39 protein-coding genes and 2 pseudogenes are annotated in these 46,811 nt (G+C 65.3%); 16 read left to right on the top strand and 25 right to left on the bottom strand.

Features of this window, described 5'->3' with window-relative positions:
• A pseudogene (locus AC1DW2_RS37880) lies at positions 1 to 148 on the top strand (tripartite tricarboxylate transporter substrate binding protein); the annotation flags it as partial.
• A gap of 221 nt (positions 149 to 369) precedes the next feature.
• On the opposite strand, the gene AC1DW2_RS37885 reads toward AC1DW2_RS37880, so the two are convergent.
• Positions 370 to 1,260: a LysR substrate-binding domain-containing protein gene (locus AC1DW2_RS37885; RefSeq protein ID WP_071909428.1), complete on the bottom strand. Its 891-nt coding sequence runs from the start codon at positions 1,258 to 1,260 to the stop codon at positions 370 to 372.
• Positions 1,261 to 1,355: 95 nt separating this feature from the next.
• Between AC1DW2_RS37885 and AC1DW2_RS37890 the strand changes: the two genes are divergently transcribed.
• Complete coding sequence (locus tag AC1DW2_RS37890) at positions 1,356 to 2,108, top strand: sulfite exporter TauE/SafE family protein (protein ID WP_477008564.1); 753 nt, start codon at positions 1,356 to 1,358, stop codon at positions 2,106 to 2,108.
• A gap of 3 nt (positions 2,109 to 2,111) precedes the next feature.
• Here the strand turns inward: AC1DW2_RS37890 and AC1DW2_RS37895 are convergent, their stop codons facing one another.
• On the bottom strand, positions 2,112 to 2,522 hold the full coding sequence (locus AC1DW2_RS37895) for a GFA family protein (RefSeq protein WP_247315740.1): 411 nt from the start codon (positions 2,520 to 2,522) through the stop codon (positions 2,112 to 2,114).
• A gap of 66 nt (positions 2,523 to 2,588) precedes the next feature.
• On the bottom strand, positions 2,589 to 3,221 hold the full coding sequence (locus AC1DW2_RS37900) for a LysE family translocator (protein ID WP_477008543.1): 633 nt from the start codon (positions 3,219 to 3,221) through the stop codon (positions 2,589 to 2,591).
• Positions 3,222 to 3,435: 214 nt separating this feature from the next.
• Here AC1DW2_RS37900 and AC1DW2_RS37905 point away from each other — a divergent pair, with 214 nt between their 5' ends.
• On the top strand, positions 3,436 to 5,232 hold the full coding sequence (locus AC1DW2_RS37905; RefSeq protein ID WP_477008544.1) for an adenylate/guanylate cyclase domain-containing protein: 1,797 nt from the start codon (positions 3,436 to 3,438) through the stop codon (positions 5,230 to 5,232).
• A 190-nt stretch (positions 5,233 to 5,422) separates the two neighbouring features.
• Entirely contained in the window at positions 5,423 to 8,233 is a 2,811-nt protein-coding gene (locus tag AC1DW2_RS37910; RefSeq protein ID WP_477008545.1) for a di-heme-cytochrome C peroxidase, read from the top strand.
• Between the two features lie 145 nt (positions 8,234 to 8,378).
• Here AC1DW2_RS37910 and AC1DW2_RS37915 read toward each other — a convergent pair whose 3' ends face one another.
• The gene (locus tag AC1DW2_RS37915; protein ID WP_028148092.1) at positions 8,379 to 9,326 is read right to left on the bottom strand and encodes an alpha/beta fold hydrolase; all 948 of its coding nucleotides are present in this window, start codon (positions 9,324 to 9,326) and stop codon (positions 8,379 to 8,381) included.
• Positions 9,327 to 9,533: 207 nt separating this feature from the next.
• On the opposite strand from AC1DW2_RS37915, the gene AC1DW2_RS37920 reads away from it, so the two are divergent.
• The gene (locus tag AC1DW2_RS37920; protein ID WP_477008546.1) at positions 9,534 to 9,995 is read left to right on the top strand and encodes an Hsp20 family protein; all 462 of its coding nucleotides are present in this window, start codon (positions 9,534 to 9,536) and stop codon (positions 9,993 to 9,995) included.
• 154 nt (positions 9,996 to 10,149) lie between these two features.
• Positions 10,150 to 10,920 carry an alpha/beta fold hydrolase gene (locus tag AC1DW2_RS37925; RefSeq protein ID WP_477008547.1) on the top strand — a complete coding sequence of 257 codons (771 nt, stop codon included), beginning with the start codon at positions 10,150 to 10,152 and terminating at the stop codon, positions 10,918 to 10,920.
• 103 nt (positions 10,921 to 11,023) lie between these two features.
• Here the strand turns inward: AC1DW2_RS37925 and AC1DW2_RS37930 are convergent, their stop codons facing one another.
• A complete protein-coding gene (locus AC1DW2_RS37930; RefSeq protein ID WP_477008548.1) occupies positions 11,024 to 11,797 on the bottom strand; it encodes a hypothetical protein in 774 nt (257 codons plus the stop codon).
• A 491-nt stretch (positions 11,798 to 12,288) separates the two neighbouring features.
• Between AC1DW2_RS37930 and gltB the strand changes: the two genes are divergently transcribed.
• Positions 12,289 to 17,022: a glutamate synthase large subunit gene (gene gltB / locus AC1DW2_RS37935; protein ID WP_477008549.1), complete on the top strand. Its 4,734-nt coding sequence runs from the start codon at positions 12,289 to 12,291 to the stop codon at positions 17,020 to 17,022.
• A 163-nt stretch (positions 17,023 to 17,185) separates the two neighbouring features.
• Positions 17,186 to 18,637, top strand: a complete 1,452-nt coding sequence (locus AC1DW2_RS37940; protein ID WP_477008550.1) for a glutamate synthase subunit beta — start codon at positions 17,186 to 17,188, stop codon at positions 18,635 to 18,637.
• Between the two features lie 180 nt (positions 18,638 to 18,817).
• On the opposite strand, the gene AC1DW2_RS37945 is transcribed toward AC1DW2_RS37940, so the two are convergent.
• A complete protein-coding gene (locus tag AC1DW2_RS37945; protein ID WP_477008551.1) occupies positions 18,818 to 20,560 on the bottom strand; it encodes an outer membrane beta-barrel protein in 1,743 nt (580 codons plus the stop codon).
• Positions 20,561 to 20,751: 191 nt separating this feature from the next.
• Between AC1DW2_RS37945 and AC1DW2_RS37950 the strand changes: the two genes are divergently transcribed.
• The gene (locus AC1DW2_RS37950; protein WP_477008552.1) at positions 20,752 to 21,759 is read left to right on the top strand and encodes a KpsF/GutQ family sugar-phosphate isomerase; all 1,008 of its coding nucleotides are present in this window, start codon (positions 20,752 to 20,754) and stop codon (positions 21,757 to 21,759) included.
• Between the two features lie 158 nt (positions 21,760 to 21,917).
• Here AC1DW2_RS37950 and AC1DW2_RS37955 read toward each other — a convergent pair whose 3' ends face one another.
• On the bottom strand, positions 21,918 to 22,472 hold the full coding sequence (locus AC1DW2_RS37955; RefSeq protein ID WP_477008553.1) for a carboxymuconolactone decarboxylase family protein: 555 nt from the start codon (positions 22,470 to 22,472) through the stop codon (positions 21,918 to 21,920).
• A 72-nt stretch (positions 22,473 to 22,544) separates the two neighbouring features.
• Between AC1DW2_RS37955 and AC1DW2_RS37960 the strand changes: the two genes are divergently transcribed.
• Complete coding sequence (locus AC1DW2_RS37960; protein WP_085398396.1) at positions 22,545 to 22,871, top strand: winged helix-turn-helix transcriptional regulator; 327 nt, start codon at positions 22,545 to 22,547, stop codon at positions 22,869 to 22,871.
• A gap of 187 nt (positions 22,872 to 23,058) precedes the next feature.
• Here the strand turns inward: AC1DW2_RS37960 and AC1DW2_RS37965 are convergent, their stop codons facing one another.
• The 5 genes from AC1DW2_RS37965 to hemH all read right to left on the bottom strand — a co-directional run bounded on the left by AC1DW2_RS37965 (position 23,059) and on the right by hemH (position 27,475).
• Positions 23,059 to 23,502, bottom strand: coding sequence for an NfeD family protein (locus tag AC1DW2_RS37965; protein ID WP_028148102.1), 444 nt, complete (start codon positions 23,500 to 23,502; stop codon positions 23,059 to 23,061).
• A gap of 118 nt (positions 23,503 to 23,620) precedes the next feature.
• Complete coding sequence (locus AC1DW2_RS37970; protein ID WP_477008554.1) at positions 23,621 to 24,619, bottom strand: SPFH domain-containing protein; 999 nt, start codon at positions 24,617 to 24,619, stop codon at positions 23,621 to 23,623.
• Positions 24,620 to 24,814: 195 nt separating this feature from the next.
• Complete coding sequence (locus tag AC1DW2_RS37975) at positions 24,815 to 25,372, bottom strand: hypothetical protein (protein ID WP_477008555.1); 558 nt, start codon at positions 25,370 to 25,372, stop codon at positions 24,815 to 24,817.
• A gap of 76 nt (positions 25,373 to 25,448) precedes the next feature.
• Positions 25,449 to 26,426 (bottom strand): ABC transporter substrate-binding protein, encoded by a 978-nt coding sequence (locus AC1DW2_RS37980; protein WP_166082967.1) that lies wholly within the window; start codon positions 26,424 to 26,426, stop codon positions 25,449 to 25,451.
• An 11-nt stretch (positions 26,427 to 26,437) separates the two neighbouring features.
• A complete protein-coding gene (hemH, locus tag AC1DW2_RS37985; protein ID WP_166082951.1) occupies positions 26,438 to 27,475 on the bottom strand; it encodes a ferrochelatase in 1,038 nt (345 codons plus the stop codon).
• 82 nt (positions 27,476 to 27,557) lie between these two features.
• Here hemH and AC1DW2_RS37990 point away from each other — a divergent pair, with 82 nt between their 5' ends.
• Complete coding sequence (locus tag AC1DW2_RS37990) at positions 27,558 to 27,956, top strand: MAPEG family protein (RefSeq protein WP_063985710.1); 399 nt, start codon at positions 27,558 to 27,560, stop codon at positions 27,954 to 27,956.
• 175 nt (positions 27,957 to 28,131) lie between these two features.
• Here AC1DW2_RS37990 and AC1DW2_RS37995 read toward each other — a convergent pair whose 3' ends face one another.
• The 3 genes from AC1DW2_RS37995 to AC1DW2_RS38005 are packed head-to-tail and all read right to left on the bottom strand — an operon-like array spanning position 28,132 to position 31,978.
• Entirely contained in the window at positions 28,132 to 29,262 is a 1,131-nt protein-coding gene (locus AC1DW2_RS37995) for a nickel/cobalt transporter (RefSeq protein WP_175618013.1), read from the bottom strand.
• Entirely contained in the window at positions 29,259 to 29,897 is a 639-nt protein-coding gene (locus tag AC1DW2_RS38000) for a DUF1007 family protein (protein ID WP_477008556.1), read from the bottom strand. Before AC1DW2_RS38000 ends, AC1DW2_RS37995 begins: the two co-directional genes overlap by 4 nt.
• Positions 29,897 to 31,978 (bottom strand): M3 family metallopeptidase, encoded by a 2,082-nt coding sequence (locus AC1DW2_RS38005; RefSeq protein WP_477008557.1) that lies wholly within the window; start codon positions 31,976 to 31,978, stop codon positions 29,897 to 29,899. Before AC1DW2_RS38005 ends, AC1DW2_RS38000 begins: the two co-directional genes overlap by 1 nt.
• Positions 31,979 to 32,115: 137 nt before the next feature.
• On the opposite strand from AC1DW2_RS38005, the gene AC1DW2_RS38010 reads away from it, so the two are divergent.
• From AC1DW2_RS38010 to AC1DW2_RS38030, 5 genes are all read left to right on the top strand, one after another.
• A complete protein-coding gene (locus AC1DW2_RS38010; protein ID WP_041954176.1) occupies positions 32,116 to 32,370 on the top strand; it encodes a hypothetical protein in 255 nt (84 codons plus the stop codon).
• A gap of 674 nt (positions 32,371 to 33,044) precedes the next feature.
• Complete coding sequence (locus AC1DW2_RS38015; RefSeq protein ID WP_166082870.1) at positions 33,045 to 34,187, top strand: type III PLP-dependent enzyme; 1,143 nt, start codon at positions 33,045 to 33,047, stop codon at positions 34,185 to 34,187.
• A 145-nt stretch (positions 34,188 to 34,332) separates the two neighbouring features.
• Complete coding sequence (locus AC1DW2_RS38020; protein WP_477008558.1) at positions 34,333 to 34,920, top strand: GNAT family N-acetyltransferase; 588 nt, start codon at positions 34,333 to 34,335, stop codon at positions 34,918 to 34,920.
• A 135-nt stretch (positions 34,921 to 35,055) separates the two neighbouring features.
• The gene (locus tag AC1DW2_RS38025; RefSeq protein ID WP_085398473.1) at positions 35,056 to 35,445 is read left to right on the top strand and encodes a RidA family protein; all 390 of its coding nucleotides are present in this window, start codon (positions 35,056 to 35,058) and stop codon (positions 35,443 to 35,445) included.
• A 48-nt stretch (positions 35,446 to 35,493) separates the two neighbouring features.
• Positions 35,494 to 36,936 (top strand): homospermidine synthase, encoded by a 1,443-nt coding sequence (locus tag AC1DW2_RS38030; RefSeq protein ID WP_477008559.1) that lies wholly within the window; start codon positions 35,494 to 35,496, stop codon positions 36,934 to 36,936.
• 78 nt (positions 36,937 to 37,014) lie between these two features.
• Here the strand turns inward: AC1DW2_RS38030 and AC1DW2_RS38035 are convergent, their stop codons facing one another.
• The 10 genes and pseudogenes from AC1DW2_RS38035 to AC1DW2_RS38080 form a co-directional block, all read right to left on the bottom strand.
• Positions 37,015 to 37,755 (bottom strand): acetoacetate decarboxylase, encoded by a 741-nt coding sequence (locus tag AC1DW2_RS38035; RefSeq protein WP_354114560.1) that lies wholly within the window; start codon positions 37,753 to 37,755, stop codon positions 37,015 to 37,017.
• A 94-nt stretch (positions 37,756 to 37,849) separates the two neighbouring features.
• Positions 37,850 to 38,182 (bottom strand): hypothetical protein, encoded by a 333-nt coding sequence (locus AC1DW2_RS38040; RefSeq protein WP_477008560.1) that lies wholly within the window; start codon positions 38,180 to 38,182, stop codon positions 37,850 to 37,852.
• A 101-nt stretch (positions 38,183 to 38,283) separates the two neighbouring features.
• Positions 38,284 to 39,000 carry an MgtC/SapB family protein gene (locus AC1DW2_RS38045; RefSeq protein ID WP_063985720.1) on the bottom strand — a complete coding sequence of 239 codons (717 nt, stop codon included), beginning with the start codon at positions 38,998 to 39,000 and terminating at the stop codon, positions 38,284 to 38,286.
• Positions 39,001 to 39,108: 108 nt separating this feature from the next.
• On the bottom strand, positions 39,109 to 39,375 hold the full coding sequence (locus tag AC1DW2_RS38050) for a hypothetical protein (protein ID WP_477008561.1): 267 nt from the start codon (positions 39,373 to 39,375) through the stop codon (positions 39,109 to 39,111).
• The gene (locus tag AC1DW2_RS38055) at positions 39,323 to 42,610 is read right to left on the bottom strand and encodes a beta strand repeat-containing protein (RefSeq protein WP_477008562.1); all 3,288 of its coding nucleotides are present in this window, start codon (positions 42,608 to 42,610) and stop codon (positions 39,323 to 39,325) included. Before AC1DW2_RS38055 ends, AC1DW2_RS38050 begins: the two co-directional genes overlap by 53 nt.
• A gap of 211 nt (positions 42,611 to 42,821) precedes the next feature.
• Complete coding sequence (locus tag AC1DW2_RS38060) at positions 42,822 to 43,841, bottom strand: WD40 repeat domain-containing protein (protein ID WP_477008565.1); 1,020 nt, start codon at positions 43,839 to 43,841, stop codon at positions 42,822 to 42,824.
• The gene (locus AC1DW2_RS38065) at positions 43,841 to 44,884 is read right to left on the bottom strand and encodes a CobW family GTP-binding protein (RefSeq protein WP_354176638.1); all 1,044 of its coding nucleotides are present in this window, start codon (positions 44,882 to 44,884) and stop codon (positions 43,841 to 43,843) included. The genes AC1DW2_RS38060 and AC1DW2_RS38065 overlap by 1 nt, the downstream gene beginning before the upstream one ends.
• A gap of 54 nt (positions 44,885 to 44,938) precedes the next feature.
• Positions 44,939 to 45,802 carry a metal ABC transporter substrate-binding protein gene (locus AC1DW2_RS38070; protein WP_477008563.1) on the bottom strand — a complete coding sequence of 288 codons (864 nt, stop codon included), beginning with the start codon at positions 45,800 to 45,802 and terminating at the stop codon, positions 44,939 to 44,941.
• 2 nt (positions 45,803 to 45,804) lie between these two features.
• The gene (locus AC1DW2_RS38075) at positions 45,805 to 46,674 is read right to left on the bottom strand and encodes a metal ABC transporter permease (protein ID WP_063985726.1); all 870 of its coding nucleotides are present in this window, start codon (positions 46,672 to 46,674) and stop codon (positions 45,805 to 45,807) included.
• A gap of 6 nt (positions 46,675 to 46,680) precedes the next feature.
• A pseudogene (locus tag AC1DW2_RS38080) lies at positions 46,681 to 46,811 on the bottom strand (ABC transporter); the annotation flags it as partial.

Consider the following 46,811-nt stretch of genomic DNA (forward strand, 5'->3'; position numbering starts at 1 on the left):
GGCGGATCCGGCCGTAAAGGAAAAGCTCGCCGCCCAGGGCGCGACGCTGATCGGCGACGAGCCGGAGCATTTTCGCAGCTTCATCGCGGACGAGACGAAGAAGTGGGCCAAGGTGATCAAGGACGCCGGCGTCGAAACGGCGAAGTGATCAACGGCTTGAGTCGTGACGCCGCCACGAGGTAGGTGCGTTCCCCCCCCTTGCGGGGGAGGGTTAGGGAGAGGGGTCCACACGGGGACTCCATCGATCTCTCTTCTTCGCGACAGCGATACCTTTTCCTGGGCCACCCCTCTCCCCCGCCCTCCCCCGCAAGGGGGGAGGGAGCGCAGTTGTGCGCACGGCCGCAGCGCAGGCTCACATCAACAGGCCTCTTACACCGCCGCCGCCCGCAAATGCTCCACCAGCATCTTGGCCGGCCTTGGCAGCGCCTTGAAGCTGCGGGCGCAGATCACGAGCTTGCGGTTGGCGAAAGCATCGCGCAGGCGGACCATGGCCAGCGGCATCAGCTTGGCGCAGCGGCGGGCGGCGGATATCGGCACCAGGGCGATGCCGACGTCAGCGGCGACCATCTGACAGATCGCGTCGAAATCGCGCAGACGCGCACGGTAATGCGGACGCATGCCGAGCCGGGCGGCGTGCTTCGAAATGTGCATCTGGAGCGCAGTGGCGCTGGTGAGTCCGACGAATTCGCAATCCCTCGCCTCCTGGAAATCGATCTGGCGGCGGCCGGCGAACGGACCGCGCCTGGACGTCACCAGCGTCAGGTGGTCCTCGCTGAAGACGAAGCGCTCGATATGATCAGGGAGCGCGTGCTCGGCGGCAAAGCCGAGATCGGCGGCACCGGCGGTGATTGCTGCCGCGATATCGGTGCTCTCGCGCTCCTCGATGTCAATGGCGACGTCGCGATGCTCGCGCAGGAAGCCCGCCAGCGCCTTCGGCAGATGCTCCGACAGCCCCGAGGTGTTGACGAGAAAATGCACGCTCGCGCGCACGCCGCTGGCAAAGCCGGCAAGATCGCCGCGCATGGCGTCGACCTGGTGCATCACGACCCGTGCATGATCGAGCAGGCTCTCGCCCGCCGCAGTCAGCTCGACACCGCGCCGCCCGCGCTTGAGCAGCGCGACGCCGAGCGCGTCCTCGAGCCCTTTTATGCGCGCGCTGGCAGAGGCCAAGGCGAGATTCGATCGCTCGGCGCCGCGGGTGATGCTGCGCTGGTCGGCGACCGCGATGAAGAGCTGGAGGTCGACGAGGTCGAAGCGCATGGCTGGATTCTCCTCAGCCTCCGCCAGGAACGAAGGCTGTCTCCGTAACCTCCAGATTGTGCCGGCGCGCGGCTTCGGTCAATGTGCAAGATATGATCATCGACCCGCTCCTCATCCTCATCGCCGCCGTCTTCCTGATCGCCGGATTCGTCAAGGGCGTGGTCGGGCTCGGCCTGCCGACCGTGTCCATGGGCCTGCTCGCGGTGAACATGGCGCCGACCCGCGCGATCGCCATCGTGATCGTGCCCGCCATCGTCACCAATATCTGGCAGACCTTCGCCGGCCCCTATCTGCGCGACATCCTGAGGCGGCTGTGGCCGCTGATGATCGGCACCGTGATCGGATGCTGGCTCAATGCCGGCGCGCTGACCGGCCCGCATGCCCGTTACGGCACGATCGTGCTCGGAATCCTGCTCGTGATCTACGCGATCATCGGGCTCAGCAAATTCAAGTTCCACGTCGCGCCGCAGAACGAGAAATGGGTCGGCGGCGTGGTCGGCGTGATCACCGGCGTGATCTCGGCCTCGACAGGCGTGCAGGTGATCCCCTCGATGCCGTTCATGCAGGCGATCGGCATGGAGAAGGACGAACTGGTGCAGGCGCTCGGCGTGTTCTTCACGACGGCGACGCTGGCGCTCGCCTTCAATCTCACCGCCGGCGGCTTGCTGACGCCGGCGAATGCCGTGCCGGGCGCCGTGGGCATGGCCATGGCCTTTGCCGGCATGTTCGTCGGCCAGTCGGTGCGGGCGCGGATGCCGGCGGAAGCGTTTCGCCGCTGGTTCCTGATCGCGATGATCCTGCTCGGCGTTTATCTCGCGGGCAGCGCGCTGCTGAAGGAGTTCGCCTGAGGCCTACGATTTGGGTTCGTATCCCGGCACCCATTTTTCGTGCTGGGGCAGATCGTCCTGGATCGTCCACCACGGTGCGCGCGACGAGGTGAAGACGTGGAGGCGGGGCCTGACATCGGGATCGTCATCGAGCAGGCCGGCGGGAATGCTGACGGTCGGCAGATAACTCGCCTTGCCCGGCGTCAGGCAGCCGCAGGTCTTGCAGCGATGGCGGAAGCTCCCCGGTGCGGATTCGTAAGCCACCGTCATGTCCTCGCCGGCAACAAAGCGAAACTTGTCGGCATCGACATGGGCGTAGGTGGCAAAGGCCGCACCGGTCAGCTTGCGGCAATTGGCGCAATGGCAATGCGTCAGCGCACGCACCTGATCGATCTCGAAACGCACGACGCCGCATAGGCAGCTTCCACCAACCATCGAAACCTCCCCGCGCGGCCTCTATCGGGCCGACTGCATGCCGGACCAGTCATCCGTTCGAATGAGTTATCGCGTCTCCAGCATGGCGACGCGGATGCCGAGATAGATGAAGAGGCCGCCGAGCGCGCGGTTCACCCAGGCGATCGCGCCCTCAGACTTGCGCAGCCGGTGGGCCGCCCTTGCCGCGAACGCCGCCAGCACGAGGCACCACAACGTTCCCGTAAAGATGAAGATCAGGCCGAGCGTCAGGAAGGCGAGCGGCTTGTACGGGGAATCGGCTGCGACGAATTGCGGCAGGAAGGCCAGGAAGAACAGCGCGACCTTGGGATTGAGCGCGTTGGTGAAGACGCCCTGGAGGAAGACCCGCCGCAGCGGGCTCCGCTCCGGCTCGTCGATGGCTGCGGCCAGCGCCGGGCGCGACCACAGCATCTGAAGTCCTGTCACGACGAGATAGGCCGCGCCGACCAGCTTCAGGATCGAGAAGGCGGTCGATGAGGCCATCAGCAGCGCCGAAAGGCCGATTGCCGCGCCCGCAACGTGGAAAAAGCAGCCGAAACTGATGCCGAGCGCGGCCGCGGCGCCGCCCCGCCAGCCCATCTGCATGCTGCGGCCGATCACGTAGACCGAGTCCGGGCCGGGCGTGATGTTGAGCAATATGCCCGACAGGATGAAGAGCCAGATCTCGTGAATGCCCAGCATGTGAGGTGCCCCCGTCAGCCTTGAAAGGCGGGCTTATTCGGTTCGGCCGCCGCCGTCCACCGCCAGGATTGCGGAGAATTTACCTCAAATTTGCAATGCGGATCATGCTTTCGCTCGGCCTTATCTGCTCTATAAAGGCAGGGTTCTTGGAAATGCGGGATTCGAGGCGACTGCCACGCGGGGGCCGGTCATCGATCCCTTGGAGCTCCGGACTATGGAAAGACGTCTGGCCGCCATCGTCTGCGCCGATGTCGCCGGCTATTCGCGCATGATGGGCAGCGACGAGGCCGGCACCCATGCCGCCTTTAAGGCCCATCGCAGCGCGATCCATCCCATCATCCTCAACCATGGCGGCCGCGTCGTCAAAAACACCGGCGACGGCTTCCTGCTGGAGTTCCCGAGCATCGTCGGCGCCGTCGAGGCCGCGATCGCGATGCAGACGCTGATGGCGGAGCGCAACCATCACCTGCCTGCCGAGCGCGCCATGCAGTTTCGCCTCGGCATCCACATGGGCGACGTCATCGCCGACGAGGACGAGGTATTCGGTGACGACGTCAACATTGCCGTCCGCCTCGAAGCGGTGGCGAGCCCCGGCGGCTTCGCCATCTCGGCCAAGGCCTACCGGGAGGCGAGCAAGCACCTGACCGCGCTGCTGGTCGATGCCGGCAACCATCGCTTCAAGAACATCAAGGACCCGATCGGGGTCTGGACCTGGATGCCCGAGGGTGCGCCGGCGCTCGCGCCCGAGCTGCGGGAGGCGTCGGTGCTGTCGCAGCAGTACCGCACAGCGATCGTCGGCGTGCTGCCCTTCGCCAATCTCAGCGACGCCCAGGACGAATATTTCTCCGACGGCCTCACCGAGGATCTGATCCACGCGCTGTCGCTGCAATCCTTCTATCGCGTGCTGAGCCGCAACTCGACCTTCGCGTTCAAGGGCAAGAACACCAGCACCCGCCTGATCGCGCGCGAGATCGATGCCACCTATCTGATCCAGGGCTCGGTGCGGCGCGCCGGAGCCAAGATCCGCGTCACCGCCGAGCTGGTCGCGCCGGAGACCGGCGAGCAGCTCTGGACCGGCCGCTACGACCGCGACATCGGCGAACTGTTCGCGATGCAGGACGAGATCACCACCAATCTGTCCRCCGCCATCGCCACCGAGATCGTCCGGGCGGAGGCCTCGGCGCCGGCGCGGCTCTCCACCGACGTGACCGCCTGGGACCGCTTCCTCAAGGGGCTGTCGCACTACTACCGGCAGACCAAGGAGGACCTGGCCACCGCCGTCGACCTGTTCCGCGAAGCCATCAGCCTCGACCCCAAACTGTCGATCGCGCACGCCTATCTCGCCACGATCCAGATCCAGAGCATCCAGTTCGGGTGGGTCAAGGGCACACGCGAGATGTGGGCCGAGGCGATGGCCCTCGCCGAGACCAGCGTCCGGCTCGACCCGCGCTCCTCCTTCGCCTTCTCGATCCTGTCCTGGGCGCATGCCATGGAGGCGCATTACGAGGCCGCGATGGACGCCGCCAAGCGCGCGGTCGCGCTCAACCCCTACGACAACGGCGCACGCGGCGTGCTCGGCATCTGCCATTTCGTCATCGGCGAGCACCGCGAGGCGATCGAGCTGTTTTCGATGGCCGCGCAGCGCGACAACAGCGACCCGCGCTACCAATGGGCCGCGCTGAACGCCTTCAGCCATTATCTGCTGGGGCAATACGACGCGACCCTGTCCTGGGCGCGCGAGCAGCTCTACATCAACCCGAACCACATGCAGGCGCTGGCGATCCGTGCCGCGGCGCTGGCACAGTTGGGTCGGGACGATGAGGCTGGCGAGGCCGTCGGCGTGCTGATGCGCAACTACCCGACGCTGAATGTCGATCGTCACTTGCGCAATTTCCACTGGAAGCGGCCCGAGGACCTTGCCCATTACCGCGAGGGGCTTCTGAACGCGGGCGTGCCGCTCAGCAAGCTGACCCTGGTGCAAAGCGACGTCAAACGCGCGGCCGAGTCCTGACAGGCGGGCCTTCTCGGTCCCGACCCAGTCCCTTCGCAACCTCGCGTCGGCTTTTATTGACACGACCGTGAATTCAGCCACACTTCTTTACACGCTGAAGTAGTATAAGCTGCTGTCGGTTTGTTAGGACTTTCCGCGCTCTATCGGCGCGTCTTCATTTCACGATTCGCTGTTTTCAGGATTTTGGGCCATGAACGACCCCGCCTCGAAGCCTCCCTTCGATCCCTCGATCCAGGTCTCGCCAGACAATCCCTGCCCCTTCCTGCGCGGCCTGGTCGGCGAAGGTTTCGTCGACGGCGGGACCGTCCCGATCGGCAAGCTATCGCAGACGATCGCGAATGCGAGCGGCGACAAGGGGCTGATGAAGACGGTGGCCCGCGTCGAGACCCACGGCATCGCGCTGATCGCCAACGGCTTCGGTCACATCCTGAAGAGCATCTTTTCGGGCGCACAGCTCGATGCGCTGCGCGGCGGCCCCCTGGACAAGCGCGGCGCCGGTTCGCGCATCCTCGGCGTCGACGGCAAGGTCAACGAGGATCAGATCGCCCGCCTGGCCAGCTTCGGCAGGGACTATACCGATCCGAACGGCGGCGGCACCGAGCCCGGCATCAACGCGTCGGAAATACAAACCTACATGCGCGACAATCTCAAGCGCGCCGGGAGCGCTGCGCGCTGGTACTACCGGATATTGATGCAGTTCGAATGGCCCATCCTGCTGAAGATCATGGGCAAGGGCGAAGGCGAGAACCGCTATCTCGCCATCGCCGACGTGCGTACGCTGTTCAATGAGCGCAAATTCCCTGAGAGGATCACGCAGCGAGTCGTCAGCCAGCCGGTCAAACCGCCCTCACTCATATTGCGCGTTGCCGGCGGGTTAGTCGCCGCGCTGCTCGTCTTTGGAGTCGTGGCGCTGCACTTTCCCGATCAATTCCAGCCGATGCTGCCCGGCATCCTCGGTGACCTCGTGGCGCCGCCATTGCCGAAGCTTGTCGAACCCCGGGCCGCGTACTGGCTCGAGCAAAACTGGGCGCTGGAGGACCGGCACTGGTTTCATCACGCCAGCCAGGGCACCGCGACCTTCCCGGTGCCCTATAGCTGGTTCATGGCGCTCGAGCAGCCGCGGCTTCATTTCTTCGCAAAGCCCGGGATGCTGCATGACAGCGACCATCTGCAGCGCTTCGGCTTCATCCCGAGCCCGCAGACGATCAACACCGACGACGCCACGCTGCGCCGGTTCGGCTACGCCAATGTCTACGACAAGACGAAGCCGGTGCCGGCGCGACTTTGGGATCCGCCGGTTAACTGGGGCACCCAGGCCGAAAACGTCGACGGCCTGCCCGTCGGCTTTGCGCGCATGACCGGCGTACCCGATCCTGCGACCGGCCAGGTCGGCGACGACCGGATCGGCCTGACCTGCGCCGCCTGCCACACCGGCCAGATTCACTACAAGGGCATCGACATCCGTTTCGACGGCGGCCCTGCGATGACCGACCTGAGGAAGCTCGAGGTCACGACGGGTCTGTCGATCGCCTACACGCTGCTCGTGCCGGGTCGCTTTACCCGCTTCGCCGACCGTGTGCTCGGCCCCTCCGCCAGCGATGCGGATCGCGATGCGCTGAAGCAGAAGCTGCGCACGATCAGCACGTTCCTGATCGACTGGGAGAAGACCTACGCGAAAACCATCGACGGCAAGACGAGGTTCAATGAGAAGACGAAGCGGGAAGAGAAGCAGCAGGACACCGAGGAAGGATACGGCCGTCTCGACGCGCTCAACCGCATCGGCAATCAGGTCTTCGCCCAGGACATGACGCTCAGCGGCCTCAGCGGCTTCGAAAAGAATCTGCATGCCAAGGACGCGCCGGTCAGCTTCCCGCCGATCTGGACCGTGCCCTGGCTCAAATTCGCGCAGTATGACGCGTCCATCGAACAACCGCTGATCCGCAACGCCGGCGAAGCCCTGGGCGTGACGGCGCTGCTCAATCTGTCCGACAATACCCCCAAGGACACGCTGTTCCGCTCGTCGATGGATATCAAGAATCTGAACTGGATCGAGGATCTGCTGAAGGGGTCGGCGCCCTATCCGAAAAAGCAGCTCTCCGGACTGACATCGCCGAAATGGCCGTCGGACATCTTCGGCGACAATGCCTGGAAGATCGATGGCGAGCGCGTCAAGAACGGCCGCAAGCTCTACGCGCAGATCTGCGTCGAATGCCATCTCGGGCCGGTCAACGATCCCGTGTTCGACACCGAGTTTCCGGACCAGAGCATCTGGTCCTCGTCGCGCTGGGAGACCATCGGCAAAGACAAATTCCTGAACGAGGTCCAGAAAAGCGTCAAAGGCATGGGGACCGATCCCGCTCAGGCCAGTGTGCTGGCGACGCGGACGGTTCAGGTACCGGGCTTTCTCGAGCTCGATCCCACGCAGAAGCTCAATGCCTGGTGGAGCTGCAATCTGCCGGCTATCTCCTCGACCGACATGCCGTACTCGGTCGGGCTGATGGTGCTCGTCGACATCGTCAGCCGCAAAGCGATGGACGATGCGAAGATCGACCCGAAGGTTCAGCAGGCCTGGTGGGGCGAGCGCAAAAACTGCCCGAATCCCGGTCCGCAGCCGGCCGAGGCGAAGGAGCCGCCGCCCTGGTATCGCGCGCGCCCGCTCAACGGCGTCTGGGCCACCGCGCCTTACCTGCACAACGGATCGGTGCCCTCGCTCTACTGGATGCTGAGCCCCGCGGCCGAGCGCCCCAAATCGTTCTGCATGGGTGGTGGTCGCGACTACGATCCGAAGCAGGTCGGCTTCGCGGTCGTCGACGGCGAGAGTTGCAAGACCGGGCAGTCGCGCTTCTCGACGCGAGCGTCTGATGGCACCGAGACCTTCGGCAACAGCAATGCCGGCCACTCGTTCGATGGCACGCCGGGCCCCGGCAAGGACGGCACCATCGGCCGCGTGCTCAAGGAGCAAGAGCGCTACGACCTGATCGAGTACCTGAAGACGCTGTGAGGCTGAGAAGGTTCATCGTCATGGCCGGGCTTGTCCCGGCCATCCACGTTCTTTGATCGCGCAGCAAGGCGTGGATGCCCGGGACAAGCCCGGGCATGACGGAGATTGTAGAACGATCAGCCGTCCTCAGGAAGCTTCCGCCCCTTCACTTGAACAGCGGCGTGCCCGGCACGAAGGCGTCGAAGGCGGCCCAGAACTGGGAGCGGTAGCGGTCCTGCTCCTGGAGGATCTCGTGCTTGGCGCCGGCGATCACGAGATGGGAGCCGGCGCGCAAATGATAGGCGAACTCCTCGATCGCCGCGGTCGAGACCACGGTGTCGCTGGAGGCCGCCAGCATCAGGATCGGCTGGCGGATCTGGGAAGGGTAGTTCTTGCCCTTGAAGGTGTTCATGGCGTGGAAGGCGGTATCGGCCCAGGCGACCGTCGGTGATGCGAGCCCGAGCGTCGGATCCTCCTCCAGGATCGCAGCATTGCGCGCATAGCGCACGGGATCGCTGGTCAGCGGATTGTTGATGAAGGGATTGAGCCCGGTGATGTGGTCGCTGCCGCCGGGGACATAGCGACCGCCCATCCCCATCAGGCGCATCGTCTTCAGCAGCGCCCGCGCCGGAAACGAGGTGGCGCGGCCGGGCAGGTCGATCATCGGCGCCGACAGCACCATGCGGTCGAACCAGCGCTTGCCGGCATGCGCCACCCGCAGCATCACCGTGCCGCCCATGGAATGGGCGAGCGCGAAGAAGGGCGGCGGGCAATCCGGCAGCACCACCTGCTGCACGAAGGTCTCGACGTCGATCTCGAAATCGGAGAAGTCGCGCACATAGCCCTTGCGCGGATCGCGCAGGCGGCGCGAGGAGTGGCCCTGCCCGCGCCAGTCGATCATCGCCACCGCAAAGCCGCGGTCGCGCAGGTCGCGCACGGTCTCGAAATATTTCTCGATCTGCTCGCTGCGTCCGGTGAAGACGCAGACCGTGCCCTTGCGGTTCGCCGGCGGCGCCCAGCGCGCAAAGCGCAGCTCGGCGCCATCGGGCGTCTTGATGGTGCCGCTGACGACGTCTTCGGGAACGGGATTGGACGGAATCGAGATCAGCGTCATTGGGCGAGAAATGCTGCAAATCAAGGGGCTGGAGCGCCGAAAAGGCGCAACTTGCCGCCCTCTTGAACGCCGTTCCCCTGAACCCATATCACCATGGTGCAGGCCGCTACCAGTGTTTCGGAACCGGAACATCAGGCTGCACACAGACTAAAGCCCGGCCCGATTGGCGGGCGGGTTACCAACAGTCGCTCAATGGAGGACTAGACCATGCGTAGCTACGACCTGACTCCGTTTTACCGTTCCACCGTCGGCTTCGACCGCCTCTTCAGCCTGCTCGACCAGGCCGGTTCGGACGGCAGCCCCGGTTATCCCCCCTACAACATCGAGCGTACCGGCGAGAACACCTACCGCATCACGGTTGCGGTGTCCGGCTTCGCCAAGGACGAGCTCTCCCTCGTCGCGAAGGAAAACACGCTGACGATCAAGGGCGAGAAAGTCGCCAACGAGAACTCGAAGTCCGAAGTGCTCTACCGCGGCATCGCCGCGCGTGCCTTCGAGCGCGCCTTCCAGCTTGCCGACTTCGTGCAGGTGAAGGACGCCTCGCTCGAGAACGGGCTGCTTCACGTCGACCTCGTGCGCGAGATTCCCGAAGCCAAGAAGCCGCGCCAGATCGCCATCAACTCTAGCGCGCCGAAGGCGCAGGTGATCGAGAGCTCGGTCGCCGCCTAGGCACGTCGACAGCCGCCAAGTTGCGAAAACGCCCCGGTGCCCCGGGGCGTTTTTTTCGTTTTGCATCGCATCACAGAACGGTGAGGACAGGTAACGCCGCGACCACGCGCTCCGTCCTTTGGGCATCGCAGCAAAAACAATACGGAGCACGATCATGTCACTTTGGCGCAACCTTTTCGTCGCCGCGAGCCTGCTGGCGGCCCCCATCAGCCTCGCTCACGCGCAGACGCCGCAGACGGTGAAAGCCAAGAACGTCGTGCTGGTGCACGGCGCCTGGGCCGACGGATCGAGCTGGTCGGAGGTGATCCCGATCCTCCAGGCCGCGGGCCTGCACGTCACCGCCGTGCAAAATCCGCTGTCGTCGCTTGCGGACTCCGTCGAGGCGACCAAGCGCGCGCTGGCCGAACAGGACGGTCCGACCGTGCTGGTCGCGCATTCCTGGGGCGGCACTGTCATCAGCCAGGTCGGTAACGACCCGAAGGTCACCGGCCTCGTCTACGTCGCCGCACGCGCGCCCGATGCGAACGAAGACTTCGTCGCGCTGTCGAAGCAGTTTCCGGCAGGCCCGGCCCGCGCCGGCATCGTCGAGCGCGACGGCTACACAAAACTCTCGGAAGACGCCTTCCTGAAGTATTTTGCCAATGGCGTGAAGCCGGAGCAGGCCAAGGAGTTGTACGCCGTGCAATGGCCGACGGCCGCCTCGATCTTCGCCGGCCGCACCACGGAAGCTGCATGGCACACCAAGCCGAGCTGGTACGCGGTGTCGAAGAACGACGGCACCATCAATCCGGATTTCGAACGCTTCCTCGCCAAGCGCATGAACGCAACCACGATCGAGCTCGATGCCGGCCACCTCTCGCTGGTGTCGCATCCGAAGGACGTGGCGAATCTGATCCTGGAAGCCGCGGGGTATCCGCGCAGCTGAGCGCGCGATCGCCGCAATGAAAAAGCGCCCGAGCTTTTCGGGCGCTTTTTTGCTCAGGTCTCCGTCCAGCGCGTGGCGCGCAGTCGCGTCAAGCGAGCGCGCGCTAGTCCAGCCCCTGCGCCGCCGGCATCTCCTGCGTCGGCATGATCGTCGGAGCCGGCTTGGCCTGACCGACGGTTGGCGCGGCGGTTTGAGGTGCGGCTTCAGTGGGCTTTGCCTGCACGGCAGCGGTCTGTTGGGCGGGCTGCGCCTGCGGCGCTTGTGCCTGCTGCGGAGCTGGCGCGGCCGGCTTGGCGGCGGCGACGGGCGCCTCGCCGCGGCGCGGGGCGGCCTTCGGCAGCGGCACGGTGCGGCTGGCGACATGGGGGATGGAGGCCGGTGGACGCGGCGGACCGCCGCGGACCATGGTCGGCGGCGGCAGCGCGCTTTGCGGACGGTAAGGTGCAACCGTCGGCACCTCATCACTGGGGGCCATGCCGAAGGCGTCAGCGGCCGGCATGAAGCGCAAAATTCGCCCGTCGCGGGCATCGATCACCAGCCGGCCGTCGTCGCCGCGGCGGTCGATCACCGCGATGGTGTAGACGCTGCCGCGCAGGCGCGGGATGCCGAGCGGCGAGAAGCCGTTGTCGCGCAGCACCGCGTAGACCTCGATCGACGGCAGCAGCGCCGGCGCCGGGCCACGCTCCTCGTAGCCATAGCCATAGCCGTAACGCGGCGGCGGTGGCGGCGCGGCTTCCGGCGGCCCATAGGGTCCGTCGAAATCCGAGACCGCGATATAGGCGCCCCGCGCAGCGCCGTTGGCCGGAACTTGTGCCTCGGCGGCCGTCGCCACCAGCGCCAGCGTGGCAGCGGCCACACATCCTGTGAAAAACTTCATGGTCGACACGCTCCTGTCAGGCCCCCGAATGCCTCGCGCTCTTTCGCTTCTTGCGGCGTGGCGCGCCTTTCGAAGGGCTGATCCGAAGCTTCATTCGGGATTTCGGCGTCGGCAGGGCCGGATCAGGGCGCGTTTGCTTCAAAACCGGGGCCGCGTGCCATGCGGAAAGCGCTGATTGACACTCTGGGAATCGGGACTTCCGCGCGCTTGTGTGATAGACAAAAATTTGGCAAGGTGATGGTTAGGACAGGAAGACTGTCTCAATTTTGCTTGCAGTTCCGGCATACGGATTGCAACGAAAGTCGGTGCTTTCGAGCGCCAGGAAGGCAACAGGCAAAGCCGTTCTCGGGGACGAAGAACGCCTTGGCCTGAATTTAAGAAAATGCGGCTCGCAGCGGACGAGCGGTGACCCAGAGGCGGGTGCCGCGGAACGCCCAAGGTGCGCCGAAGATAGCGGTGAGGCAGCTTGCCGCATGGAGAGGATTGGAACAATGAACGGGTCGCAATTCGAGCGCGCAAACATCGTGGCAGAAGAACTGTCGGCGACGGTCGCCTCGAAAACGACTGATCCGATTCAGGAACACAATTCGCGCCCGCCGGCTGTAGGTCTGTACGATCCGAGCCTGGAGAAGGATTCCTGCGGCGTCGGCTTCATCGCCAACATCAAGGGCAAGAAGTCCCACGAGATCGTCGCGGACGCGCTCAGCATCCTCTGCAACCTCGAGCATCGCGGCGCCGTCGGCGCCGACCCGCGCGCCGGTGACGGCGCCGGCATCCTGGTACAGATCCCGCACGCCTTCTTCAGCCGCAAGGCCGGGGAGCTCGGCTTCACGTTGCCGGCTCCGGGCGAATACGCCATCGGCGCGCTGTTCATGCCGCGCGACACCGCCTGGCGCAACGTCATCAAGAGCATCATCGCCGACCAGATCAAGGAAGAGGGCCTGACCCTGCTCGGCTGGCGCGACGTGCCGACCGACAATTCCTCGCTCGGCGTCACCGTGAAGCCGACCGAGCCCGCCTGCATGCAGGTTTTCATCGGCCGCAACGGCACCGCCAAGACCGAGGACGATTTCGAGCGCCGGCTCTACATCCTGCGCAAGTCGATCTCGCAGGCGATCTACCAGCGCCGCGATCGCGGCCTTGCGGGCTATTACCCCTGCTCGATGTCGTGCCGCACCGTGATCTACAAGGGCATGTTCCTCGCCGACCAGCTCGGTAAGTACTATCCCGACCTGCATGAGACGGACTTCGAGAGCGCGCTGGCGCTGGTGCATCAGCGCTTCTCGACCAACACTTTCCCGGCCTGGTCGCTGGCGCATCCCTACCGCATGATCGCGCATAACGGCGAGATCAACACGCTGCGCGGCAACACCAACTGGATGGCGGCGCGCCAGGCTTCCGTCAGCTCCGAGCTCTACGGCAAGGACATCAACCGGCTCTGGCCGATCTCCTACGAGGGCCAGTCGGACACCGCCTGCTTCGACAACGCGCTCGAATTCCTGGTGCAGGGCGGCTACTCGCTGCCGCACGCCGTCATGATGATGATTCCGGAGGCGTGGGCCGGCAATCCCCTGATGGATGAGAAGCGCCGCGCCTTCTACGAATATCATGCCGCGCTAATGGAGCCGTGGGACGGCCCCGCCGCGATCGCCTTCACCGACGGCCGCCAGATCGGCGCCACGCTCGACCGCAACGGATTGCGGCCGGCGCGCTATCTCGTGACCAAGGACGACCGCATCGTGATGGCGTCCGAGATGGGCGTGCTGACGATCCCCGAGGACCAGATCATCACCAAGTGGCGGCTGCAGCCCGGCAAGATGCTGCTGGTCGACCTCGAGCAGGGCCGCCTGATCCCGGACGACGAGATCAAGGCCGAGCTCGCCCGGAGCCATCCCTACAAGGAGTGGCTGGAGCGGACCCAGATCGTGCTGGAAGAGCTGCCGAAGGTGCCGACCACCGGCGTGCGCTCCAACCTGTCGCTGCTCGATCGCCAGCAGGCGTTCGGCTACAGCCAGGAAGACATCTCCATCCTGATGACGCCGATGGCCTCCACCGGCGAGGAAGCCGCGGGCTCGATGGGCAACGACACGCCGATCTCGGCGCTGTCGGACAAGGCCAAGCCGCTGTTCACCTATTTCAAGCAGAACTTCGCGCAGGTCACCAACCCGCCGATCGACCCGATCCGCGAGGAGCTGGTGATGAGCCTCGTCTCCATCATCGGACCGCGGCCCAACCTGTTCGACCTGCAAGGCCTCGCCACCACCAAGCGCCTCGAAGCGCGCCAGCCGATCCTGACCGATGCGGATCTCGAAAAGATCCGCTCGATCTCCGATGTGGCCGAGTCGCACTTCAAGTCGCGCACGCTCGACACCACCTTCCACGCCGGTCTCGGTGCTGCCGGCATGGACCAGGTGCTCGACGAGCTTTGCGCGCGTGCGGAAGCCGCCGTCCGCGAGGGCGTCAACATCATCATCCTGTCCGACCGCATGGTCGGCAGCGACCGGGTGCCGATCCCGGCACTGCTGGCCTGCGCCGCCGTGCATCATCATCTGATCCGCGTCGGACTGCGTACCTCGGTCGGCCTCGTCGTCGAATCCGGCGAGCCGCGCGAAGTGCATCACTTCGCCTGCCTGGCCGGCTACGGCGCCGAAGCGATCAATCCCTATCTGGCGTTCGAAACCATCATCGCGATGAAGGACCGCCTGCCCGGCTCGCTCGACGATTACGAGATCGTCAAGCGCTACATCAAGTCGATCGGCAAGGGCCTGCTCAAGGTGATGTCCAAGATGGGCATCTCGACCTACCAATCCTATTGCGGCGCGCAGATCTTCGACGCCGTCGGCCTCAAGGCGGACTTCGTCGGCAAGTTCTTCGCCGGCACCCACACCCGTGTCGAGGGCGTCGGCCTTGCCGAGATCGCGGAAGAAGCGGTGCGCCGTCATGCCGACGCGTTCGGCGAGGCGCAGGTCTACAAGACCGCGCTCGATGTCGGCGGCGAGTATGCCTATCGCAGCCGTGGCGAGGATCATGCCTGGACCGCCGAGTCGGTCGGGCTGCTCCAGCACGCCGCTCGCGGCAATTCGCTGGAACGCTACCGCGCCTTCGCAAAGATCCTGAACGAGCAGTCCGAGCGGCTGCTGACGCTGCGCGGCCTGTTCCGGATCAAGAACGCGGACGAGGAGAAGCGCAAGCCGATCCCGATCGACCAGGTCGAGCCGGCCAAGGATATCGTCAAGCGCTTCGCCACCGGTGCGATGAGCTTCGGCTCGATTTCGCGCGAGGCGCACACCACGCTCGCGATCGCCATGAACCGGATCGGCGGCAAGTCGAACACCGGCGAAGGCGGCGAGGAAGCCGACCGCTTCAAGCCCATGCCGAACGGCGATTCCATGCGTTCGGCGATCAAGCAGGTCGCCTCGGGCCGCTTCGGCGTCACCACGGAGTATCTCGTCAACTCCGACATGATGCAGATCAAGATGGCGCAGGGTGCCAAGCCCGGCGAAGGCGGCCAGCTGCCCGGCCACAAGGTCGACGCGACCATCGCCAAGGTCCGTCACTCGACGCCGGGCGTCGGCCTGATTTCGCCGCCGCCGCATCACGACATCTACTCGATCGAGGATCTGGCGCAGCTCATCTACGACCTCAAGAACGTCAACCCGACGGGCGACGTCTCGGTCAAACTGGTCTCCGAGATCGGCGTCGGCACGGTCGCCGCCGGCGTTGCCAAGGCACGCGCCGACCATGTCACCATCGCGGGCTTCGAGGGCGGCACCGGCGCTTCGCCGCTGACCTCGATCAAGCATGCCGGCTCACCGTGGGAGATCGGCCTTGCCGAAACCCACCAGACCTTGGTGCGCGAGCGGCTGCGCAGCCGCATCGTGGTCCAGGTCGACGGCGGGTTCCGCACCGGCCGTGACGTCGTGATCGGCGCGCTTTTAGGGGCCGACGAGTTCGGCTTCGCCACCGCGCCACTGATCGCGGCCGGCTGCATCATGATGCGCAAGTGCCACCTCAACACCTGCCCGGTCGGCGTCGCGACCCAGGACCCCGTCCTGCGCAAGCGCTTCACCGGCCAGCCCGAGCACGTGATCAACTACTTCTTCTTCGTCGCCGAGGAAGTCCGCGAGATCATGGCATCGCTCGGCTTCCGCACCTTCAACGAGATGATCGGCCAGGTTCAACTGCTCGACCAGACCAGGCTGGTCGCGCACTGGAAGGCCAAGGGCCTCGATTTCTCGAAGCTGTTCGTCAAGCAGAAGGAAGAGAAGGGCCAGAAGATCTATCACTCCGAGCGCCAGAACCATCATCTGGAAGCGGTGCTCGACCGCACGCTGATCGAGAAGGCTACGCCTGCGCTCGACCGCGGCGCGCCGGTGAAGATCGAGGCCAGGATCAACAGCACCAACCGCTCCGCGGGTGCGATGCTGTCGGGCGCGGTCGCCAAGATCTACGGTCATGCCGGCCTGCCGCACGACACCATCCATGTCGGCCTCAAGGGCACCGCCGGCCAGGCGTTCGGCGCGTGGCTGGCGCAAGGCGTCACCTTCGAGCTCGAAGGCGAAGCCAACGACTATGTCGGCAAGGGCCTCTCGGGCGGCAAGATCATCGTCAAGCCCCCCGCCAACAGCGGTATCGTGCCGGAAGAGAGCATCATCGTCGGCAACACGGTGATGTATGGCGCCATCCAGGGCGAGTGCTACTTCCGTGGTGTCGCCGGCGAGCGTTTCGCTGTGCGCAACTCGGGTGCGGTGGCGGTCGTCGAAGGCGCCGGCGATCATTGCTGTGAATACATGACCGGCGGCATCGTGGTCGTGCTCGGCAAGACCGGGCGCAACTTCGCGGCCGGCATGTCCGGCGGCATCGCCTATGTGCTCGACGAGACCGGCGACTTCGACAAGCTTTGCAACATGTCGATGGTCGAGCTCGAGCCGGTGCTGTCGGAAGAGCTGATCAACGCCGGCACCTATAACCACTCGGGTGACCTCGAGGCGCACGGCCGGGTCGACGTGTTCAAGAACCTGCTCGACTCCGACGTCGAGCGCTTGCACGTCCTGATCTCKCGCCATGCCAAAGCGACCGGCTCCAAGCGCGCCGCCGACATCCTTGCCAACTGGAAGGACTGGCTGCCCAAATTCCGCAAGGTGATGCCGGTCGAATACCGGCGCGCGCTGCGCGAAATGGCCGCCAACGCGGACGCCGAGCCGAAAATCGCGATCGGCGCGTAGAGCGATAAGCCCTCATGGTGAGGAGCGCGATAGCTGCGTCTCGAACCATGAGGTCACCAGCGGGGCCTTTCATCCTTCGCGACGCGGCGCCAGTGCGTCGCTCCTCAGGATGAGGGTCTGGCTAGAGAGAAGACGAATTTAAGCGGCAGGGACTTCGGGTTTAATGGGCAAGATCACGGGTTTTCTCGAAATCGAACGGCATGACCGCAAGTACACCCCGGTCGCCGAGCGCGTGAAGCATTACAACGAGTTCGTCGTTCCCTTGACCGAGAAGGAAACGCGCGACCAGGCCGCGCGCTGCATGAATTGCGGCATCCCCTATTGCCACGGCACCGGCTCGGTGGCGCCCGGCACGCCCGGCTGCCCGGTCAACAACCAGATCCCCGACTTCAACGACCTCGTCTATCAGGGCAATTGGGAAGAGGCCTCGCGCAACCTGCACTCGACCAACAATTTCCCGGAGTTCACTGGCCGCATCTGCCCGGCGCCGTGCGAGGCGTCCTGCACGCTCAACATCGACGACAACCCCGTCACCATCAAGACCATCGAATGCGCGATCGTCGACCGCGCCTGGGACAATGGCTGGCTGAAGCCGGAAGTGGYGGCCGTCCAGACCGGCAAGAAGGTCGCGGTGATCGGCTCGGGTCCGGCCGGGATGGCCTGCGCGCAGCAGCTTGCGCGCGCCGGCCACGACGTGCATCTGTTCGAGAAGTTCGCCAAGGCCGGCGGCCTGCTGCGCTACGGCATCCCCGACTTCAAGATGGAGAAGGGCGTCATCGACCGCCGCGTCAAGCAGATGGAAGGCGAAGGCGTCACCTTCCACTACAACAGTCATGTCGGCGCTGACGGCAATGTCGACCCGCGCGAGATGCTCAACGATTACGACGCGGTCGCGCTGACCGGCGGCGCGGAAGCCCCGCGCGACCTGCCGATCCCCGGCCGCGATCTTCAAGGCATCCACTACGCCATGGACTTCCTGCCGCAGCAGAACCGCCGCGTCTCCGAGGAGCCGCTCGGCGGCGTCCAGGAGATCCTGGCCGGCGGCAAGCACGTCGTCGTCATCGGCGGCGGCGACACCGGCTCTGACTGCATCGGCACCTCGCTGCGCCAGGGCGCGCTCTCGGTCACCCAGCTCGAGATCATGCCCGCCCCGCCCGAGCGCGAGAACAAGGGCCTGACCTGGCCGAACTGGCCCTTGAAGATGCGCACCTCGTCGAGCCAGGCCGAAGGCGCGATCCGCGAATACGCCGTGCTGACGCAGAAGTTTTCCGGCGAGAACGGCAAGGTCAAGAAGCTGCACTGCGTGCGCGTCGACGACAAGTTCAAGCCGATCGCCGGCACCGAGTTCGAGCTCGATGCCGAGCTCATCCTGCTCGCGATGGGCTTCGTCCATCCCGTGCACGAGGGCCTGCTCAAGCTGCTCTCGGTCGATCTCGACCCGCGCGGCAACGTCAAGGCCAACACGCTCGACTACCAGACCTCGCGCCCGAACGTGTTCACCGCCGGCGACATGCGCCGCGGCCAGTCGCTGGTGGTGTGGGCGATCCGCGAGGGCCGGCTGTGTGCGCGGTCGATCGACACGTTCCTGATGGGGAAAACGGATTTGCCGCGGTAGGTTCTCGCTCCGCTGCCAGATTTACGAAAGGTGTCATCGCCCGCGAAAGCGGGCGATCCAGTATTCCGAGACAGCTGTCGCCTACTGAGAGGCCGCGGCGTACTGGATGCCCCGGTCAAGCCGGGGCATGACTGTTGAGCAAGCTGCAAGATGGCGCGTCAATCCACGTGCTCACCGCCTCTAGTTCTGCAACCTCACCCCCACCAACATCACCGTCCCCTGCGAGCTCGACCCCGGCTGGTTCGAGTTCAGGATGTCGTGGCGCAGCGTGCCCTTGATCCAGATGTTGCGGTTGAGCTTGTAGATCAGATTGCCTTCGAGCGAGTAGGTTTTGTCGTTGCGATTCTGGTTCTGGTAGTCGTAGGTGCCGTAGGTGAACTTGCCGACGGCGGTGAGCCAGCGGCGGAAGTCGTGATCGACCTCGATCCCGTAGGTGTGCACCAGCACGCCGGAGGAGCCGGGGACCGTGGACTCCGCGATCTGCGTGTCGGTGGCGAATTTCACCGTGGTCAGGCCGCTCGCATTCCAGATCAGCGAGCCCGCGGTGAGGAAGCCCGCGAGCTGGCTGAGGCGCGGGTCGACATAGTTGCGCGCGGTATAGCCGACCGAGATCTCACCGATCAGGATGCGCGAGAACTCGAAGCTCGAGCCGACCTTGGCGTAGCCACCCGATGAATCGCGGAAATAGCCGTTGCGGTCGGCGGGCTGGTCGTGCACGCGACTGTCGCCTTCGATCTCGACGAACGGCTTCAGCCCCGGCTTGAGGTCGTAGGAGAAACGACCGATGCCGCCATACTGGTTGAAGTCGCGGTCGTCGTTGCTGAAGGTCGAGCCGTCGGTCAGCTTGGAATCGGTGTAGGCGGTGCGATCGACGGTGGCGCCGGCGGCCACCTGGAAGCGATTGAAGGTCTGGTCGAAGCCGAAGGTGCCGCCATAGCTGGCGTAGATCGGATATTTCTGCAGGCCCGCCTGCACGTTCGGGCTGCCGGGATTGTCGGTCGCGACCCGCAGCCGGAACTGCGAGGTGAGCTTGAGGTCGCGACTGACGTCAAAACGACCGTCGACATGGCCGGTGAAATCGGGGCGGTCGATCTCGACCGGCGACGGCGAGGCAAAGCCGTCGATCGTCGCCGGCATGTTGTTGGTGTAGCCGGAGAACGAGCCGCGCAGATCCGCGACCAGCGCGTGGCGCTCCCAGTCGGACATCACGAGAAGATCGGGCGCGACGACATAGGCCGGCGAGCCGACCGGCTTGTTCAGGCGCGCCGGATTGGTGTCGTAGCCGGCCGAGAGCTCGAGCCCGCCCTTGATCAGGAAGCTGCCGGCATAGTCGCCGACCGCGCCGAACGCATCGTCGTCGGCCTTGAGGCGGCGGCGCAGCGGCTGGCCGGGCACGGTGCCCGCCATCGCCCGCGGCACCGGCGCCTTGTTTGCGGTTTCCGACGGTGGCGGCGCGATGCGCGGCGGCCCGAGCGTCCTGTCCGGCGTTGCCGGCGGCACCGGCGAGCCGGGTCCGACCGGGCGCTTCGGCTTCGGCTGCCCGGGATAGAGCTTTGGCTGCTGCCGCTTGCGGTTGAGCGAGTCGTAGCCGGAGCCGCTGGCGCCGTTGGCGGCCGGCAGGCCGTAGGTCGGCACCTGGCCGACGCGCGAGGTCGCCGGCGCCTGCTGGCGCTTGCGCGGATCGGCATTGGGATCGGGCAGCGCCGGGAGCGCATCCAACGGCGCCTGCGGCACGCCCGCCGTGCGGCGCGTCGGCAGCGTGTCGGGCGCGGCAAAGCCGCCGCGGTTGGGATTGAACAGGTCGGGCGTGAGGCTCTGGGCGGCCGCCGGCGCGCTTCCGAGGGCGGTCAGCGCAAGGCACGGCAAAGCCGCGCGCAGGAAATGCCCGCGTTTGCTCCGGCCCGTGCCTGGAGGCGCCCCCACGATGTAAGAACTCCAACGAAATCAAAGACTTTCACGACGACCTCCGCCAGCGGGCGGGAACCATCGTTAATGGAGTTAAAACAATTATGGTTAATGACCCGTTTCGGGCCCTGGCACTCTCGTCGCCTCGCCGGTCTGGCCATGCTAAGCAGGCGCCAACGGGCGAGCGCCCCTCCTCCCTGGACCTGAACATGTCGAGCTCGAAACCGCTGATGACCCCATCATCCGGCCCTACTCCCGACAGCGTCGAATCCGCGCTCCGMACGCTGGAGACGGAGAGCAACGGCATCAACGCGCTCGCCGCCGCCCTGCGTGGTCCGMTGGGCGCGACCTTCGCCAAGGCGGTCGACCTGATCCGCAACGCCAAGGGCCGCGTCATCGTCACCGGCCTCGGCAAGTCCGGCCACATGGCGCGCAAGATCGCGGCGACGCTGGCCTCGACCGGCACGCCGGCCTTCTTCGTCCACACCGCGGAAGCCGCCCATGGCGACCTCGGCATGATCACCACCGACGACGTCATCATGGCGCTGTCCTGGTCCGGCGAGCAGCCGGAGATGAAGACCCTCGTGAACTATTCGGCGCGCTTCGCGATCCCGATGATCGCGGTGACGTCGAACGCGGCGTCCTCGCTGGGCCAGGCCGCCGACATCGTCATCGAGCTGCCGAAGGCGCGCGAGGCCTGCCCGCACAATCTGGCGCCGACCACCTCGACGATGATGCAGGTCGCGATCGGCGATGCCATCGCGATCGCGCTGCTCGAAGGCCGCGGCTTCACCGCGCTGGAGTTCGCGCATTTCCACCCGGGCGGCAAGCTCGGCGCGATGCTGAAATTCGTCCGCGACTACATGCGCACGGGCGCGGAGATCCCGGTGAAACCTGAAGGCACCAAGATGTCGGACGCGGTGATGGAGATGTCGGCCAAGGGGCTGGGGTGCGTCTGCATCGTCGATGATGCCGGCGGAATCGCGGGCATCATCACCGACGGCGATCTGCGACGCCACATGCGGCCGGATCTGCTGACGGCGTCCGTCGACGACATCATGACCAGGCAGCCGAAGACCGTGCCGCCCTCGATGCTCGCCACCGAGATGATCGAGGTGCTGAACACAAGCAAGATCACGACGCTGATGGTGACCGAGGCGGACAAGGTGGTGGGCATCGTGCACCTGCACGATCTGCTGCGGGCGGGCGTGGCGTAAGCACGCTGTTTCTCGACCCTCACCCTGAGGAGCGCGCCAACGGCGCGCGTCTCGAAGGGCGAGGCCACCGGCCGGGCCTGCATCCTTCGAGACGCGCGTTCCGCGCTCCTCAGGATGAGGAACTAAGAGCGGCACTGCTGCCCTCGCAATGACGGCGGTTAGACCGCGGGAAACCGCGCAGCCTTCTCCTCCAGCGGCAGCTTCAGCCCGTTCGCCAGGTACGACACCGTGCGGTAGAAGCCGCACAGCAGCATGATCTCCAGGATCTGGGCCTCTTCGCAATGCGCCGACAGCGCGGCGAATTCGGCGTCGTCCAACGTCGCGCGGTGATGCAGCGCGTCGACGGCCGCGATCAGCGCCTGCTCCGCCGGTGACCAGCACGGTGACGTCACATCGCCCCGCGCGGTCGCGTGCACCTCCTCCTCGCTGAGCCGCGCCGGCCCGGCGAAGATCGCGACATGCACGCCCCATTCATATTCGCATCCGGTCAGCGCGCAGGTGCGGTCGATCACGATCTCGCGCTGGCGCAATGACAGCGGACCGGGATCGAGCAGCCCGCCGGCGCGGAACTTGTCCCAGGCGCGGGCGTGGCCCGCCATCACCCGGAACAGCGCCAGCGGCGGGGCTCCGCGCATGATGCGGTCGAATTGCGCCTGGATCTCCGGGGGATAAGGCGGGACGAGCGGCGCGATCCGCGGCGTGGCCTGGGACATCAGCTGTCTCCGTTGCTACAATTATCGTAGCAACACGCTACATTATTTGTAGCACCGCGCAAGAGGGCCGGGATGGCGAAACAGGCAGCATCAGGGAGCCGCAACGTCCGCGGCTCGCGCACCGGCCGGCCGATCATGGCGCTGCTCGACCTGCTCGGCCGACGCTGGAGCCTGCGGATCCTGTGGGAATTGCGCGACCAAGCCCTCACCTCCCGCGCATTGCGCACCGCCTGCGACGAGGCCTCGCCGACGGTGCTGCAGGCGCGGCTGACGGAGCTGCGCGACGCAGGGTTCGTGGAGCTGGGCGACGGTGGCGGTTACGGGTTGACGGCACTGGGGCGGGAGCTGTGCGAGACGTTCATGCCGCTGCACCGGTTTGCGGAGAGGTGGAAGAGGTAGAATCTGGACGCAGCCGCGCGCTCCAATCTTCCTTCTCCCCCTGTGGGAGAAGGTGGCGCGAAGCGCCGGATGAGGGGTTGCTTCCGCGAATTCAGAAGCAAGAGATTCACTCGCGGAGAGATACCCCTCACCCGTCTCGCCGCTCTGCGGCGAGCCACCCTCCCCCACAAGGGGGGAGGGAAACAAACTACGCCGCGGCCACCGTCAAATTCGCACCGTCGACCTGCACCACCTTCACCCGCGTCCCGGCCGGCGTATCCGGCCCGGCCACGCGCCACACCGTGTCGCCGAGGCGTACGGTGCCGTTGCCGTCGATGATCGGCTTCTCCAGCGTGAACTCGCGGCCGAGCAATGCCTCGCTGCGCTTGTTCAGGAAGGGGCTGGTGCTTGCGTCCAGCTTCGGCCGCGCGAGCCGGCGCCACACCGGTACGGCGGCGGCCGCGAAGATTGCGAACATCACGAGCTGGATCTGCCACGACACGGCGACAGCAAAGGAGATCAGGCCGACCAGCAACGCGGCGAGGCCGAGCCAGAACAGGAATACGCCCGGCGCCAGCACCTCCAGCGCCATCAGGATGAAGCCGAAGATCAGCCAGTTCCAGGTGCCGAGCGATACGAACATGTCGGTCATGACACGACCTCTTTATGCTGGCGTATGCCCTGATCGGAAAACCGGTCCCCACTTTTCCGGGGCATGCGCTTTAAATTGCCGCATGCCCTCATCGGAAGCGCATGCGCTTTGATTACCCCTATCGCGGCGGTACCGCCGGCGGCGTGGGGCCGGTCGTCGGCACCGAGCCGCCGCGGCGGGCGGCAGCGGCCGCGGACGCCGCGCTTTCGCCGAACGTTGCCTTGGCGATCTCGCCGATGCCGGCGAGCGAGCCCAGCATGCTCATCGCCTCGACCGGAAGCATGATGACCTTCTGGTTCGGCGAGTCGGCCAGTTGCCCGAACGCCTTGATATACTTGTCGGCGATGAAATAGTTCAGCGCGGCGACGTCTCCCTTGGAGATGGCCTCACTGACCATCTGCGTCGCCTTGGCCTCGGCCTCCGCGGAACGTTCGCGGGCCTCGGCGTCGCGGAATGCGGCTTCCTTGCGGCCCTCGGCCTGGAGGATCTGCCCCTGCTTGGCGCCCTCGGCGCGCAGGATCTCGGACTGGCGCTGGCCTTCGGCGGCCAGAATGTCGGCGCGCTTGACGCGCTCGGCCTTCATCTGCCGGCCCATGGCTTCGACGAGATCGGCGGGCGGCACGATGTCCTTGATCTCGATGCGGTTGACCTTGAGGCCCCAGGGCGAGACCGCGGCGTCGACGACGCGGAGCAGGCGCTCGTTGATCTCGTCGCGATGCGACAGCACCTGGTCGAGATCCATCGCTCCCATCACCGAACGGATGTTGGTCATGGTCAGGACCGTGATGGCCTGGGTCAGGTTGGAGACCTCGTAGCTCGCCTTGGCGGCATCGAACACCTGGTAGAAGGCGACGCCGTCCACCGTCACGGTGGCGTTGTCCTTGGTGATGACCTCCTGCTCGGGAATGTCGATCACCTGCTCCATCATGTTGATCTTGCGTCCGACGCGATCGAAATAGGGCACGATCAGATTGAGCCCGGGGCTCAGCGTCTGGGTGTATTTGCCGAACCGCTCGATGGTCCAGTCATAGCCCTGCGGCACCGTCTTCACGCCGGCAACCAGCGTGACGATGACGAGCAAAACCAGAACAATCGCGAAAACATCGAAACCGCTCATATTTCCTCCGAGGCGGGAAAGCCCCTTCCCGCGCTGTCATTGGTCGGGAACGCGACCTTACCGGTTCAGCGGTCACCATTTACGTCGGCGCGGGGCAACATTTCCACAAGAAGTACGGAGGCGGAACGATCGCCGATAAGTATTGTGAGAAAACCCTTGAAAGGGCACGGAGGCAACCTAGCAACGGCCGGTGTCCTAGTTGGACCATGTAAAATTCACCGGCTTCAGCGCGGCGAGCTCGGGCCGCTCCTTGCGCAGCTTCGCCAGTTGGACGRCCGTCGGCCTTGTCTCGAAGCTGCGTTGCTGCCTCGGAAAGACGGTCGCAACGTAATACAGTCCGGGGGCGGGAAGATCGATCTTGGGCGTATGCACCGGCACGAATCCCATCGACGCGCCATTCGGGAGATAGGTGCCCGGGCGCCCCGTCGTCGTATAGTTTTGCAGCTCGAGCCCCGTCGTTCCGACCGCGACCGGAATCGCAACAAAGCCGTCCGGAGCAAGGCTGATCCCTCGCGCATTGATCGCGGGAAAACCGTTGTGAACGAACTGAAGATAGTTGATCGTCTCGCTGCCGCCGTTTGCGACCAGGACAATCGCCGTATCGCTCTTGACGGCACCGCCGGCCCGCACCGCTTCCGGATACATGGTCGACGCAACGTCCCCGGTCGTGTTGCAGCCAGCGAGTCCGCAGGCCACGACAGCCAAAAGCAACAATCCCCGCATGTAATCGCGCCCGCCCCGTTCGAGCCGCATCGCTCGCGGCAACATCCCCACCGTCATTCTGCCCCAGGAATTCCGGAATCACCAGTCGAAGGTAGCACCGGCGCCCCTATTCAACCACGGTGTTGGCGAGCGCAAGCAGCGAGGGCGACATGGTCAGCCCCAGCGCCCTCGCCGTCTTCAGGTTGATCGCGAGCTCGAATTTGGTGGGGTTCTGGACCGGCAGGTCGGCTGCCTGCGCGCCCTTCAGGATGCGATCGATGTAGTTGGCGGCGCGGCGAAGCTGCTCGGCGCTGTCGGTGCTGTAGGACATCAGCCCGCCCTCGTCGACGAAGGTGCGGCTCCAGAACACCGCCGGCACGCGGGCTTCACCGATTGCAGCCAGGAGCTGGGCGCGATTGGCCATGGTGAAGAAGTCAGGCAGCACCAGCAGGCCGCCGTCCTTCCGCGAAGCCAGCGCGGCGATCGAGCCGGAGTCATGGACCGGCGCCGCCTCGACCGTCACGTGAAGTGTCCGCGCGGCTTCCTCGATCGTGCGCAGCATCAGGGGCGCGAACGGCGCGGTGGCTGGATTGTAGACGACGAAGACGCGGGACACTTTTGGCGTGACCTGCGTCAGCATCTCCAGCCATTTGCCGGCGAGCGGGCCGTCGTAATCGGTGAAGCCGGTGATGTTGCCGCCGGGATGAGCGAGGTTTTTGACAAAGCCCTGGCTGACGGGATCGGTGACGACGGCGAACACGATCGGAATCGCCGTGGTGCGCTGGCGTAGCTCCTCGACCGAGGGCGTGCCGACCGCGAGCAGGATGTCCGGCTTGAGCGCCACGAGTTCGTCGGCGAGGCGCGCGATGCGTGCCCGATCGCCGGCGCCGCTGCGCCAATCGATCCTGAGGTTGTCGTGCTCCTTCCAGCCATGGGCGGCGAGCGTCTCGACCAGGATCGTGCTGCGGGCCTGCCCGATCGCGTCATCGGCGGCCGTGACCGAGAGCACGCCGAGCCGCCGCGTCGCGTTCGGCTGCTGCGCCAGCACCGAGGCCGGCAGCGCGGCAATCGTCCCAAGAAGCGCCAAAGTCTGGCGGCGGTTCATGGGACACGCCATCAGATCCAGCCCTGAAGCTCGCGCAGCACCAGGGTGCGGATCACGTCCATGCCGGGATCGCTGTCGTTGAGGCAGGGGATCGCGGAAAACTGCTCGCCGCCACTATGCTTGAAGATCTCGGCATTCTCCTGCGCRATCTCCTCCAGCGTCTCCAGGCAGTCGGCGGCGAAGCCCGGCGTCACCACCGCGATGCGGCGCACGCCTTCCTTGGCCAGGCGCTCCATGGTCTTGTCGGTGTAGGGCTGGAGCCACTCGTCATTGCCGAAGCGCGACTGGAAGGTCAGCAGCAGTTTCGTCTCGTCCATGCCGAGCCGGCGGCGCAGCGCATCCGTCGTGGCGACGCAGTGGGACTGATAGGGATCGCCCTTGTCGACATAGGATTTCGGCATGCCGTGGAAGGATGCCACGATCAGCCCCGGCGTGAACGGCAGCGTCGCCAGATGCGTCTCGATCGAGATCGCGAGCGCCTCGATATAGGCCTCGTCCTCGTAATAAGGCGGCGTCACCCGCAGCGTCGGCTGGTTCCGCAAGCGGGCGAGCACGCGGAACACTTCGTCGCAGACCGTCGCCGAGGTCGAGGCGGAATATTGCGGATAGAGCGGCACGGCGAGGATGCGGTCGCACCCCTTCGCGATCAGCGCATCGATGCCCGACTTGATCGAGGGATTGCCGTAGCGCATCGCCCAGTCCACGACGACGTGGTCGCTGTCAGACAGTGCGGCCGCAAGCTTGTCGGCTTGCGAGCGCGTGATGGTCTTCAGCGGCGACTCGTTCCGCTCATTGTTCCAGATCTTCTGATAGTCCAGCGCCTTGGTGCGGGGACGGCTGCGCAGGATGATGCCGTTGAGCACGAACTGCCAGACCAGCCCCTGGTCCTCGATGACGCGGGCGTCCGAGAGGAATTCCTTGAGATAGACCCGCACGCCGGGCGCATCGGCCGTATCGGGCGTGCCGAGATTGACCAGGAGCACGCCGACGCGCCGCAGGCCGGACCGGACGGCGGGCTTTTGCGCTGCGATGGGGGCAATTGTCGTCATGATCAGTTGCGTCGCGCGTTGCTCCGAACTTGTCAAGATGAGGTCGATTTCGCTAGGGTCGCGCCCAAGCGGGGAGGGGCTGATGACACTCGCGGAATTCTGCGTATTGGGAGCGCTGCTGCTTTATCTGGCGACGATCGTCTCGATCAAATGGACGCGGTTTCGCATCTTCGACAATTCCCGGCCGCGCGACCCCGCCTTCTTCGAGGATGCGCTGGCGCAGCGCGCGCTTGGTGCCCACCAGAACGGCATCGAGACCTTTCCGTTCTTCGCCTTCGCGGTGCTGCTTGCCGAATTCCGGGATTCGCCGCAGCGGCTGATCGACGAGCTCGCCGTGCTCTTCCTGATCGTGCGGATCGCCTACGTGCTGACCTATCTCGGCAACCGCCCGACGCTGCGCTCCATCCTCTGGAGCATCGGTTTTGCGATCAATCTCGGGATCTTCTTCATGCCGGCGCTGAAGCGGTTTTTGCCGGTGTGATCTTTCTTCCTTCTCCCCTTGTGGGAGAAGGTGGCGCGCATAGCGCGACGGATGAGGGGTATCTCTCCGCACGATTCAATCGTGAGAGGTTTGCTCGCGGAGAGATACCCCTCACCCGTCTCGCCGCTACGCGGCGAGCCACCCTCCCCCACAAGGGGGGAGGGAAAGAGCAACCTTAAAAACACGTCGTCCGTTCGGCGGCGATGTAGCCGAACAGCAGGCCCGCGCCGAACAGCAGTACGAGGCCGGCGGCGCCGAATTCGATGCCGCGCATGAACAGCGCGCCGCCGCCGTCGCGCCCGGCGCTGAGGCGGGCGGCGATGTCCTTGGCGGAGACGGCGACGACGGCGATGGCCGCGACCGTAATGGCGGTGCCGAGCCCCATCAGCAAGGTCGCGGCGATGCCGGCCCAGAACAGGCCCTGCGCGAGCGCGAACACCAGTACCAGGATCGCACCCGAGCAGGGCCGAATGCCGACGGTCAGGATCGCAGCGAACCCGCGCCGCCAGCCGCCGGGGCCGGCGAGCTCGCTCGGCGTCGGACCGTGGGAATGGCCGCAATGCTCGTCATGGACGTGGTCATGCGCATGGTGGTGATGGGCGTGGGCGTGACCATGGTCGTGATGATGGTGATCATGACCGTGATCGTGGTCATGATGGTCATGGGCATCATGGTGATGGCCGTGATCATGATGGTCGTGCGGCACGCCGGCGATCGCCGGCACCGGCTGGACCGCCTGCAGCGCGCGGATGAAGGTGCGGCCCTTGACCCAGACCAGCCGCAGGCCGAACAGCGCGATCAGGCCATAGCTCGCGATCTCGATTGCGCCCTCCGCCTTGCACATGGTCTTGGCGGTCGCGTTCAGCACCCAGGCCGAGATGCCGACGATCAGGATCGCCACCAGCGACTGCATCAGCGCCGAGGCAAACGACAGCGCGATGCCGCGCCGCGCGGTCTCGCGGTTGGCGACGAGATAGGAGGCGATCACCGCCTTGCCGTGGCCGGGGCCGGCAGCGTGGAAGATGCCATAGGCAAAGGAGATGAAGAGCAGCGTCCACACCGCCGAGCCGTCGGACTTGGCGGCGCGGATGGTCGCCGACATCTGGCGATAGAACTCCGACTGCTTTGCCAACAGCCAGCCAATGACGCCGCTGGCCTCGGGCTCCGCGGCCTGCGCCGGGCGTGGTGCACCGAACGGATTTTGCGCGAGGAGATCGTGAAGCGCGGCGTCCGCCACACCCAGCACGACGACAGCCGCAGCGCAGGCAAGCAGCCCGCGTGCGAACGGGGAGAGTTGCGGCTTCAAGGGCAATCCACCGTGATCTTGTTGGCGAACATCATGCCGAAATTCGAGTTCTCACCGTTCAGGAAGGTCTGCTCGTTGAGCTTCTGCGCGGCGGCGGAGCCGTCGCTGGGCMGATCGAGCTTCATCTGGCAGCCGGCGGGCGCGCCGACCAGCTTGACCGGATTGTCCTTGGCCATCTGGAAGTCGATGAAATAGGAGCGGTCGAACACTTCGAGCACCAGCTGCTTGGGCTTGACCGGGTTCTTCAGCGGCAGCGTGAAGTGCAGGGTCAGCACGGTATCCTTGTAGTCGAGGAAGTAGTCGACCGGCTCGTTAAAACGCTCCTTCTTGCCGTCGCCTCGCGCGAAGGTGAAGTAGGCGTATTCCTTCAGCGACTCGACATTGGTCTGCGCCAGCGGCCCGAGCTCCTCGCGCGTATAGGCGCCCTTGGTCTTGCTCTCGAGCCCCTGCAGGGCATAGGCCGAGAACATGTCATCAAAGGTCCAGGCGTGGCGGACGCCGGTGATCGAGCCGTCGGCGGCGTAGAGCAGCTCGCTGGTCGCGGTGATCCAGACATGCGGATGCGCCCGCGCCGCGCCGGCTGCGAACGTCATCGCAGCGGCGAGCAACAGGCCGAACAGGGCACGCATGCCCATCAGGCTGCCTTTGCGCCATCGAGCAGGCCGCGCCGGCGGAGCAGCGCGTCGGGCTCCGGCGGGCGGCCGCGGAAGGCTTCATAGGCGGCCTCGGGATCGACCGATCCACCCGAGGAGTAGATGTCGTCGTGCAGGCGCTTTGCCACTGCAGGATCGAAGATGTCGCCGGCCTCCTCGAAGGCGCCGAAGGCGTCGGCGTCCATCACCTCCGACCACATGTAGCTGTAGTAACCGGAGGCATAATGGTCGCCGGAGAAGATGTGGCCGAACTGGGTGGGGCGGTGGCGCAGCGAGATCTCCTCGGGCATGCCGATCTTCTCCAGCTCCTTCTTCTCGAAGGCGCGGACATCCTGCGCGGCGGAAGCCGGCTGGGTGTGGAATTCGAGATCGACCAGCGCCGAGGAGACGAACTCGACCGTGGCAAAGCCCTGGTTGAACTTTCGTGCGGCGAGGAAGCGCTGGAGCAGATCGTCCGGCAGCGGCTCGCCGGTCTGGTAGTGGCGGGCGAACTGCTGCAGCACCTCGGGCCGCTCCTGCCAGTGCTCGTAGAGCTGGGACGGCAGCTCGACGAAGTCGGTGAACACCGCGGTGCCCGAGAGTGACGGATAGGTCACATTGGAGAGCATGCCGTGCAGGCCGTGGCCGAACTCATGGAACAGGGTCCGGGCATCGTCGGGCGACAGCAGCGAGGGCTCGCCGTTCGCGCCCTTGGCGAAGTTGCAGACATTGATGACGAGCGGCGCGATCTCGCCGTCGAGCTTCTGCTGGTCGCGCAGCGAGGTCATCCAGGCGCCGGAGCGCTTCGACGGCCGGGCATAGTAGTCGCCGTAGAACAGCGCCTTGTGCTTGCCGTCCGGCCCCTTTACCTCCCAGACCCTTACATCCGGGTGCCAGGCCGGCACGTCCTTGCGCTCCTCGAAGGTGATGCCGAACAGGCGGGTGGCGCAGTCGAAGGCGGCGGCGATCATGTGATCGAGCGTAAGATACGGCTTGATCGCGGCGTCGTCGAAATTGGCGCGCTGGAGGCGGAGTTTTTCGGCATAGAAGCGCCAGTCCCAGGGCGCGAGCTTGAAATTGCCGCCCTCTTCCGTGATCAGCGCCTGCATCTCGTCGCGGTCGGAGAGCGCACGCGCACGCGCCGGCTTCCAGACCCGCTCCAGCAGGCCGCGCACCGCATCCGGCGTCTTGGCCATGGAATCCTCGAGCCGGTAGGCGGCGAAGGTCGGATAGCCCAGAAGCTTGGCGCTCTCCTCGCGCAGTTGCAGGATCTCGACGATGGTGCCGTTGTTGTCGTTGGCATTGCCGTTGTCGCCGCGCGCCGTGAAGGCCTTGTAGACCTTCTCGCGCAGGTCGCGGCGGGCCGAGCTCTTCAGGAACGGCTCGGTCGAGGAGCGCGACAGCGTGACGATGGCCTTGCCGTCCATGCCGCGCTCTTCCGCCGCAGCCTTGGCGGCTGCGACGAAGCTCTCCGGCAGGCCCTCGCGGTCGGCCTCCCCCAACTCCATGAACCACTCCTGCTCGTCGCCAAGCAGGTGGTGGCTGAAGCCGGTGCCGAGTTGGGCGAGCTTCTCGTTGATCTCCGCCATCCGCGCCTTCGCCTCTTCGGAGAGGCCGGCACCGGAACGGTGGAACCGGGTGTAGGTGCGCTCCAGCAGCCGGAGCTGCTCGGGCGAAAGACCAAGAGCGGCGCGGTTCTCGTGCAGATGGGCGATGCGACCAAACAGCACGGCGTTCATCATGATCGGATTCCAGTGCCGCGCCATCCGCAAGGAGACCTCCTTGTCGATCTCCAGGATGGCCGGGTTGGAATGCGCCGAGACGAGGTCGTAGAAGACCGCCGCGACCTTGGTGAGGAGCTTGCCGGAGCGCTCCAGCGCCGTGATGGTGTTGGCGAAGTCGGCGGCCGCCGGATCGTTGGTGATCGCCGCGATCTCCGCGGAGTGATCGGCGAAGGCCTGCTCGAAGGCCGGCAGAAAGTGCTCGGGCTTGAGCTCGTCGAAGGGCGGGGTCGCAAACGGCGTCACCCAGGCCTTCAGCAGCGGGTTGGTCTCGGGGTCCGTGGTTTGGCGGGGGTCTGACATCGCAAGTCCCGGTTTTTGTGGCTCGATTGTTGGGGTCAGCTATAGCACGCGATGGGGCTTTTTTGGGCCATTTGCCCTTGCTCCCGGCCGCCTTTTCGGGGAGATTGCGGCCCTCGAAGCCACGGACCCCAGAGCTCATGAACGCGCCTGCCTCCTCTTCCCGTCAGATCGTCTGGCCAAGCGTCATCACTGTCGTCAGCGCGGCCATACTGATCGGCGCCGAAGTATTCGGCGCCGCGTTCGCCGGCGGCTGGGCGCTCGCGATCCTGTTCGGGCTCGGCGATCAGGGCACGCACATCCTCCAGGCTGTGCTGTTCGCGCTCGGCGTGCTCGTGATGACCGCGTTCATCCGCGCGGCTCAGCGCGTCGAGCCGTTCACGAAGCGCCGCTGACGCTTCCTCGCGCGCGCAAGACGCGCGCACGGCTGAGAAAACTTAACGCGCGTTCATCTTCCGCGTCGYTCGCGCAACACTGCGCAAGCAGATGTTAGGCAATTCTGTCCTCAGCCTAAAAAAATTCTTGCGAAGCTGAGTCAAAACGCTTATGTGCGCTCTTGCCCAATTTCGCACGTGCCTGTGGTCGTGTGTCAGTCGGTAGGTATCCGGACAAGAGGCCGGACAGCCGCCAAGGGGTGAAGAAGCCGAGGGGCTCTTCGGAAGTGCGGAAGTCGCGAGACCGAAAGGTCGGACGAGGAAGCAAACCCGGAGCGTCCAGCATCTCTCTCAAAGAGATGCCTAGTCGAAGGTGACTTCACTTTTTGCAACCGTGACTGGCAGCCGGAGGCGAACCGGCGCACCCCGCTCTCAACGGGGGACGCGACTTAAAGCAACGACGGATCGGGCTTTTTTGGTCTCTACCGGCAGTCCAACGCCGGCGCGGGCTACTGAAAAGGCTTGTCCTTCATTGCCAGGTGTGCGGGCGGGAAATTCCCAACCAATCCACGGCAGCACAGTCTGATGTGAGTCTTTGGCTCGTCACGCCTCCATCGCGTGATCTGGCCGGRGCGCTCTTATCCGACGACATTTTTTGAACGGATCCCCGTCGCTGGGCCGTTTGGGAGAGTGCTATGACCGAACGTATTCAGGAATTCCTGCGCAACCGCCGCAGCGAGGGCCGGGACACCGAGCCTTGCCTCGTGGTCGACCTCGAGGTCGTGCGCGACAACTACCAGACCTTTGCCAAGGCGCTGCCCGACAGCCGCGTGTTCTATGCCGTCAAGGCGAACCCGGCGCCGGAAGTGCTCTCGCTGCTGGCGTCCATGGGCTCCTGCTTCGACACCGCGACGGTCGCCGAGATCGAAATGGCGCTGGCCGCGGGTGCGACGCCCGACCGCATCTCCTTCGGCAACACGATCAAGAAGGAGCGCGACATCGCGCGCGCCTTCGCGCTCGGCATCCGGCTGTTCGCGGTCGACTGCGTTCCTGAGGTCGAGAAGGTCGCCCGTGCCGCTCCCGGCGCGAAGGTGTTCTGCCGCATCCTCTATGACTGCGCCGGCGCCGAATGGCCGCTGTCGCGCAAGTTCGGCTGCGACCCGGAAATGGCTGTCGACGTGCTCGACGTTGCCAAGCGCCTGGGCCTGGAGCCGTGCGGCATCTCCTTCCATGTCGGCTCGCAGCAGCGCAAGGTGAAGGCGTGGGACCGTGCGCTGGCGATGGCCTCGCAGGTGTTCCGCGACTGCGCCGAGCGCGGCATCAACCTCTCCATGGTCAACATGGGCGGCGGCTTCCCGACCAAGTACCTGAAGGACGTGCCGCCGGTGGTCACCTACGGCCGCTCGATCTTCCGCGCGCTGCGCAAGCACTTCGGCAACCAGATTCCGGAGACCATCATCGAGCCGGGTCGTGGCATGGTGGGCAATGCCGGCATCATCGAATCCGAAGTCGTGCTCATCTCGAAGAAGAGCGACGATGACGAGGTACGCTGGGTCTATCTCGACATCGGCAAGTTCGGCGGTCTCGCCGAGACCATGGACGAGTCGATCCGTTACGCCATCCGCACCCCGCATGACGGTGCGGACATGACGCCGTGCGTGCTCGCAGGCCCGACCTGCGACAGCGCCGACGTGCTGTACGAGAAGAGCCCGTATCCGCTCCCCGTCACGCTCGAGATCGGCGACAAGCTGCTGATCGAAGGCACCGGGGCCTATACGTCGACCTACTCGGCGGTGGCGTTCAACGGCATCCCGCCGCTGAAGACGTACCACATCTGATTTGCCGCATCTGATCCGCCTCTCGTTTTGAGGCCTGACGAACCCGGGAGCCGGTCCGCCCGCTCCCTTCCTGACATTGCCATTCTGACGACGTCTTGAGCCGGCGTGCTTCTCGCACGCGGGTCCAAGCGGGGACTGACGCGCCATGACTGCTTTTCGGAAGCCACAAGTCGCCCTCACTTCGAAAGCCGCTCCGTTCGCGATCCGTGCGGAACGTGCTGCCGACGTCGCCGCCCGTGAAGCGCTGCTGGATGCCTGCTTTGGCGAGAACCGCCATGACCGCACCTGCCAGCGCCTGCGCGACGGACGTGCACCTGCCGCAGGCCTTGCCCTGTCGGCTGTGCGCGAGGGGACACTCGTGGGAACCGTGCGGCTGTGGCACGTCAGCGCCGGAGGCAGGCCCGCTTTGGTCCTCGGACCGCTGGCGGTGGACCCTGCCTTCCGCGAGCTCGGGATCGGCGCCGCGCTGATGCAACAAGCGCTGGCCRCCGCCCGGGCACGGGGGCATGCCGCCGTGATCCTGCTCGGCGATGCCCCCTATTACGCCCGCTTCGGCTTCTCGCCCGAGAAGACCGGCGCATTGATGCTGCCCGGCCCGTTCGAGCGCGATCGCCTGCTGGCGATCGAATTCCAGGCCGGTGCGCTGGATGGCGTTGAGGGGATGATCGTCCCGACCGGCGCGGCCCTGCCCAAACGGAGGGTAGTTCGCGCCCTCCAGGCGCACGCGGCCTAAGGGATTGCCATGATGGCGACGACTTAAGCCGCATTCCGCGGCGACGCCCGCGCGTGCCCATTCCTTTGGGGTTGCGCGGGCCTGAGAAACGCCCTTTAACCCGCCAAACACCCCCTTCAGTCGAGGCCCACGACCATGTCCCGTCGCCTGATCTCCACCGGCTCTCCCCTCGAGAAGACCGTCGGCTACAGCCGCGCCGTGATCGACGGCGAGTTCGCCTTTGTCGCCGGAACCACCGGCTATGACTACACGACGATGACGATGCCGGCCGATGTCACGAGCCAGTCACGCAACTGCTTCAAGACCATCGAAGCCGCCCTGAAGGAGGGCGGATTCGAGATGGCCGATATCGTCCGTGCGACCTACTACGTCACCGACGCCAGCTACATCGATGCCCACTTCGCCGTCTGCGGCGAGGTTCTCGGCGACATCAGGCCGGCTGCGACACTGCTTGTCGTCAGCGCGCTCGCCAAGCCCGAGATGAAGGTCGAGATCGAAGTCACCGCCAAGCGCCGCAGCGCCTGATCCACCCCCCACCCTTTGTCTGCCAGCACGTTCCGGAGAAACCATCCCATGAGCCACCCCTCGCAGATCTACGCGAAGATCACTGGTCCCATCGTCATGGTCGGCTTCGGCTCCATCGGCAAAGGCACGCTGCCGATGATCGAGCGGCATCTCGACTACGACAAGTCGCGCGTCACCGTGATCGATCCCAAGGACGAGGGCCGCAAGGCGCATTGCGAGAAGCAGAACGTCCGCTTCATCCAGAAGGCCGTGACCCGGGACAATTACCGGGAGTTGCTGACCCCGCTGCTCACCGAAGGCGGCGGCCAGGGTTTTTGCGTCAATCTCTCGGTCGATACCGGCTCCACCGACATCATGGAGCTCTGCAACGAGCTCGGCGCGCTCTACATCGATACCGTCAACGAGCCCTGGCTCGGTTTCTATTTCGATTCCTCGAAGGGTCCGGAAGCGCGCTCCAACTACGCCCTTCGCGAAGCGACGCTGGCCGCCAAGAAGGCGCGCCCGGCGGGCTCGACGACGGCCGTTTCCTGCTGTGGCGCCAATCCCGGCATGGTCTCCTTTTTCGTCAAGCAGGCGCTGCTCAATGTCGCCGCGGATCTGAAGCTCAATGCCCCCAAGCCGAAGACCAAGGCCGAGTGGGCCGATTTGATGCGGCAGGCCGGCATCAAGGGCATCCACATCGCCGAACGCGACACCCAGCGCTCCAAGTCGCCGAAAGAGCCTGACGTCTTCGTCAACACCTGGTCGGTGGAAGGTTTCCTGTCGGAAGGCGTGCAGCCGTCCGAACTCGGCTGGGGCACCCACGAGAAATGGATGCCCGAGAATGCGCGGACCCACGAAGCCGGCTGCGGCGCAGCCATCTATCTGATGCAGCCCGGCGCCAACACGCGCGTGCGCACCTGGTGCCCGACCCGCGGCGCGCAGTACGGCTTCCTCGTCACCCACAACGAGTCGATCTCGATCTCCGATTACTTCACGGTGCGTGACGCATCGGGCACGGCGGTCTACCGGCCGACCTGCCACTACGCCTACCATCCGGCCGACGATGCCGTGCTGTCGCTGCACGAAATGTTCGGGCGTGCCGCGAAGATGCAGGAAAAGCACCACATCCTCGATGAGAACGAAATCGTCGACGGCATCGACGAGCTCGGCGTGCTGCTGTTCGGCCACGACAACAATGCCTACTGGTACGGCTCGCAGCTCTCCATCGAAGAGACCCGCCAACTCGCGCCCTATCAGAACGCCACCGGCCTGCAGGTGACCTCCGCCGTGCTCGGCGGCATGGTGTGGGCGCTGGAGAACCCGAACGAAGGCATCGTCGAAGCCGACGAGATGGATTTCGATCGTCTGCTGGAGATCCAGCTGCCGTATCTCGGCCCGGTGAAGGGTTTCTACACCGACTGGACGCCGCTGACGGATCGTCCGGGACTGTTCCCGGAAGACATCGACACGAGCGATCCCTGGCAGTTCCGGAATGTCCTGGTGCGTTGATCGCGCACCACGCCTGATCGATCATGATGCCCGGCCTCGCGCCGGGCATCTCGTTTCGCGACCTATCATTTGGCCAAGTTACTTCGCCAAGTAATCGAACGCCACGCTGCCGAGCCCGAGCGTCAGGTCCGCTTTGAAATGCAGCGCCGAGACCACCTCGCGCACCGGCAGGCGGGCGACGTCGCAGAGTGCGTGGGGAAACAGGCCGAGCGCGGCAGGGCCGGTCCAAGCTTCCTTCAGCACGACATCATCGAGATGAAACCGCACCAGCTCGCAGATCCGCGGGCTGCCGTCGACATGCGGGATGATCTTCAGGATGAAGTTCGGCGCCGCCATCGATTTCAGCACCATGTCGTGGTCGACCTTGCGGTGCTTGTAACCCATCGTGGCCGAGGCGCAGAGGACCGAGCCGTAATGCAGCGAACCGACCAGGACGTCGCTCTCGATCGCGATCTTGGGCCTAGCGAGCTTCTTCGGAAAGCCCCACAGCTCGCGGCCGCCGGCGATCGGGGCCTCGTCGTCCAGATACATCGCGTGGGTGTAGCCGCCCTCCTCGCCCTTGAAGCGGACCGGGATCACCTGCCCGGTTTCGGTGTAGTCGCCGAATCCGGTCGAGTCGGGCATGCGAATGAATTCGTATTTCACCACCGGCTCCGCTACCTCGAGCGGCTCGGGCACGATGGCGGCGAGGGCTTCGGGATCGGTCCTGTAGGTGATGATGAAATATTCGCGGTCGAAGAAGCGATATGGCCCCGGCGGGAATGCCGGGTTGGTGAGCGGCATCGAATAAGCGGTGCGGCGGACGTCTTCGATCTTCATGGGAGGCCCCATCTGTCGTTGGCGCGACAGATTATGGAACGGGCCGGTTGCCGAGGCGAGATCAAATGCGCGTCACAATACGCCGGCCGCCGGGCTACTTCTCCTTGATCGGCGGCGCGATCTTCTCCGCGGGCGCCGCCGGCAGTGCCGGCTTGGTCGCCGCGTCCTGAGTCTGCGGGTCGGGGCGCGCGGGCTCGGGGGCCGGCGTGGTCGGCCGGTCGCCGCCGGGCTTGGCTTCCGCGGGCGTCTTGTCCTGATCGCCGGATGGCGTGCCTTGGAGCGGTTGCGTCGCCTGCGCCGTCTGCGTCCGGCTCTCGGCCCGGATCTGCGCCAGCGAGAGGCCTGACACCACGACGCCTGCTGCGAACAGCGAGCAGGCGATCATCAGGTCGCGTTTCAGTCTGCGCTTGCCATTTGGGCCGGGCATGTCGATCACCGCCTTTATCCGCGGGATCAACGAACTTGCCCGACTGCGGTTCCGTGCCGGACGAGGCGGGAACCGTGCCTTCGCACGCCAAAACGCCGCGCTCAGTCTGAGGTGTTAACCTCCCAGGTGGCGTGGCGCACGCCCGGCAGGTGCTGGAGATCGGTCGCCACCGCGTTCAGCTCGTTCGGATCGACCGCGGTCGCGACCAGCTTTGCGACAATCTCGATCAGGTCATCCCCAGTCTCAACCACGTCGATATCGGCCACCGGATATTTCGCGGCCTCCAGCTTGTCGACGAGCCGGTCGCGCATGTCGGGCAGGGCGTCGGCCGCGACGGCCAGCTTGAAATAGTAGGTCGCCTCCGAGGTCTTCTCGTTCAGCGGAATGCGGTTGATGGCGTTGACCAGTGGGCGCAGCATGGTGTTGCCGGCGATGACGAACACGGTCAGCGCGGCCGCCTGTGCGACCATGTCGGCGCCGGCGCAGGAGCCGACCGCGGCCGAAGCCCACAGCGTCGCCGCGGTGTTGAGCCCGCGCACGTCCATGCCCTGCTTCATGATGACGCCGGCGCCGAGGAAGCCGATGCCTGAGACGACATAGGAGATCACGCGGACCGCGCCGTCGGCGCCGGTCAGGTGCATGGCGAGATCGACGAAGGCGGCGGCACCGACCGCGACCAGCACGTTGGTGCGCAGGCCCGCGGTGCGCTGGCGGTACTGCCGCTCGGCGCCGATCAGCGTGCCCAGCACGAAGGCCGTGAACAGGCTGACCAGCGTGTCCGCGAAGTCAGCAATCTGGAAGGTCGTCAAAAACCGCATGGTCCCTCGCACGGGTTGGCAAACGATCTATGCGAGAGTGCCGACGAGGTCAATTTGAACGGGCACCGGCTGTGGAAGCCTATGCCCGGTCGTCTTGTTTTCTCCGCTTTAGTGGGCGGCCGCGAGCAACGTCTGCTGGGGCGGCGTATAGCTCAGCACTGTGCCGCCATTGCCGTCCGCCGAGAGCGCGAAGGACGAGGCCGAGTATTGCGCCAGCAGCGCCCAGGAGTAGCTCTGGCCGCCGTCGGTCGTGACCGTCAGATTGTTCGCGCTGTCGACATCGACGCTGCTGATCACCGTGTTGCGGAAGTCGATGGTGTCGTCAGCGCCGAAATTGGCGATCGCGCCAGACAGGCCCGTCGGCGCGTCGAGCACCAGCGCTGCGCCGTTCGAGCCGCCGAAATCGACGTTCTGGAGCAGGCCGCCGGCGTAGACATGCTCGCTGCCGCCGTCGAGATGCGTATTCGCAGCCATGCCGGTTGCGGCGACATCCTGCTCGCCGCCGCCGCTGACGGTGGCGCCGGTCACCGTGCCCGCCACGAACTGGTAGCCGCCGCTGATCGTCGACACTGCCGTCGGTGGCGCCGGAGTCCACATACTGGAAGCCGCCGGTCTCGATGGTCGTGGCGGTGGTTGCGCCGCCCGAACCGACATATTGCCGCCCGCCGGCATTGATGGTGGTGCCGGTGGCATGGCCGTCCGTGAGCACCTGCTGCTCACCGTCGAGCACGGTGTTGGTGACTGTCCCCTGGGAAACGTCCTGATAGCCGCCCGCCGCAACGGTCGTGCCATCCGCACTGCCGCCCTGATAGACATGCTGGATGCCGCCGCTCTCGACAAGAACCGCGATAGACGTCCCGTAGTCGTACTGAACGCCGCCTGCGCCAACGGTCGCGCTCGTCGTTGACCCGACGATGTACTGCCGGCCACCAGCGATGGTCGCACCGCTGTCGGTGGCGCCGGCGTCGACATACTGGAAGCCGCCGATCGCGATGGTCGTATTGGTGGTCGCGCCACCGGAGCCGACATATTGCCGGCCACCGGCATTGATGACGGTGCCGGCAGCCTGGCCACCGGCAAGCACCTGCTGATTGCCGGCGAGCACGGTGTTGGTGGCCGTCCCCTGGTAGACGTCCTGATAGCCGCCCGCAGCAACGGTGGTGCCGCTGGCACTGCCGCCCTGATAGACGTGTTGGGAGCCGCCGCTCTGGACCATTGCGCCGGTCGCTGTGCCGTAATCGTATTGATTGCCACCCGAGCCGATCGTGGCATTCGCGCTGCTGCCCGTCACATATTGCGTACCGAAGACAGTCGCATCGTGGTCGGCGCCGGCCGTGCTTTGGGTGCCAAGAGCCTCGATGACGGTGCCGTAGGTGCTGCCGTTGACGTAGATGTTCTGGAGTCCGCCCGACTTGATCGTGGTGTGGATCGCCGTGTTGCCGACCGTTTGCGTGCCATAAAGCACCGTGTCCTTGGCGGTCCCCTGGAAGCTCACGAGCTGAGTGGCGCCAGCCTGCACCAGGGTCCCGGTCGCCGTGCCGTATTCGAGCCCTTGGCTCCCACCATTGTATATCGTTGCCCCGGTCGAGGTCCCGCGGACGATTTCGCCCGCGCCAGAGAGAACGATCGCGCCGGTCTCCGCGGCGTTGGAATCCACGGTGAAGAAACTGTCGACAACCACCGCGTTGGCGAGCTGCGTGCTGGAGACCAGCGTATAGTTGCCCCTGATGAGCGTATAGGTCGGCGAGGCGCCGACATTGCCTGCGGCATCCGAGAATCTAGCCACGATCGTCGTCAATCCGTATGGCACGACCTGGCTATTGAACTGCCACGATCCGGTCGCGCTGGAGACGATCACGTCGGTCCCTCCGATCGAGACGGTCACCTGCGCCGGCACGTCGGTCGTCCCCTGCAGGGTGACCTTCGGGTTTGACACCGACGAGTCGGCCGACAAATTGATGCCCGTGATCCCGAGCGATGCGGTCGCATCGACCGTGAAGGTGAACGCCGGGCCGACGCTGCTGTTGCCGTGGGAGTCGGTCGCAGCCGCGACATAGCTGTAAGTGGTGCCGTCCTGCAGGCCGGACACGCCGAGGCTCCACGTGCCGTTCTGGCCGACCGTGGCCGTGCCGACGACTGCGTGAGTCATGGCGTCGGTGACCGAGATGGTGTCGCCGGCATTGCCGGTGCCGGCCAACGTCGTCGCCCCACCATGGAAATGCGCCGCGTTGATGTAATTGTTGCCGTCGGCGCCGAGGGTGACGTCCCCGTCGGTGATGGTCAGAGCCGGCGACGTCCGTACGATCGTGTACGCCGGTCCCGTCTCGCTGGATGAACCGGTCAGCAGGATATCGGTGCCCGAACTTTGAGTGAAAGGATTGGTGCCGAATTGATATCCGACCAGAACGTCGGCCTTGCCGTCGCCGTTCAGGTCACCGGCGCCGATCTGCCCGGCGGTCTTGTCGAGCGGCGAGATCCTCACTTGCCCGAACGTGCCGTCGCCGTGACCGAAGAAGGTCGAGAGCGTGTTGTTGGTTCCGACGACCACGAGATCAGCCACGCCATCGCCGTTGATGTCGGCGACCGCGCCGGATCCGATCGTACCCGCCGCCTGAAGAGTCGTCCCGGACGAGGTGAAAGTGCCGTCGCCGTTGCCGAGCAGGATCGAGATTGTGGCGCTGCTGACGGCCGCCATGTCGAGCTTGCCGTCACCGTTGAAATCGCCGGTGAGGACAGATGTCGCCGTCCCGACCGGGGACGACGGAGCCTGGAACGTGCCGTCACCATTGCCGAAGCTCAGCGCTATTGCCAGATTGGTCGAATTCCTCGTCACGAGGTCGAGCTTGCCGTCTCTATTGAAGTCGCCATAGGCGATGGAGCCGACGCCGAGATTCGTGGTGATGGCAGTCCCAAACGTACCGTTGCCATTTCCTGGCAGGACCGTGCTGCCGACGACGATGTCGAGCACGCCATCGCCGGTCACGTCGATCACTTTAGGTGTTTGATAGACGCCGCTGCCGGCGGAATAGCTCGTGTTGGCCCCGAACGTGCCGTTACCGTTGCCGAGACGAACAGTCACGGTACCGTCGAGGGTGACCTGTGCGATGTCCAGCTTGCCGTCGCCATTCAGATCGGCAAGCGCCAGCAAGGGCAATAGGCCTGGGCTCGAGGTGTTCGAGGCTGAGGAGAAGTGACCGGTGCCGTCGTTCAGCGCCACGCTGACGTAGCTCGGGTTGACGTTGACGTCGCCGATCGCGAAGGACGTCGGGCTGTTTACGGTCAGCTTCGATTCGGATTGGTACGGTCCGACATAGTAACCATTGGTATCGTGGACGTTGCTTCCCGTGAACTGGAGCGCCACCGAGCCGGAGCCGAATCCGGTATTCACCGTGACCGTATAGCTCGAAAGATTGCTGCCGGCGACCGGTGTCACGTCGGTGATGCCCGCGCCGCCGATGCTGCCACTCGTTGCAAGGCTGAACTGATCAATCGTGACGCCAAGAACAGGCTTCGAGAACGTGACGGTGTAGTGCACCGTTCCGGCGTCGGTCTGGGTCGGATCGGTCGCTGTGATGCTGGTGATGGTCGGAAGATCGGGGATGACGGGCATCTGAATTCCCTGCGGTGGCGCGTGTTGATGCGAGGATTCGAAATGCACACTGGCCCCGGACAAACCGGCGCCAGGCACATTCGATCGCGCGGCAGCAATTCGAAATTGCACGCCGTGCTCTCTACATCTGCGACCCTACAGAGGCTGCTTGTCGGTTATGTTACACGATAACAAAAATAACATAACAGGGAGAGGCTGTGGATAGTCGGCCTCATAGCTCCAGTAGACCGCCGTCCCCATTTTCGTCGGCGAAGGCCAGCAGCGTGCCCTTGGCGTTCCAGGCAATCGCGGCGACCGGAGGCGTGCCATTGCGGCGAACGAGGATCTCGGCGCCGTCCTCGAGCCGCACCATCAGCACGGTGCCATCGCTGTAGCCGGCGGCGAGGATGTCGTTCTTCGGATGGCAGGCGACCACGGACACGCGCGCCTGCAGCGGCGCGAGCATCGCGGGCTCCTTGCCCATCGGGCCGTCCTTGCTGCCGAACGGCCAGATGATGACTGTGTCGGCACCCGAAGTCGCCAACCCTTTGCCGCCCGCGCTCCATGACATCGAGCGGACGCGGCCGGGATAGCCGGTCATGCGCATGTGCCTGTTGTCGGCGAGCCGCCAGCCGTGCAGCGCCGCCTCGTGCATCGTGGTGACCAGGAACTTGTTGTCGGGGCTGAAGGTGACGCCGAGATGCGAGCCGGCCCAGGGCAGGAATTCGGCTGAGCCTTCCATGTTTGGAAACCACAGCGTCGCGCCGTTGTAATGGGCGATCGCGAGCCGCAGGCCCTTCGGCGCGAAGGCGAGACCGCCGACGGTCGAGGGCACCTCGAGCGACTTCTCCTCGGTCTTGCCGCTCTTGACGGTGGCCGTCTTGCCGGCCGACCAGGCATAGGCCCCGTCGGGATGCAGCGCCACCGCGTCGATCCAGCGCCGCTTGGGGTCGGTCGCGAGCAGCGTCACCTCACCCTTGGCGTCGAGCGACACGACCTTGCCGTCGTCGCCGCCCATGATGAGGCGCTTGCCGTCGGAGGCGGTCGACAGAATGCCGCTACTATGCACGGCGACCGTCGTGATCTCGCCCTTGGCGTCGACGAACGCGACATTCTCCTCGCCGCCGACGAAGGTGGCGCGGGGCCCAAGGAAATACACCGAGGTCACGCCCATGCCGAGCGTAACAGGCTTGACGCGATCGGTGACGGAGACGATCGAGGCGGAATCGGGGGCCGGCGTAAACTCTTTCATCACGAGACGATGCAGCTCTCAAAACCCTCGCGAATGGCCTTTTCCGGCAATTCGCGACCGATGAAGACGAGGCGGCTCTCGCGCGGCTCGCCGTCCTTCCACTTCCGCTGGTGGTTGCCCTCCAGCATCATGTGGACGCCCTGGAAGACATAGCGGTCATCATCGTCGTGGAAGGCGAGGATACCCTTGGAGCGCAGGATCTTGCCGCCCTCGACCTGCACCAGGTTCTGGAGCCAGGGCATGAACACGTTCGGATCGAGCGGCTTGTCGGTCTTGAGCGACAGCGATTGCATGTCCTCGTCGTGATAGTGCTTCAGGCCGTGGCCGTGATCATGGTGGTGATGGTCATGGCCATGATGGTGATGATCATGGTCGTGGTCATGATCATCGGCCTCCAGGAAATCCGGCTCGATGTCGAGGATGCGGTCGAGGTCGAAGGCGCCGCGGTCGAGCACATCCGCCAGGGCGACCGAGCAGCGCTCGGTGCGATGCAGCTTGGCATAGGGGTTGATGGCGCGGATACGGGCCTCGACCTCGGCAAGCTCGGGCTTGGTGACGAGATCGGTCTTGTTCAGCACGATCACGTCGGCGAACGCGATCTGGTTCTTGGCTTCGGGCGCGTCCTTGAGCCGGTCGGACAGCCATTTGGCGTCGGCAACCGTGACGACGGCATCGAGCCGCGCGTTCTTCTGCACGTCCTCGTCGACGAAGAAGGTCTGGGCCACGGGCGCGGGATCGGCAAGGCCGGTTGTCTCGACGATGATGGCGTCGAACTTGCCCTTGCGCTTCATCAGGCCGTCCATGATGCGCACGAGGTCGCCGCGCACGGTGCAGCAGATGCAGCCGTTGTTCATCTCGAACACTTCCTCATCGGCGCCGATGATGAGGTCGTTGTCGATGCCGATCTCGCCGAATTCGTTGACGATGACGGCGTATTTCTTGCCGTGATTTTCCGACAGGATGCGGTTCAGCAGCGTGGTCTTGCCGGCGCCGAGATAGCCGGTCAGCACGGTCACGGGAATTTTTGGGGACGCTTCAGACATAGCAACTCCGGGTCGGGCTTTTCCGCGCGACGCACGGCGGGGTGGCCCCCTGCCCTAGTGGTCAAGCGCGCTGGTCAGGGCCTTTATATTGTGCCTGACCATATCAATGTAAGTGGGTGCAAGCCCCTTTTCGCCGGTCAAACCGTCCGAAATCAGGGTCCCGCCGACCTTGGCCCCGGTCTCGGCCGCGATCCGCCGGATCAGGCGGTCATCACTGATGTTTTCCAGGAACACGGCCGGGATCTTTTGGGCCTTGATCTGGCCGATGATGGCGGCGATGTCCCGCGCGCTGGGCTCGGTCTCCGTGGAGACCCCCAAGGGGGCCACGAACTGGACACCATATTCGGCGGCGAAATAGCCGAAGGCGTCGTGGGTGGAGATCACCTTGCGCCGCTCCGGCGGGATTTTCGCCACGGCCTCCCGCACCTCGCGGTCGAGCGCTTCGAGCGTGTCCAGATAGGCCTTTGCCCGGGCGCGGAAGAACTCGGTGTCGTCAGGGTCGGCCGCGGCCAGCGCATTGGCGATGTCGCTCACGTAGATCCTGGCGTTGGGGACGGACTGCCAGGCGTGCGGATCCGCGGCCGAGCCGAGCTTCAGCGGTGCGATGCCGGCACTCACGGTGACCACCTGCGCCTTGCTTCCTGCGGACTGCACCAGACGGGGCAGCCAGCCTTCGAGGCCGAGCCCGTTGACGATGACGAGCTTTGCATCCGCAATCCGCTTCGCATCGCTTGGCGCGGGCGTGTAGACGTGGACGTCGCTGTCGGGGCCGACCAGCGTCGTGACGTCGACCCGATCGCCGCCAACGTTCCGGACGAAATCGCCGAGGATCGAGAAGCTCGCGACGACATTGAGCCGCTCGGCCGCATGCAGCGGCGAGGCGATCAGCAGGAGCACACAAAGCAGGAGACGCCGCATCGTCACGCTTCCAGATGCCGGCCGGGAAACATCTGCCGGACGATGCCGCCGACGCGGCCGAACAGGACGGAGACAATATACAGCACGGTCGCCACGAGGATGATCGCAGGGCCCGACGGCACGCGGGTCTGGAACGACAGCACAAGGCCCGCATAGCCCGAGACCGCGGCAGCGACGACCGCGATGCAGATCATGACAGTGAGATCGCGCGACCAGAACCGGGCAATGCCCGCCGGCAGGATCATCAGACCCACCGCGAGCAGCGTGCCGAGCGCCTGAAAGCCGTTGACGAGGTTGATCACGACGAGCGCGAGGAAGGCGAGATGCGCGGGACCGCCGGCGCGGCTGACGGTGCGCAGGAACAGGGGATCGACGCTCTCGATCACTAGCGGGCGATAGATCACGGCGAGCACCAGCAGCGTCACCGTGGCGTTGAAGGCCACCACCAGCAGCGTCTGGTCGTCCATCGCGAGGATGTTGCCGAACAGCACGTGCAGGAGGTCGATATTGGTGCCCTTGATCGAGACGATGGTGACGCCCAGCGCCAGCGAGGCCAGATAGAAGGTCGCAAGCGAGGCGTCCTCCTTCAGCCCGGTCGAACGCGCGACCACGCCGGCCAGGATCGCGACGGCAAATCCTGCAACCAGGCCGCCGGCGGTCATCGCGAACAAATTGAGGCCGGAGAGCAGGAAGCCGACGGCAGCGCCGGGCAGGATCGCATGCGCCATGGCATCGCCGACGAGGCTCATCCGCCGCAGCATCAGAAACACGCCGATCGGTGCGCCCGCCAGCGACAGCGCGATCACGGCGGCGAGCGCGCGCCGCATGAACTCGAATTCGGTGAAYGGGCCGATCAGCGCGTCATAGATCATCTGCGATCACGCCGCCCGCGAGCGTCCGTCCTCGGCGCAAGCCGTGGCACTATCGTCAAAAGCCTCGCACATCCGCATCGCGACCAGCAGGTTTTCCGGCGTCAGCACCTCCGCCGTCGGCCCCCAGGCCACGGGAC

This window comes from Bradyrhizobium sp. P3_C3 (assembly GCF_056402655.1).

Excerpts from the sequence above, each read along its gene's own strand:
- AC1DW2_RS37885 (WP_071909428.1), bottom strand. The coding sequence starts at position 1,260 with ATGCGCTTCGACCTCGTCGACCTCCAGCTCTTCATCGCGGTCGCCGAC.
- AC1DW2_RS37895 (WP_247315740.1), bottom strand. The coding sequence starts at position 2,522 with ATGGTTGGTGGAAGCTGCCTATGCGGCGTCGTGCGTTTCGAGATCGAT.
- AC1DW2_RS37900 (WP_477008543.1), bottom strand. The coding sequence starts at position 3,221 with ATGCTGGGCATTCACGAGATCTGGCTCTTCATCCTGTCGGGCATATTG.
- AC1DW2_RS37910 (WP_477008545.1), top strand. The coding sequence starts at position 5,423 with ATGAACGACCCCGCCTCGAAGCCTCCCTTCGATCCCTCGATCCAGGTC.
- AC1DW2_RS37915 (WP_028148092.1), bottom strand. The coding sequence starts at position 9,326 with ATGACGCTGATCTCGATTCCGTCCAATCCCGTTCCCGAAGACGTCGTC.
- AC1DW2_RS37920 (WP_477008546.1), top strand. The coding sequence starts at position 9,534 with ATGCGTAGCTACGACCTGACTCCGTTTTACCGTTCCACCGTCGGCTTC.
- AC1DW2_RS37925 (WP_477008547.1), top strand. The coding sequence starts at position 10,150 with ATGTCACTTTGGCGCAACCTTTTCGTCGCCGCGAGCCTGCTGGCGGCC.
- AC1DW2_RS37930 (WP_477008548.1), bottom strand. The coding sequence starts at position 11,797 with ATGAAGTTTTTCACAGGATGTGTGGCCGCTGCCACGCTGGCGCTGGTG.
- AC1DW2_RS37955 (WP_477008553.1), bottom strand. The coding sequence starts at position 22,472 with ATGTCCCAGGCCACGCCGCGGATCGCGCCGCTCGTCCCGCCTTATCCC.
- AC1DW2_RS37960 (WP_085398396.1), top strand. The coding sequence starts at position 22,545 with ATGGCGAAACAGGCAGCATCAGGGAGCCGCAACGTCCGCGGCTCGCGC.
- AC1DW2_RS37965 (WP_028148102.1), bottom strand. The coding sequence starts at position 23,502 with ATGACCGACATGTTCGTATCGCTCGGCACCTGGAACTGGCTGATCTTC.
- AC1DW2_RS37970 (WP_477008554.1), bottom strand. The coding sequence starts at position 24,619 with ATGAGCGGTTTCGATGTTTTCGCGATTGTTCTGGTTTTGCTCGTCATC.
- AC1DW2_RS37980 (WP_166082967.1), bottom strand. The coding sequence starts at position 26,426 with ATGAACCGCCGCCAGACTTTGGCGCTTCTTGGGACGATTGCCGCGCTG.
- AC1DW2_RS37990 (WP_063985710.1), top strand. The coding sequence starts at position 27,558 with ATGACACTCGCGGAATTCTGCGTATTGGGAGCGCTGCTGCTTTATCTG.
- AC1DW2_RS38005 (WP_477008557.1), bottom strand. The coding sequence starts at position 31,978 with ATGTCAGACCCCCGCCAAACCACGGACCCCGAGACCAACCCGCTGCTG.
- AC1DW2_RS38010 (WP_041954176.1), top strand. The coding sequence starts at position 32,116 with ATGAACGCGCCTGCCTCCTCTTCCCGTCAGATCGTCTGGCCAAGCGTC.
- AC1DW2_RS38015 (WP_166082870.1), top strand. The coding sequence starts at position 33,045 with ATGACCGAACGTATTCAGGAATTCCTGCGCAACCGCCGCAGCGAGGGC.
- AC1DW2_RS38025 (WP_085398473.1), top strand. The coding sequence starts at position 35,056 with ATGTCCCGTCGCCTGATCTCCACCGGCTCTCCCCTCGAGAAGACCGTC.
- AC1DW2_RS38030 (WP_477008559.1), top strand. The coding sequence starts at position 35,494 with ATGAGCCACCCCTCGCAGATCTACGCGAAGATCACTGGTCCCATCGTC.
- AC1DW2_RS38035 (WP_354114560.1), bottom strand. The coding sequence starts at position 37,755 with ATGAAGATCGAAGACGTCCGCCGCACCGCTTATTCGATGCCGCTCACC.
- AC1DW2_RS38040 (WP_477008560.1), bottom strand. The coding sequence starts at position 38,182 with ATGCCCGGCCCAAATGGCAAGCGCAGACTGAAACGCGACCTGATGATC.
- AC1DW2_RS38045 (WP_063985720.1), bottom strand. The coding sequence starts at position 39,000 with ATGCGGTTTTTGACGACCTTCCAGATTGCTGACTTCGCGGACACGCTG.
- AC1DW2_RS38055 (WP_477008562.1), bottom strand. The coding sequence starts at position 42,610 with ATGCCCGTCATCCCCGATCTTCCGACCATCACCAGCATCACAGCGACC.
- AC1DW2_RS38060 (WP_477008565.1), bottom strand. The coding sequence starts at position 43,841 with ATGAAAGAGTTTACGCCGGCCCCCGATTCCGCCTCGATCGTCTCCGTC.
- AC1DW2_RS38065 (WP_354176638.1), bottom strand. The coding sequence starts at position 44,884 with ATGTCTGAAGCGTCCCCAAAAATTCCCGTGACCGTGCTGACCGGCTAT.
- AC1DW2_RS38070 (WP_477008563.1), bottom strand. The coding sequence starts at position 45,802 with ATGCGGCGTCTCCTGCTTTGTGTGCTCCTGCTGATCGCCTCGCCGCTG.